We start from the raw sequence: 46,073 nt of genomic DNA, 5'->3' as shown, positions 1-46,073 counted from the left end.
GCGACGCGGACAACGTCGTCACGAAACTCACTCGGGTAGGGCTTTGGCACAGCAACATCCTTCCAGGCCGCCCTCCCGGGCAAGCCAGATCAGATGCCACCTACCCGTGCAGCAGTCCCGTCCATCACCTGCAGCAGCTCGTCGAGATTCACCCCATCAGTCTCCCAGCAACCCTCGTCCGGTGATGCAAGTGAGCGTCGATCTAGCACTGACAGGTCCGAGCAGTGGGTGGGGCGGCCGGCTGCCCCGCGGGGCTTGTTGGCGGCACCTGCTTGCGGCGTCCGGGGTCGGCGCCGACCGCTGCGTCCTTCGTGGCCGACCGGCACGGCTACTCATCCCTCCGAATACGTGTCCCGCACCCGCAGAGCGGGCCGCTACGGTACGGCCAACCGTCAGGGAACGACGAGGAGACTCGCGACTGTCGCCAGTTCATCGTGCAGCACGGCGATTCTCGGGCGATAGCTGCTGATTGAAAGAAGATAGCGCCGCCATCCGTCCACACTGAGCCGGCGAGCCCCCGTCACTCGGAGGCCCACAGGCACCGTGCTCTTCCTCAGCTCATCGTTTGCTCGCTTGAGTGCGGACTCTGACTGGTGCGCGAGCGCGTTGCGAATGAGTCGAGTGGCGAGCACAGGTTTGAATTGAAAGGAGGAGATTCCAGTGAGCGCCGTCCGGTAAGGGTCGGCGAGCCACCGGCGAGCGAACTGATCTAGATCGCCGTGTTCACGGATCACGATGTTGTTTTCGTTGGGGTCCAATAGCTGACGAACCAGGTTCAGACTGAAATGAGACTGCGTAATGAGGGTCGCTGCGAGGTGTGAGCGAGGGACACGAAGCTCCTCCTCCGCATGCTCTTGCAAGCGGGTTGCGAGTTGGCTCACGGCCCGCGATGCATCCTTGTTCACTGCGGCGACCAGCCACCGTGAGAGGAACGACTCCCACGAGACAGCTAGCGAGAGGAAGGCATCAGAAGCTGCTCGACGGCGGAGGCTGAGCGACTGCGCCGCAAGCGCTGCGTCGATCGTCTCCCAGTCCGTGAGTGCGCCGGCTGTCGCCGTGGTGAAGCCCGCAACTACATCGTTGGGCGACGCCTTTCTCATGCTGCGACTCTATCGGTTTGACCGGCGTTGCGCCGGGGGAAGGGGGCGAGCGCGCACCTCGCAGCGTGACGGATTCGATGCGAGTGATGTCGGCTGGGGACGCCATAGGTACCTGCTGCGCACGGGTCGCGGCCGCGGACGGCGACCGGTCGCTCTCGACGCCTCTGACGAGCTACTACGTGGAGGCGGGAACCCCACCGCGCCAATGGCTCTGGTCTGGCGTCGCCTCACTTCGAGGGCAGGGAGTCAGGCTGCAAAGACGACACGGCCACGCAAGCCGACGAAGTCTCAGTTGGAGGCCAAGGTCCGCGAGCTGGAGGCGGAGATCGAGCGGCTGCGGAAGGACTGAGCAAGCGGCATGCCAGCCGCGCGATCGACCCTGGTGCCCTAAGCCTGTCGGCCCTCGCCGATAGCATGCGCTTGAAGATGTGCCCCCGACCTGGTGGCGCACCGGGTCTCAAGGGGAGAACATGGCGGCTGTAGGGCACAGGGCTTCCAGTCTGAACGCGGCCAAGGCCGCGAAGAATGACGAGTTCTACACCCAGTGGGCCGACGTCGAGCGGGAGATGAACGCCTACCTCGAGTACGACCCTGACGTGTTCCGCGGCAAGGTGCTCTTGCTCCCTTGCGACGATCCGGAGTGGAGCAACTTTGCCAAGTTCTTCGCGCTGCACTTCGTGGACTACGGCCTGAAGAAACTCATCTCGACGTCCTACGCGCCGGACAGCAACCCCGCGACGTTCAGTTACGAGCCAACCCTGTTCGAGCTGAACGACCCACAGTTTGACGAGACCAAGAGCCACACCAACGGCAAGAAGTTCGTGCTCGCACTGGAGGACATCAACGGGGACGGCGTCGTCAACATCGACGACCTCCAGTGGGAGTACCTCGATGGCGATGGAGACTTCCGAAGCGCCGAGATCACGGCTCTGCGCGATGAGGCGGACATCATCATCACCAACCCGCCGTTCAGTCTGTTCCGAGAGTTTCTCGCCTGGCTCGTGGCCGGCGACAAACAGTTCTCGATGATCGGAAACGAGAACGCCATCTCCTACAAGCAGGTCTTCAGTCTCATCAAGTCGAACAAGCTCTGGAAGGGTGCCACGGCTAACAGCACCGACATGGTCTTCGGAGTCCCGAAGGGCGCTGACGTGAAGGAAGCCGACCGTCTGAAAGCGGCGAGATTGGGCTACCCGTCAACGGATGAGCATGACTTTACCCGTCTCGGGAACTCCTGCTGGTTCACGAACATCGAGCACGGTCGGCGACATGAACCCATGCAGTTGATGACCATGCAAGACAACCTGCGGTACAACAAGAAATTCATCAACACCCTCGACGGAGGCAGCGAGTACCAGCGGTTCGACAACTTCGATGCGATCGAGATCCCGTACGCGGACGCGATCCCGTCCGACTACGACGGTGTCATGGGCGTTCCGATCACCTGGTTGGCGAAGTACAACCCGGATCAGTTCGAGATTCTCGGGACCGATGAGTGGGACTACGCGCCGACGAAGTCCTACAAAGCCAAGCGCAAAGTTGTGGACGGTGCACCGGTCAAGTCGAACACCGGCTCCAAGGGTGTCTACGTCCGGGTCGAGGAGTTCGGACCCGGCACCTACTTCGATGTCGGCTACCCCGTCAAGCGCATCTACAAGCGCATCTTCATCCGTCACAGGAAGGACGCCTCGTGAAGACCGATCTCAGGCACTACACCGTCGAGGAAGTCCTCACCGGTTTCGTCTACAACGAGCTCGAGGGCAAGGGGCTGTTCGGCTTGGCCGGCAAGCTCGTCATCCAGCCCGAGTACCAGCGGCACTACATATACGGCGACGGCAAGAAGGACGTGGCCGTCATCGACTCTCTGCTCAAGGGCTACCCGCTCGGGCTGATCTACTTCAACGTCGACGGCAACAAGCTCGAGGTGCTCGACGGCCAGCAGCGCATCACCAGCGTCGGGCGCTTCGTCACCGGGAAGTTCGCGATCAAGGTCGACGGCAAGGAGCAGACGTTCTCGTCGCTCCCGCTCGAGTCCCAGGAGCTCATCAAGCAGAGTGACCTGCTGGTGTATGAGTGCCAGGGGACTGAGAAGGAGATCAAGGAGTGGTTCGAGACCATCAACATCACCGGTGTTCCGCTGAATACGCAGGAGCTACTGAACGCCATCTACTCAGGACCGTTCGTCACCAAGGCGAAGGCCGAGTACTCGAACTCGATCAACGCCAACATGCAGAAGTGGTCGGCGTATGTCAAGGGTGACCCCAAGCGGCAGGAAATCTTGGCCGTCGCTCTGAGTTGGGTTGCTGCTCCGTACGGCGACAAGGTCGCCGGCTACCTCGCGAAGCATCGCCAGGACGCGGACATCAACGAGCTCAAGACCTACTTCACCACGGTAATTGACTGGGTCAGCAGTGTCTTCACGCGCCCGCCGGACTCGGAGATGCGAGGTCTCGAGTGGGGTCGCCTGTACGAGGAGCACCACTCAAAGTCCTACGACGCAGCTGCGATCGACCAGGCCGTCGAGGAGCTCCGTGGCGATCCAGCGGTGGAGAGCAACAAGGGCATCTACGAGTACCTGCTGGGTGGCAAGACCAACACACAATTACTCAAGGTGCGCCTGTTCGACACAGCCACCAGGAACGCCGCCTACAAGCGACAGACCACCAAGGCCAAGGCCGACGGCGTGTCCAACTGCCCGCTCTGCGCCGTTGGCACCAACGCGAACAAGTCCTACATCTACAAGCTCGCGGAGATGGAAGCCGACCATGTCAGTGCCTGGTCGAAGGGCGGGGCGACAACCCTCGAGAACTGCGAGATGCTCTGCATCACGCACAACCGCTCCAAGGGCAACAGGTAGTGCTGTGGCGGATCGATTCATCCAACGACGTCTCTCGATCGTCTCAGTCGAAAGCAGGCTTAGCTGATGGCTAGGGGCGCTGAGCGCTACCGCGCACACAAGGTCTGGGAGACCCTTCGGCTCAAGAGGGAATCACTCCACGCCGCTCGCTTCGATGACAAAACCCTGGAGCAATGGCGCGTGGACGTCGTCGAGTGGCTCGACGAGGCGGTCAAGACAAAGTTGGCCCAGCAACCAGCTCTGTATCTGAGCGCACTCGATGGGCTCGGCGACGCTCTCAACCAGCTGCCCGTCGATGGCAACACCTTCAATCAGTACATCGCCCAAGCCCGTAACGGTCAGGGAGTGAAGCTCCTTGAGACTGCACTTAGGGCTCTACCTCTACCTCCGCCCAAGAATCTCGCTGCGGGCTACGTCGAGCTGCTCGACAAGGAGATCGAGGTGCGCACCAAGCGTCTCGACGAACTCCACGAACACGTTGCGGCAACCGAGCAGGGTCTGCAGCAACGGCTGGACGAGCTGACAAGGGTATCGGCAGAGGTCGAGAAATTGCGCGGCGAGATTCAAGCTCAACGCGAGGCGATCATGGCCGTCAGCGATGCCGCCCAAGCCACGATCGATGAGAACTGGTCAGAAGCGCTGAGTGAGTGGAAGAAGGATCGCAAGGAAACTGACGCGACCCACGACACCCAAGCGCTGGCCAGCATAGCCACGCTGGCTGCGACGACGAAGGCCGGCGAGGCTCTGGCTGAGCACGCTGCTGGTGACTTGAGCGCCGCAGATTGGTACGGCCGTGCTTCACGTGAGCGCAAGAACGCGCTGTGGATGCGTGCCGGGGCACTTGTAGCGTTCCTCTTCGCCGGGGCCGTCGGCTACTACATCGTCGATCAGGCGATCGTCAAGAACTTCGATATCAGCGTCGGCGGCGGCATTCTGCGCGCAGCCGTAGCCGTCGTGATCGGCACGTTCGGGGCGCTGTTGCTTCGTGAATCCAGCCGACACTTCCGTGAGGCCGACACCGCAGAAGATGTTGCACTCTCGCTCAAGGCCCTGGCTCCCTTCTACGCCAACTCCGAAGACGACATTCGGCTAGCAGCGCGCGTTCAACTCGGTGAAGCCGTCCTCGTCAAGAACGTCCTCTCAAGGTTCTCCCACCGCGACGCTGCAAAACATGCTGGAGAGGTCAACACCGAGGAGCTTCCCACCCTCGTCAAGGAGGCCACGAAGGCTCTGAGGTTGACCGAGAGTCCTGCGAACAAGCCGTAGTTACTCAGTCCCATTGTCTCGCCCCGGGTCTGATGGAGGCTGTGAATCCCAGGGAGGATGAGAGTCATGGTGGCACCGAGGAAGTACCCGCCGGAGTTGCGGGAGCGAGCGGTTCGGCTCGCTGCTGGCTGACTTCACGGCCGTGTGATCGGCGCGACGGCGCGGCTGGCGGTGCAGACCGGCGCGTTGTGCTGATCGGCGCCGCGGGCCCGGAAGTGGAGCTCGTCGTTGTTCTCGCGCCGATCATGGGCGTCCAGAACCTCGGCGTGTCGCTGCTCATGCGGCTCTGTTCGCGGGCAGATGGCCAGTCGTGCGCGCGGCGTGGCGTGGGCTGAGCGGCCGCACGCCCGGGGTCCACCTGGGCCGCCGGGGTGGGCGTGGGTGTTCGTCGGCGGAGTGCTCGCCGGCGACGTGGCTCCGTGGGAGAACCCGCTCTCGCCGCAAGAGACACGAGGCCGAACTTCACGACTGTGGACTTCGAGTCCGCCGACTCCATGTGTGCCTCCGTGCCAGATCGGGCTGGTCAAGATCGTCGACGAGTGGTCTCACCCTCGTCCGGCCCGAGAAGTCCCACTGTTACTTCAGTTCGTCGGTCCGCGTGGCGGCGCTGGCTCGTCGCGTCGGTGCCCGTCAACCACCGATCGGGACGCTGGCGGAGTGACGCGCCTCGCGGTTCGCGAGCGTGCTCATACACCCTAGGTGTGCGGCGGGCACTGAACCGCGCGGCGGGTGGTACCCGCCCTAGGATTCGGTGTGCTGCTGGCCGGGCGTCACCCATCCCAGCGGCTCGGGTCGTGCTCCCGGATCGTCGAGTGGCGCGGGATGCGCCACGCCGAGTCGTCCGGGAACGACGGGCGTGCGGCCGCGGCGGCCGTGTGGATGAGCACCTGGACCTCGGGGCGAGGCCGGATGCTGTCGAGGTGCCGATTGAGGGCAGCCTGGTCGTAGCTCTTGCGGGGGTGGTTGTCTAGCACCAGGGCGTAGGCCAAGGGCGATGGCGCACCGGGGAAGGCCGCCTCGTACTCGTCGAGCAGCATGGCTAGCTTCCAGACGTCTTGGGCGACTTCCCGGTGGTCCAGGCCCTCGCCCTGTGTGGCGGATACCTTGAGTTCGCAGATGACTTCGAGGTCGCGCAGCAGCGAGAGTCCGGTGGCGTCGGGGGATCGGACCAGTGGGCTGCCGTAGTGCGGCATGTACACGCCGGGCTCGCGTTGGACCACGGCATCGAGGCGCACGTGGTTACCGGCGAGTTGGATGCGCCACGGGCTCGGCATGAACGTGGCGATCCGGATGGTGGGTTCGCGTGCGACCCGGTCGATGCCGAACTGGGAAATGAGATAGTGGGCAAGCCAGGCCTGATAGGTGGGCTCGGGTGCGAGTTAGCGACTGCAGGTGACGGCGAACACGTCCCATGCGGCTTCGAACTTCACCCGGACCTCTTCGCTGTGGCGCGGCGGGATCCACCGGTGCGGTTGGCTCACGCTCTGCCTCCGTACGGGTCCGTGGTTGTTCAGATCAACCTAGCGACCCTCCGTCGTGTGGGTCTGCTGTGCGAAGGGGTGAGTCTGCGGGTCAGGCTGCCCGAGTCAGATTGGCGCCGGTGCCGATGGTCTGATCCTCGCCGTTGTACCGCTCGTGCTTCTTCACGTTGACCCGGTCGATCACCACCTCGGCGCAATCCTCGTGATCGGTGACGCTCGAGGCCCACCAGGTGACCACAGGGGGCCGGGCGGGCGTGGCCGCGGCGCGCGGCCTCAGCCCGACGTCGTTTTCGGTTTGGGGCCGGCGTTACGCAGTGAGCCGAGCCGGTTGAACGCGTCGAACCAGAACGGCGCACCGAGGGTGGCGGCCGCGGCGGTGAGCGCCAGACCGAGCACCTTCAGCAGCCATTCGGACCACCTGTCCGGGGTGGTCGTCTCGGTCCACCCGAGCGGGAGTCCGTGGGAGGCACCGAGTTCGGTCAGCGTCGTCGTGACGCACTCGCGGGTCTCTTCGAAGGACTCGTCCTGTTCGCAGAGGGTCTCGTTGGCGGCCGCGGCCACGACGGCCGCGCGCAGCGGCGCGTCCTCGTAGAGGGAGCGGCCGATCGCGATCGCATCGATCCCAGCGAGCCCGACCAGGACGACGGCGATGGCGGCCAGCCACCGCTTCGACCAGCGCTTGTAGGAGCCGCTGATCCGGTCCATCTGGTCGTCGTACCACTGCTCGAGCCCGGACATGAAGGACTTCACGTCGTCCTCGGTCCGCTTGAGGATGCTGACCAGGGCACCCTTGAACGGCGTGGCGTCGTCGAGACCGGACACCGCGTTCCGGATGTGGGTGAGGGTGGTCTTGCCGGTCGTGTTCGGTACGATCGTGTCGAGCAGGGCGGCCGCGAACGCCCGGGCCGGCAGGTAGCTCGGGTTCCGCGTCTTCTGCGAGGTGGATCGGGCCTCCTTGAACGGCCGGATCAGGGGATGCCCCATCAGGACCGTGGTCCAGGGTCCGGGCGGGGCGTCGGAATGCGGCGGAGTCGCGGGCGGGACGGCGGTTGTGGCGTCGGCGGCCAGGGCCCGGTTGTACAGGTTCTGCTCGGCGCTCACGGACGCCAGCGCGGCGCTCGGTGAAACGACACCCGGTGCGGTCTCGGCGGTCGCCGGGTCGTCGAGCAGTTCCCGAAGGCCGCGGAGCAGGTACTTGGCCCGCTTCTTCATCGCGTTGGCGATCGCCTCGGTGATCGCGCTGCAGAGCAGGGCCATGAAATAGAAGACGAGGGCGAGACCGATAGCGGTCTCGATGACGACGGAGAGCATGGCAACCTCCCACATGGTCCCCGGGCGCCGGTGCCCGGTGGCAGCAGAGATTACTCGTCGCGTGAGGCCCGCGTGGCGGGTTCGTCGCATCGTGATCTGCCGCTACACGAAACGCGAGAACCGGCTACCGGGCGGGCGTGGTCGTCCTCGACGACCGCCCGGCTTCGCGCGGCCTCACCGTGGCTGGCTAGGATCGGGTCCAGAAAGATACTTGACACAGGTAACTAAGTGCGAGACGGTTCCCTCGTGCCACTACAACGACGTGGCCCCATCGAGGGCACACCCGCCGAAGCCGCGGTCCTATCCACCGTGTTCGCCGAGCAGCCGATCGCTCGGACGGACATCGCGCGGCGCATCGGCCTGTCCTCGGCGGCGGTCACGCGCGCCACCCAGCCGCTCCTGGACGCCGGGTGCCTCGAGTACAACGAGGCGCATGCCACCGACGCAGCGGGCGACGAGGCGACGAGCCGGATGGGGCGGCCGCGGCGGCCGGTGCGGATCGCCGTCGACTACACCGGCACGTTCGGGGTCAAGCTCACGCACGAGGAGGTTGTGGGGGTGCTCGTCGACTTCGGCGGGCGGATCCGCGGCCAGGAGCAACGGACTCTGGTCGGCACCGACGTGGACGCCGCGATCGAGACCGTGGTCGAGATCATCACGACCCTGGACAAGCAGGCCCGCAAGCTCGGGTTCACCCACCCGGCAGATCACGTCGGGCTGAGCGTCTCCGGGGACGTCGACCACGCGACCGGCCGGGTCCGGTACTCACCGTTCCTGGATTGGCGCGACGTGGACCTCGGCGCCCGCGTCTCGCAGGCGACCGGCAAGCACGTCGTGGTCGAGAACGACGTGAAGGCCCTGGCCACCGCCGAGCAGTGGTTCGGCTACGCACGCGGCCTCGACGACTTCGCCCTGGTCACCATCGGCACCGGCATCGGGTCCGCACTGGTGGTCGATGGCGCCCTGATCCGCGGCGCCCACTCGGTGGCCGGGGAGATCGGGCACCTGCCGGTCGGCGACCCGAGCGTGCTCTGCCGGTGCGGCGGGCACGGGTGTGTCGAGGCGGAGGCGTCCACCGCTGCGCTGCTGAGTCGCTGCCGTGAGGTCGCGGGGGAGCCGGAGTTGAGCCTTCGTGACGCCGTCGAGCGCGCCCGGTCCGGGGACGCCGCGATCGCGGCGGTGTTCGTGCGGGCCGGCCACCTGATCGGGCTCGCCATCGCCTCGGTCGCCAACATCATCGGACCAGCGCAGGTGATCGTCTCGGGGGAGGGGCTCACCACCTACGACTTCATCGAGTCCGCGATCCGGGACTCCTTCGCCGAGCAGACCTTCGGCGCCGCGCGGCAGACCCAGCTGCACCTGCAGCCGCTGCCGCTGGCGGAGTGGGCGCGGGGTGCCGCCGCGGTCGCGATCGAGGAGTTCGCGTTCCCGAGCCGGCTCGCCTCGGGCCGCCGGGTCTTCGGAGGTTCCCATGTCTGAGCCGACCTGGACCGCACAGTTCGATGCCTGCGGCATCGAGGCGAGCCTGCACGACGGCGCAATCCACCTGAGCCTGTGGCGTCACCAACTGCGGCTCTCCTCCGCGACGCCGCTGCGGTTGCGGACCGTGGACGGGACCGACCTGCTCGCCGGGCTCACGGCAACCTCCGCCGCTGATCGGGATGTCTTCGAGGCCTACGACCTGGCCGTCGGTAAGCGCGTCGGCCGCCACGAGGTCCGGCACGCCGAGCAGCGGGTCACGTTCACGAACGCCCGCGGCGCGGACGTCACGTTGGTGCTCCGGGCGGCGGCCGACGGCGTGGCGTTCCGGATCATCCTGGACGGCGCCGCCGGGGAGGTGGTCGAGGGCGCCGACCTCACGCTCGATCTTCCGCACGACGCGCCGCTGTGGCCGCTGAACTACACCTCCTGGTACGAGGAACCCCGGTTCGCCTCTTCGGTCGCCGACCTGCCCGACGGTGACTACGGGCTCCCACTGCTGGCACAGGTGCTGCCGGGCGACGACGAGAGCTACGTGCTGATCGCCGAGTCCGACATCGACGGCGGCTACGGCGGCTCCCTGCTACGGCACGCGGGCGGCTCGTTCTCGTTCACACTTGCGGACCCGGTGACCCTCGACGAGGGCGGCACCGCCGTCCCGTGGCGGGTGTTCCACCTCGGCAGCCTGGCCACCATCGTCGCGTCCCACTTGGTCGACGACCTGGCGCGACCGGCGCAGGCGCCGATCCCGGCGTGGGTTCGCCCAGGGCGGGCGGCGTGGTCCTGGTGGTCCGACTTCTACTCCGGCGCCCAACTGGACGCGCAACTGCGTCTCGTCGACTACGCCGCCGCGCACGGGTGGGAGCACGTCCTGGTCGACTGCGGCTGGGACCGCACCTGGATGCCCGAACTCGCCGCCGCCGCCGGCGCGCGCGGGATCGGGATCTTCGTGTGGGTCAGCTGGGACTGGCTCGACATCCACAGCGACATCGCGGAGTGGGCGTCCTGGGGCGTGGCCGGCGTGAAGGTCGACTTCATGGAGTCCGAGGCGCAGGAGCGCTACCGCTGGTACGACGAGGTGATCGCCGAGGCGGCCCGGGTCGGCCTGATGCTGAACTTCCACGGTTCGGTGATCCCGCGCGGCTGGGCCAGGACCCACCCGCACGTGGTCACCTACGAGGCGGTCCGGGGCGCCGAGTATTACGTGTTCTACGGCGACTCGCTGCCACCGGCGCACAACACGATCGTCCCGTTCACCCGCAACGTGATCGGCTCGGCGGACTACACCCCGGTGACCTTCTCCACGCCGGCTCGGGTCACGTCCGACGCGCACGAACTCGCGCTCGCGATCGTGCTCGAGTCCGGGATCACCCACTTCGCCGACGAGATCGATCAGTACCGAGCCCGGCCAATCGCCGAGCAGGTGCTCGACGCGGTCGCAGCCGTCTGGGACGAGACGCGACTCGTTGGCGGCCGGCCAGGGGAGTGGGTGGCGATCGCCCGACGCTTCGGCGAGGACTGGTTCGTCGGCGTGCTGAACGCGGGCCCGCCGCGCACCGTCGACCTCGATCTCACCGGACTCGACGACCAGCCGTTCCGCCTCGTCACCGACGCCGGCGACGCCGGGTTGGCCGAGGCGACCCACCAGGGCGGCGACCGCCCGCTGCGGCTCGACCTGCGCGAGAACGGAGGCGCGGTGCTCTACCCGGCCAGCCCCCGCCGTCGGGCATCGACTTACGGCGCGGCACCGACCCTCGAACGCGACCTCATCATGGCCAACCCGGGCGACGCCGTCGAGATCGGCGCCGACGGCCCTGGAGACCTCGACCTGGTCACGCCGCCGGGCTGGCCGCAGCCGCACGCCGATGGCACCGGGCGCTGGACCGTCACCGTCCCGGGCGACCTCGGCCCGGCGCAGGTGGGCGTGCTGACCCTGCGGGACGGCGCCCGACCGGTCGCCCACGTGCGCGTGGTGACCCATCCGGACGTGGGCGCCACCGACCTCGTGGACTGCCGCCCGATCGCGGCCGCGAACGGGTTCGGGCCGGTGGAGCGGGACATGTCCAACGGGCCCGGCAACCCCAAGGACGGCGCTCCCATGACCGTGGCCGGCGCCATCTACGAGCGCGGCCTCGGGGTCTGCTCCCCGGCCGAGGTCACCTACGCGATCGGCGGGCTCGCAGGCGAGTTCAGCTGCCTCGTCGGGATCGACGACGAGACCCCCGGGCACGTCGCCACGGTGACGGTGCGCGGCGACGACGAGGTGCTCGCCCGGCTCGAGCTCACCTCGGGCGAGCCCGCGCAGGAGGTCCGGGTCGGCGTCGAGGGCCGCGTGCGGCTCTCCCTGACCGTGGCCGACCCGAGCGGCGCCGCCCCGGACGCGCGCCCGCATATCGACTGGATCAACCCCCAACTACACCGATGACCCACCGGAAGGACACACGATGAAGTGGAAAGCACTCACCCTGAGCGGAGCCCTGGCGGTCGGCCTGCTCGCGGGCTGCACGAGTCCCGATGCCGGCGGCGATGACGCCGGCTCGGGTGACGGTGAGCAGATCGAGCTCGACTTCGCGATCTTCTCACCCGATCAGGAACCGGCGATCCAGGCCGTGGTCGACGCGTTCGAGGACGAGAACCCGAACATCACGGTCAACCTGCAGGTGATCCCGTGGGTCGACTACTGGAACACCCTGCTGACCACCTCGGCCGGCGGCACCGGGCCGGACGTCGCCTGGATGCTGGGCGCGAAGCTCGGGCCCTACCTCGAGGGCGGCGCGCTGCTGCCGCTCGACGACACGATCGCCGACGCCGGCATCGACGTCGCCGGGTACCCCGAGCCGCTCGTGGCGCTCTACCAGCGCGATGACGTCACCTACGCCCTGCCCAAGGACTTCGACACGATCGGCCTCTGGTACAACAAGGCCCTCTTCGACGAGGCCGGCCTTGAGTACCCGAACCCGGACTGGACCTGGGACGACGTCATCTCCAACGCCCAGGCGCTCACCGACCCGGCCGCGGACGTCTACGGCATCGGCGCACCGCTGGACCCGCAGGCCACCTACTACAACACCATCTACCAGGCCGGCGGTGAGGTGATCTCGGCCGACGGCACCACCTCCGGGTACGACGACCCGGCGTCGATCGAGGGCATCGCCTACTGGACCGACATGATCAACGAATACGGCGTGTCCCCGGACCTGCAGTCCTTCGCGGACACCGAGTCGGTCGCGCAGTTCATGTCCGGGCGTCTGGCGATGCTGTACACCGGCTCGTTCTACGCGGTCCGGTTCGCCAGCGACGAGTACGCCTCGGCGAACTTCGACGTCACCGAGTTGCCGGCCGGCCCGGTCTCCGACGTCACCGTCATCAACGGGCTCGGCAACGTGGCGTTCGCGGGCTCGGAGCACCCGGAGGAGGCGGCCCAGCTGGCCGTGTTCCTGTCCTCGCCCGAGGCGTCCCAGATCCAGAGCGACAGCGGCGCCGTGATCGGCTCCTACCAGGACACCCAGCAGGCCTGGGTGGACGCCTTCCCGCAGTTCAACGTGCAGGTGTTCCTGGACATGGTGGACTCCTCCGTGGTGTTCCCGACCTCGAACAACACCGAGGCCTGGGCCAGCCGCGAGTCCGAGCTGCTCACACCGGCGTGGACCGGTGAGCAGACGGTCGAGGAGGCTGCCGGGAACCTCGCCGACGCGATGAACGAGGCCCTCGCCGCGGAGCAGGGCTGACCTTGGCGATGAGCGCGATACGCACTCCCGGAGGGTCGCCGGTCCGCCGGCGGCCCTCCGGGGACGGCCGGTGGGCCGCGATCCTGCTGGCGGTACCCCTGCTCGGGCTCGTGGTGTTCTACCTCTGGCCGCTCCTGCGCACGATCATCCTGTCCGTCTCCACCGGCAACCCGTTCCTCGGGTATGAGATCACCGGCTTCGACAACTGGGTGCAGGTGCTGACCGGGGACGAGCTGCCCCGGGCGCTGCTGAACACGCTCGTCTACGCGGCCGTGGTGCTGCTCGGGGTGCCGTTGGCGATGATCACGGCCGTGCTGCTGCACCAGCGGGGGCTGCGTTTTCGCGGGCTGTACCGCGTGCTCTACTTCCTGCCCGTGGTCACCATGCCGGCCGCCGTCGCCATGGTCTGGCGTTACATCTACAACGGTGACTTTGGGCTGCTCAACGAGGTCTTCGCGGCCGTGGGACTGCCGACCACGGCGTGGGTCGCCGACCCGAGGACCGCTCTGTTCGCGGTCGCGGTGGTCGGGATCTGGATGGGGCTGGGGACGAACCTGATCATCCTCGCCGCGGGGCTCGAGGCGATCCCGGACAGCGTCACCGAGGCCGCAATGCTCGACGGCGCAGGTCCGGTTCGTAGGTTCGCGTCCATTACCGCTCCGCTGCTGTCGCCGTCGGTCTTCCTCGTGAGCGTGCTGTCGGTGATCGGGTCGTTGCAGATGTTCGACCTGCTCTTCGTGATGCTCGGCCGAACCAACCCGGCGCTCGCCGACTCCAAGACCATCGTGTACCTGTTCTACGAGGAGGCGTTCGTGCGCAGCGACCGGCCGCTCGGCGCGGTGATCGCGATCGTCACGCTGGTGGTGACGCTGATCGTGACCGCGATCCAGTTCCGGCTGCAGCGGCGGTGGGTGCACTATGCCTGAGGGTGTGGGACGCGGGGCAACCCGGGCGCCGTTGCGAGTGGGCCGCGCTGTCAGTTACGTGGTCCTCACCGTCGGTGCCCTGCTGATGGTGGCGCCGTTCCTGTGGCAGTTCCTGACGTCGGTGAAGTCGCTGCGGGAATCGACCGTGGCGCCGCCGGTGATCTGGCCGAGCACCTGGCACTGGGAGAACTACGCGCGCATCTTCGACGTGCTGCCGGTGGAGACGATGGCGGTGAACAGCGTGCTCGCGCTGATCCTGCGGGTCACCGGGCAGGTCCTCGTCGCCTCGCTCGCCGCGTACTGCTTCGCCCGGCTCCGGTTCCCGTTCCAGCGAGCCCTGCTGACCCTGTTCCTGGCCACGCTGATGGTTCCGCCGCAGTTGTTCATCATTCCGCAGTACGAGGTGATCCGGGACCTGGGCTGGCTCAACACGATCCAGGCGCTCGCCGTCCCCGGGATCTTCTCCTCGTTCGGGATGTTCATCCTGTACCAGTTCATGCGGGCGCTGCCGGTCGAGCTGGACGAGGCGGCCCGGCTGGACGGTGCGAACCCGTGGCAGATCTACCGGCGGGTGATCCTGCCGCTGTGCCTGCCGGCCCTGGCGGCCGTGGTGATCATGACCTCCCTGTTCTCCTGGAACGACCTGCTCTGGCCGCTGGTCATCAACACCGACCCGAGCCGGATGACGCTCCCGGTGGGCCTGGCCACGCTGCAGGGCGCCCAGGGCACCGACTACCCGGTGCTGATGGCCGGGTCCCTGCTCGCGATCCTGCCCATGGTGGTGATCTTCGTGCTGCTGCAGAAGCAGTTCATCCGCGGGATCGCCATGTCCGGGTCCAAGTAACCACCACCCTCCTACTCACCTACCTGAGGAACGCCGTGACGAGACAAGCCATGCCGATCGAGCACCTGCGCCGGGGCGGGACCAGCGTGGTCCTGAACCTGGACGGCGGGCGGCTGCCCCGCATCCTGCACTGGGGCACCGACCTCGGGGACCTCACCTCGGCCGCCCTGGAAGCGTTCGCGGGCGCGGTCGAGCCGACGGTCGGGGACAGCGCGGTGACCTACCCGCAGCCGGTGCCGGTCCTGCCCGCGCTCGCGGAGGGGTGGCTCGGGCGGCCGGGGATCGTCGGGAGCCGGGGCGGACGGGCGTTCGCGCCGCTGTTCTCCGGCTCTCGGTCCACGGTGGAGGACCACGACGGGACCCTTCGGGTCCGGACGACCGCCACCGACGCGGTCTCGGAGCTCGACATCCTCGTCACGATCGAACTGGGACCCAGCGGGTTGCTCCGGGCCGCGGCGGAACTGACCAACACCGGCGCCGACGCCTACCGGCTGGACGCACTGGAGATGGCGCTGCCGCTGCCGTCCGAGGCCGCGGAGATCCTCGACCTCACCGGCCGGTGGGCCCTCGAGCGGGTGCCGCAGCGGCATCCGCTGCGGGTCGGCTCGTGGGTCCGGGAGAGCCGCGGCGGCAAGCCCGGGCTCGACCACTCCACCATGCTCACCGTCGGGGAGCCGTCCTTGGGGTTCCGCAAGGGCCGGGTCTGGGGCGTCCACCTCGGCTGGAGCGGCAACCAGGTGCTCGCCGCCGAACTCGTGCCGGCGGGGACCCGGTTCCTGCGCGCCGGCGAGTTGCTCCTGCCCGACGAGGTGGTGCTGACCCCGGGGCAGACCCACCAGTCCCCGTGGGTCTACGGCTCCTGGGGCGAGGGCCTCGACGAACTGGCCTCGCGGGTGCACCGGCACCTGCGGGCCCGCCCCACCCACCCGCGGTCCCCGCGCCCGGTGGTGCTGAACACCTGGGAGGCGGTCTACTTCGACCACGACCCCCAGCGGCTGATCGCCCTCGCGGAACAGGGCGCGGACCTGGGCATCGAGCGGTTCGTGGTGGACGACGGTTGGTTCTTGAACCGGCGCGACGACACCCGCGGTCTCGGTGACTGGCTCGTGGACCCTGCGGTCTGGCCCGAGGGCCTGGACGCGCTCGCGGCGCGGGTACACGAGCTGGGCATGGAGTTCGGGCTCTGGGTCGAGCCCGAGATGGTCAACCTCGACTCCGACCTCGCCCGCGAACATCCCGACTGGGTCTTCGACGGCGGCCACGGCACCGGGCTGCCCTCCCGGCACCAGCACGGTCTGGACCTGACCCACGAAGCCGCCTACGCCCTGGCCCTCGAGCGGATCTCGACGCTCGTGGAACGCCTCGGCATCGACTTCCTGAAATGGGACCACAACCGCTACCTCACCGACGCCGGCCACTCCTCGAACGGCCACGCGGCGGTGCGCGCCCAGACCCTGCAGGCCTACCGGATGATGGCCGAGCTGAGGGACCTGCACCCCGGTCTGGAGATCGAGTCCTGCGCCAGCGGCGGCGGCCGGATCGACCTCGGCGTGCTGGAGCACACCGACCGGGTCTGGCCGAGCGACTGCAACGACCCCCACGACCGGGTCGACATTCAGCGGTGGACCGGCCTGCTCGTGCCACCCGAGCTCCAGGGCACCCACATCGGCGCCATGGAGTCCCACACCACCCACCGGGTCGCCCCCCTGGACTTTCGCGCGGCGACCGCGTTCTGGGGGCATTTCGGTATCGAGCTCGACCTCGCCACGCTCAACCCGGACGAGACCGAGGCAGTCCGCGCCTGGGTCCAGCAGCACCGGGCCGTGCGCGACCTGCTGCACAGCGGCGACGTGGTCCACGCGGACACCCAGCCCGCGGTCCGGCTCGAAGGGGTGGTGGGCGCCGATCGACGGTCCGCGCTGTTCCAGTTCGTGGTGCTGGACCGGCCCGCGGTGTGGCCGCCGGAGCGGCTGCGCTTTCCGGGTCTCGACCCGGACCGGACCTATCGGGTCTCGGAGTTCGTACCCGGGGCGTCGGTGCCGGAGGGGCAGCGCCCACCGTGGCTCTCGGCCGGGGTCAGCCTGCCGGGGCGGGTTCTCGCCGAGGCAGGGCTGGAAGCGCCGTCACTGGACGTCGACCGCTCCGTGCTGCTGCGACTCGACGCGGCCGGGAGTTGAGGCGGCGACCAGACCCGGCCGCGTCCGTTCGGCGCCACCGTGATTGCGGGTCAGCCACAAACGGCGACGCCAGTTCCGGGTAGCACCGAGGCCGTGCCGAACCGCCGCCCACGCCGCCTACGATTGCCGGATGGCGAACCAAAAGGAGATCGCACGCCGAGCCGGCGTCTCGGTGTCCGTCGTGTCCGCCGTCGTCAACGGTACGTCGCACACCCGCATGAGCGACGAGACCCGGGCGAAGGTCGAGGCGGTGATCGCCGCGGTTGGGTACGTGCCCAACGACGCGGCGCGGGCGCTGCGGCTGCAGCGGTCGGGCACGATCGCCGTCGTCCTGGACAAGCTCGACAATCCGGTCTACCACGAGCTGATCCACGGTCTCTACGAGGCGGCCGAGGAACGCGGCTGGGCCGTGGTGCTCGGTGACACCAACTGGATGAGGTCGGGCAGCCAGTTCCTGGCCAGGCTGCTCGGACTGGGGTCGATCGACGGCATCGTGCTGCGCCAGGAGCACCTCATCGACGAGCGGGTGATGGCGATGCTCACCCAGCGCCGCACGCCGGTGGTCCTGCTCGGGGGGCGCGACGAGCCCGAGGGCCGTTGGCTCTCGATCGACGACTTCGAGGCGGGGAGGGTCGCTGCCGGCCACCTCATCGAACTCGGGCATCGCGACGTCGGCTATGTCGGCGGCCGGTGGGGCATCTCGACCGACGAGCGCTACCGCGGCTACCGCGAGGCCATGGTTGCGGCGGGCCTCCAGCCCCGGCCGCCGCTCAAGTCCGGATACGGTCTGGAGGGCGGTGCGGCGGGCATGGCCGAGTTGCTGGCCGGCCCGCACCTGCCGACCGGTCTCGTCGTCAATAACGTCATGGCGGCGGTCGGGCTGGTCGGGGTCGCGCGAGACGCCGGTATCGCCATGCCCGAACGACTCTCGGTCATCGGCCTCCACGACGCCGACGTGGCTGCGCACGCCCGCCCGAGCCTGACGACCGTGAGGCTTCCGATGGACAGGTTGGGCGCCCTTGCCATCGAGCAGATCGCATTGCTGCTCGACGGCGGGCAGCCGCGCTTCGGGGTCATCCACGACCCCGCTCCCGAGATCATCGTGCGCGGGAGCACCGCTCCACCGTCGCACTGATCCCTGGCTGCGGTTGCCCATGCCGCACCTCGCCTCGACTTGACTAGACGTAACGAAATGTCACGCTGATTGACCTGCCATATATCGGTGGTCTACGGTTTGACGTAACGAGAGGTCATCGAGGATTCGGTCAGCGTTCCGGAAGGACAGAGTTGACTCCCAGCGCCGCCAACCGCCTCAGTGGCGGGTGTGCAGTTCGTGCCCGTGGTCCTCAAGGGCGCCACGATCAGCTGGGAGCCAGCCGCCCGACCAACAGGGCGCGTGCCGCCGGTCCCACGGGAAGGACGACGTCATGAGGAGACACAGATGAGACGGGAGATCGGATGGGTGGCACCCGCCATGGCCTGTGCACTCCTAGCTTCGCTCGCCGGCCCGGCGCAGGCCGAAGGTGGCTTCACGCCGGAGATCCCGGACAGCGTGACTGCGCTCGTCCGCAGCGATCACCCGCGGCTCATCGCTGACGCCGACGGGTTGGACCAGGTGCACGAGTGGATCGCATCCGACCCGGGTGCGGCGGCGCTCGAAGACCGGTTGGTCGCCGACGCCGACGTGATCCTCGACGAGCCGACAACGGAGTACGGCTTCCCGGACGGACGGACCCTGCTGAGGCCGGCGCGGCAGGTGAAGACGCGCCTGTGGACGCTGGCGTTGGCGTACCGGCTGACCGAGAACAGCGTGTACGCCGACCGGGCCGTCGCCGAGCTCGAGGCAGCGGCCGCGTTCCCGGACTGGAACCCGGAGAGCTTTCTCTCGGTAGCCGAGATGCTGAACGGATTCGCCATCGGCTACGACTGGCTGTACGACTACTTGACGGACGAGCAACGGTCGGTCGTCGAGACCGCGATGATCGAGATGGGCCTGCAACCCGCCATGGACGGCTACGAAGCCGGCGACGCGTGGACCACCAGGACGAACAACTGGCAGATCGTCTGTGTGGGCGGCATCGGAATGGCCAGCCTCGCCCTGGCCGACGTAGCGCCGGACCTGACCGAGTCGCTCCTGCAGCTCGGCCTGGAGCACATCGGCCCGGCGATCGACGAGTACGGCCCCGACGGCGGCTACCCCGAAGGGATCATGTACTGGGAGTACGCCACCCAGTTCCTCGTCCACTACGCGGCCAGCCTGGAGTCTGCGGCCGGTACCGACTTCGGCCTCGCCGACGCACCCGGCCTCGCGGACACCGGGGCGTTCAGCATGCAGATGATGGGGACGGCCGGCAAGAGCTTCAACTTCTCCGACGCATCCTCGAGCTACGGCGGACCACCGGAGCTGTACTGGATGGCCGAGCGCTACGGCCGCGGCGAGTACGCCTGGTGGGCTGACGAGGGTCTGGACCGTGCCGATACCGCCGTGGCGATGGTGTGGCACGGCCTCTCCGAGCGCCAGACCCCCGCACAGGCGGGCCTGGAGCTCGACGCCCGCTACGACGACGTCGGCGTCGTGCTCTCCCGATCTGCCTGGGGCACCTCGACCGCCCTGTTCACCGGATTCAGACCCGGATCGAACGGCAACAGCCACGGCGACCTCGACATGGGCACCTTCGTCCTCGACGCCTGGGGCAGGAGGTGGGCCGACGAGCTCGGTACCGACTCCTACGGCCTGCCGGGCTACTTCGGGAGCCAACGCTGGAACTACTACCGCAAGCGTGCCGAGGGGCAGAACACCCTGGTCATCAATCCCGGCAGCGGACCGGACCAGTCGCTGACCGCGAACGGCGAGGTGATCTCACAGGGCTCGTCACCGGAGGCCTCGTTCACCGTCGCGGACCTGAGCGCGGCCTACACCGACCGCGGGGTCGAGTCCTGGCAGCGTGGCGTCGCCATGATCGATGGCCGCTCGCGCGTCGTCGTGCAGGACGAGATGGTGGCGTCCGAACCGGCCGATGCGTGGTGGTTCATGCACACCTCCGCTGACGTCGAGATCGCGGCGGACGGCCGGTCGGCCGTCCTGATGCGCGACGGCCGGAGCCTGCTCGCCAGGATTGCCGACGGGCCCGAGGATGCGATGTTCTCGGTGATGGCGGCGGAGCCATTGCCGACCTCCCCCAACCCGGAGGGTCAAGGAGTCAACGGCCAGTCGAAGCTGACGATCCGGGTGAGCGACTCCACACGCTTCGAGCTGACGGTCGTCTTCGACCCCATCGTCGACGGAGTGCCCGCCCCGAACCTGCCCGAGGTCACCGCGCTGGCGGACTGGACCGCACCTGCCAGCGGCCCGGCCACCCTGGCCGACCTCCGGTTCGACGGTGTCACCGTGCCGGGCTTCAACGCGGACACGCGGACCCTCACCGTCGAGACCGACACGCTGGGCACGATCGAGGCGGTCGCCTCGGAGGCCGGCGACGCCGTCGAGATCCAGATGCCGGAGTCGGTCCCAGGGGTCGCGACGATCTGCGTGGACGACGGGGTCGACGACTGTGCGACCCGGTACCGGGTGTACCTCATCGGCCTGGCCCAGGGGCCGATGACGGGCAGCATCGTGGGGACCAACCCCACCGTGAACGCCATGGACGGCGACCTCGGGACGTTCTGGTCGGCCAACGGGGACGGCCAGTGGCTGCGCGCCAACCTTCCCACGCTCACGGAGGTCTCGGGCGTGCAGGTCGGCTGGAGCCAGGGCGATGCCCGGGTCTACACGTTCGACGTTCAGACGTCGACGGACGCGCAGACGTGGACCACGGTGTGGCAGGGAGCGAGCAGCGGCGCAACGCTGGAGATGGAGGACATCTCCTTCGACGCCGTCACCGCCCGCTACGTGCGCATCGTCACCCATGGCAACTCCGCGAACACCTGGATGAGCCTGACCGAACTGCGGATCGTTACCGCGGACGGCGTGTGGCCGAACGTGACGACAGCGCCCGTGCCGACAGAGTTGACGCTCGACATCGCCACGTCGATGCCGGTGGAGTCGGCGCAGGTCGTGACGGCAGCGGTCGTGCTCAGTGACGGCACGACCACGGACCCCGACGGCCCGGTCGAACTCACCTCCACCGACCCGGCCGTGGTGCAGGTCGTGGACGGCATGCTGGTCGCCCGCTCGACGGGTATCGCCACGATCGTCGCGTGGTGGCGGGCCGCGAGCGGCCTGCTCCTGCACGTATCGGTCCCGATCACCGTCGAGGACCCTGAGCACACGACGCTGCTGGCCACGCAGGATGCCTTCATCCGGGACGGCGCGTACGCGAACTCGACCTATGGCGCGCGAGACACGCTGACGATCAAGGGCGTCCCCGGCGAGGACACCGGATTCACACGGGAAGCCCTCATCGCCTTCGGCCTGCCGGAATCAGAACTGGAGCTCGTGAGCGCCGAACTGGTCCTGACCACCTACGTCGCCGAGGATCGCACGATGGTCGTCGACGTGTTCAGCGCCGAGGCCGGCTGGAACGAGCATGAGGTCGCCTGGAACACTCGGCCCCCGGTCGGCAATCTCATCGGCAGCTTCACGGCCGGTGAGACCAGCGCGCAGGTCAGCGTCCCGGTCACGGAAGCCGTGGCCGCCGCCCTGGACGGTGGGGCTGCCGCCTTCACACTCAGACAGAACGTGAACGACACGCAGGCCTTCGGAGCCACCGTCATGGCTCACGAGGCCGGTGCGGCAGGACCCACGCTGAGGCTGACCTGGGCGCTCCCGCAGGACTGCACCGCGCCGATAGCAGGCGAGGTCTCCGGGCCGCTACGGCTCTCCGGGGACTCGGCCTGCCTGGTCGGCGCAGACGTCACCGGTCCGGTCACCGTCGCGGCCGGCACCGCGCTCTCGATCTCCGACTCGACGATCTCCGGTCCTCTCGTCGCAGCCGACGCGGGGCAGATCAATGTTCAGGACAGCACGGTCACGGGTCCGGTGGACATCTCCCGCGCAGGTGCAGTCTGGTGGGACGACGTGACCGTCGAGGGCCCCGTCTCGCTCAGCTCCGATGACACAGTCGTGCTGATCGGCTCCAGCATCGGTGGTCCGCTGACCTGTGGTACCGGTACTGCTTCGGCGCTGATCGTCACGACGGCCACCGGTCCGATCAGAGACTGCGACTGAGGCTGGCCCCAGAGGCCGAAACTCGCCTCTGAGTCTGCCGGCGTGGCAAGCATCCCTCCGAGAACTGACGTTTGAAACCGGCCGCCAGGCCACGGCCTCGGGAGGAACCGGACGAGCTTGGACCAGTTCGCGGGCGCGGGACTGCTCGGCGCCGAACGGCAGCCAGGTGAACGTGGATGTAGTCATGGCTGCGGGCGCCTTTTCCCATGTTCGGGACGGCGCGACCGCCCGGGTGACCGGTCGCGTTGTTGTGAGAAGACCCAGTTCCGGTAGGTCACGGCAGGCCAAGTCTCCGTTGCCGTCAGCTCGCCACCACCACGCTCGGGGTGGCCATCGCCGTCGCTCGGGCGTCCTGCTCAACCACTCGTGATGATCAGGGCGCTGCCGCAGCGGATGCCACCAGCGACCACGGCGGCGCCCGCGCCGGTTGTCGGATCTGGCCCTGGCGAGCATCGGTAACGGAGCAGCGGGCGCGTCGCACGCCCCTTAACCCAAGCGAAACACGACCCTGTCATGCTGCTCTCGCAGCGTGAGCCGTTGCGGGCACCCAGGGGCCACAAGATCCCCGGGTGCATGGAGAGCCGGTTGCTCCCCGTCCGCGGCGCACGCAACCTGCCTCTCCGAATACTGGCACTCGGCAGACGGAGAAGTAGATGTCCCTGAAAATCACAGTCGTCGTCGGCAACCCCAAGCCGCGCTCACGCACTCGACGCGTGGCTGAGCTGCTCGCAGAGCAACTCGTCCCCTCGGACCGGCAGATCGAGGTCATCGATCTCGCCGACCACATCAATGAGGTATTCGCCTGGCCGTCCGAGCGGATGGCGCACCTCAATGCGACGGTCGCAGTCTCGGATCTGGCGATCTTCGCCTCACCCACCTACAAGGCCACCTACACCGGGCTGCTCAAGGCGTTCCTGGACCGCTACCCGGCCAACGGGCTCGCGGGGGTGACCGCCATCCCGGTCCACACCGGCGCCGACTTCGGTCATGCCATGGGGCCGACCGTCAACCTGGCGCCGCTGCTGGCAGAGCTCGGCGCGATCGTTCCTGGACGCGGCTTCTATGTGGCCCTCAGCCAGATGGATCAACTGGCGGAGGTCGTCGCTGACGCTGCGGCAACCTACGCCGCGAATCTCGCGCGCCTGGCTCGGCTCGCCGAGCACACGTCATCACCGGCTGCCCGCTGATCCGCGACCGAGACCGAGACCCGAGGATTCCTGATGCGACCCATCGATATGACTACCGATACCTTCGGCACGCGCCGGTTCCGCGATGCGCTCGGCCACTACGCTTCCGGCATCACCGTGGTGACCGGGCACGACAGCCGGGAACCGCTGGGGTTCACCTGCCAGTCCTTCTCCAGCGTCTCGCTCGACCCGCCACTGGTCTCGTTCAGCGTGATGAAGACCTCGACCACCTATCCGCGTATCGCGCCGACCGGACGGTTCGCCGTCAACGTCCTCGCGCGCGACCAGATGGACCTCTCCGCGCAGTTCGCACGCAGCGCGACGGACAAGTGGGCCGGCGTCGAATGGAGGCCGTCCGCGGCGGGGGATCCGCTGCTGGGCGGAGCGCTGCTGTGGATCGACTGCGAGCTCTGGGCCGAGCACGACGCCGGCGATCACCTCATCGTGCTCGGACGAGTGGTTGAGCTCGTCGAGCACGAGGGCCCCGCGCAGGAGCCGCTCGTGTTCTTCCGTGGCCGGTACCGGCACCTCGGGGACGCCGCAGACCGGGCGAGCTGACCACCTGGCGAAGTCGTAACAGTGCGGTAATCCGCGGTCACAACGGCGAAACGGCGGGTCACTACTGTCCACTGTCAGTGGACGATCGTCCACTGACAGTGGACAACAGATTCGATTCAGTGTTGCGACACGAGAGGTCTACCGTGAGTTCCTACTCCTTCCACCTCGGCTGGTTCCAGGCCGGCTTCCGCGCACCGGCGTGGAATCGCGAGTGGTCCGGCCACTCGACGCGCGACTGGGCCAAGGGCGACTTCTTCGTCGACCTCGCTCGCGACCTCGAGCGCGGATGCTTCGACTTCATGCTCATCGAGGACTCGAACTACATCCCCGACGACTACGGCAACTCCTACGCCAGTCCGCTCAAGCACGGCCACCGGGCACCGAAGCACGACCCGCTCGCGCTCGCGGCGGTGCTGAGCCAGCACACCTCCAGGCTCGGCATCATCCCCACCGTCGCGACCACGGAGATCAGTCCGTTCCGGCTGGCGCGTGCGATGAGCACGCTCGACCACCTGTCGGCGGGCCGGATCGGCTGGAACATCGTGACCGGCAGCAACGATCGCGCGGCCCAGAACTTCGGCTTCGAGGCGCAGCCGGCCCATGACCAACGCTACGAACTAGCCGATGAGTTCGTCGCCGTCGTGCGCTCGTTGTGGCAGTCCTGGGAGCCCGACGCCGTGCTGCTGGATCAGGACACCGGCGTCTACGTCGATGCCGCGAAGGTGCACACGGTCAATCACCAGGGCACCTACTTCAAGAGCCGCGGACCGCTCAACACCTTGCCGAGCCCGCAGTACGAGCCCGTGCTGGCGCAGGCCGGCAACTCGCCACGGGGACAGCTCTTCGCCGCCCAGCACGCCGAGGTCGTGCTCGCCGGCGGTTCCGACCACACCAAGATGAGGGCCCTCCGTGACAACGTCCGATCCCAGGCCGAACGGCTCGGACGCGACCCGGATAGCGTGAAGGTGTTCTTCCTGATCGATCCCGTCCTCGGCGAGACGGACAATGAGGCCAAGGAGAAGGCCAAGCGCATCCGCGATGCGAATGCGAACGATCTCGAGTACGTGCTGTCCAACTGGTCCTCAACCACGACCACGGACCTGTCGCAGTTCGACCCCGACCAGCGACTGCCCGAGGATCTGAAGACAAACGGCCACCAGAGCCAGCTCGACGGGATGGTCAGTTCCGGCAAGACCCTTCGGCAGCTCGTTCGCGACTCCTACGCGCACGAGGAGAACGGTTTCGTCGGGCGCCCGGACACGGTGGCCGCCCGCATGCAGGACGCGGCGGCCGAGATCGGCGCCGACGGCTTCCTGCTCTCCACGCGGATGCCGACGCGGCGTTACCTGAGCGAGGTCGTCGACGGCCTGGTGCCGGCACTGCAACGGCGTGGTGCCGTCCGTGGCAGCTATCGGCACGAGACCTTCCGCGCGAACCTGCTCGACGGGGCCAGCTGACCATGCCGGGCGACGTCGGACTGAGGGCCGCCAACGCCGTCGAGGTCGCGGACCTCAGGGTGCGCTACCGTACCCCGGACGGGTGGTTCACCGCGGTCTCGGACTTCTCGCTGACGGTGTCCTCCGGTCAGCGGGTCGCAATCGTCGGCGAGTCCGGATCGGGCAAGAGCAGCGTGTGCATGGCACTGGCCGGCTTGCTCCCGCTCGGAGCCGCCGTCGAAGCGACCACGGCCCGCATCATCGAGACCGACCTGACGGCGCGGCCGACGCGCGCGATCCCCTACCAGGTGCCCGGGGTGAGCGTCGTCTTCCAGAACGCGATGAACGCGCTCGACCCTGTTTGGACGGTCGGGAGCCAGCTCGGCACCGCCATCCGCGGGCGGGGCGCCACGTCCAGGGCGCGCGCCCGGGTGCTCGCCGGGGAGTGGTTGGAGCGGGTCGGGATCCGTGACCCCGCACGGGTGCTGCGTGCCCGGCCGTACGAGCTCTCCGGCGGGATGCGGCAGCGGGTGATGATCGCCATCGCGCTGTGCTCCCAGCCCGAGCTGTTGATCGCTGACGAACCGACCAGCGCCCTGGACGTCACGCTGTCCGTCGACCTCCTGGAACTGATCACCTCGCTGACGGCCGACCTCGGCACCACCCTGCTGATGATCACCCATGACATCGGGCTGTGCCGGGCTTACTCCGACCGGGTGGTCGTCATGCATCGCGGCCGGGTCGTCGAGCAGGGGGACACCGAGCAGGTCCTCGCGGCCCCGAGCGCGGACTACACCGCGGCGCTGCTCGCGTGCGCACCGTCGCTGGGCCAGCTCAACGACCACCGGCTCACGACGATGGTCGGAGTCTCGTGATCACCGCGAAGGCAGCCGCCAAGCAGTACCGCGGCCGCGACAACACCGTCGTGCACGCCCTCAACCCACTCGACCTGGTGATCGAGCCCGGCGACCGGGTCGGCATCATCGGCGAGTCCGGGTCGGGAAAGTCGACCCTCGTGCGCCTCCTGCTCGGGCTCGAGACGCCGTCGGCCGGCTCCATCCTCTACCAGGACGGCGAAGTCTCGCAGCTGAGCGGCGACCGGCTGCGCCAGTTCCGGCGGGACGTGCAACTCGTCGGGCAGGACACGACCTCCTCGTTCGATCCGTTGCGCAGCCTGCGTGACGCCGTCCGGCGGCCGGCCCTGGAGATCCTCGGCCTCACCGTCGCCGAGGCGGATGCGGCGGTCGACGAGGTGCTCGCTTCGCTCGCCGTCGACCCGGAACTCTCATCGCGTCGGCCGTCCCAGGTGTCCGGTGGACAACGCCAGCGGTTCGCGATCGCACGAGCGTTGATCGTCTCGCCGCGCATCCTCATCTGCGACGAGTCGGTCTCCGCCCTGGATGTCTCGGTGCAGGGAGCCGTGCTCAACGAGTTCAAGGACTTCGCCGAACGATCCGGAGCCGGCATCGTGTTCGTCTCCCACGGAGTACCGGCGACGGCGTTCCTCAGCGATCGACTCGTTGTCATGCACGGCGGCGACGTCGTCGAGCAGGGCGACGTCAGCCAGGTCGTCAACCGGCCGAAGCATCCGTACACGGCGCGGCTGATGGGCGCCTACCGCAAGCTCTCCGCCGATGAATCGAGCGCCGCATGATCGCGCGGCTGTGGCGTTCCCAGCGCTGGTGGATCCAGCGCGTGGCGCTCCTGCCCGTCCACCTGTTCCTGTTCGCGATCGCGGTGTTCTTCCTGGTCCGCTTGATCCCGGGGGACCCAGTCCTGATCATCGCGGGTAGCGACGATCTGACCGCGGACCAGTACGAACGCATCGAGGTGCTGCTCGGCCTCAGCGGCTCGCTGTGGCACCAGCTGATGGTGTTCCTGGGCCGCGTGGTCACGCTCGACCTCGGTCGTTCCCTCATCGACGGTCAGGATGTGCAAGAGCAGATCGCGTGGCGGCTGCCCGCCACCATCGAGATCGCCCTCATCGCCATGGTCATCGCCATCGCGGTGACGCTCCTGCTGTGCATCTTCGCGATGCTCCACCCCCATAACCCCGTGGCCAGATTCGCTGCCTTCTACGCGCGCTCGGCCGGAGCGATCCCGGACTTCGTCCTCGGGGTGGCCGGCATCCTGGTCTTCTACACCGTCCTCGGGTGGGCCGCGGCACCGACCGGACGCTACGACGCGGGGCTGCGGCCGGCACCACGGACCACCGGGTTCCCGTTCCTGGATGCGCTGCTGTCCTCCGACACGGTGCTGCTCAGTTCGATGCTGGCGCACCTGTGGTTGCCCGTGCTGGTCCTGGTGGTCGGCAGCGCGCCCACGATCATGAAGGTCCTGCAGCGCTCGATCGAACACGCTGTCGATGACGAGGCCACGCTGTTCCGTATCGCGTCCGGAGTGCCGCGGCACGTCGTCATCGTCAGCGTCCTGCGGCGGGCCAGCCCCACCATGGTGACGATGTGCGGGCAGCTCTTCGGCTTCCTCCTCGGCGGCGCCGTCATCATCGAACAGCTCTTCGCGATCCCAGGCATGGGGCAGTACGCCGTCCAGGCGGTGGGCCGAGCCGACTTCCTGGCGCTGCAGGCATTCCTGCTCACGGTGGCAGCGTGCGTGCTGGTGGTGTTCCTGATTGTCGACCTCGTCAACATGACCTTGGATCCGCGCCGTCGACCCGGCGTGATGGTGGAGGGAAACGCATGACCACTGCCACAACGCCCCCCACCGCGGCGCCGGCAACCCGCCGGAGGTTGCCCGGGTCTGCCTCGATGGTGCCCGTCGTCGCGCCACTGGTCCTCCTCCTGCTGGTCGCCGCGCTCGGGCCCTTGCTGGCGCCCTACAGCCCGATCGACGTCGTGGCTGCCCCCGATCAGCCGCCGTCGACGCAGCACTGGTTCGGGACCGACATCTACGGTCTGGACGTCTTCTCGCGGGTCATCGCAGCGACGCGCAACGACCTGGTGGTCGGCCTCGTCGCGGCCCTGCTCGCGACGGTCATCGGCGTCGGTGTGGGATTGTTCACCGGGACGAACGAGTCACGCGGTGGCGTCCCAGGCAGCGTGGCCCGCGGTGTCACCCGCGGCCTCGACCTGTTCGACGCGCTCCCGCAGATCGTGGTCGGGCTGGTGCTGCTCGCCTTCTTCGGCCGGAACCTGCTCACCCTCTCGGTGGTGTGCGGCCTGCTCATGGTGCCCACCCAGGCACGCGTGGTCAGGACGGAGGTGCTCCGGGTGCGTCGCGAGGCGTACCTGGAGTCGGCGCGTCTGTCGGGCGAGTCCGAGCGCGGACTGCTGCTGCGGCACATGCTGCCGAACTCGACGTGGCCGGCTCTGGAGAACGCCTCCTACATCTTCGGCGTCGCCGTCACGGTCGCAGCGGGCCTGGGGTTCCTCGGCGTCGGTCTGCCGCCGCCGACCCCCGAGTGGGGAGCCATGATCGCCGACGGCGCAACGGCAGCGTCAGCCGGGCGCTGGTGGTCCTCCCTGTTTCCCTGTCTCGCGTTGGCCGTGACCGTGATCGCGTTCAGCAATCTCGCCCACCAGTACCTGCGACGGCGCTGACCCGCGCCCGAGCCAGTCCTGATCTGCCCACCCCCGGTCTGCCCACCGCTCCGGGATTCCCCCACCCCTCGAAAGGAAGACTCGTGTCTCGAGATCGCTCCATGGTTCGCCGTCTGGCGAAGCCAATGGCTGTCGCAGTTGCGGCAGCGCTGCTCGTCTCCGCGTGTGCAGAGTCGGCGAACACCGCCGACGCGTCCACCGACGAGGAGACCAGCGTCACCATCCTGCAGGCCGACATCGGAATGGGCCTGATCAAGGAGGCCGGTGCCAACAACACCGAGTTCCTCGGCGCGACCCAGGCCACCCTCGTCCGCAAGCCCTACGTCGAGTCCGGCCAGGACGGCGTCTTCGAGCAGGACCCGTTCACCTATGAGGGCTACCTGGCCGAGAGCTATGAGGTCTCCGATGACGGCCTCGTCTACACCTTCCACCTCTCCGATGCCGTGAGCGCAGCCGGGAATGAGCTCACTGCGGACGACGTGCTGTGGTCCTTCGAACTCAAGTTCGGAGCCGACACCTCGACGGCGCCGGGGGCGATGTCCCCGGTGATCACCGACCCGGCCACCCAGTTCACGAAGATCGACGACAAGACGGTCAGCATCACGATCGCGAGCCCGGGCCTGGGCACCACGCTGCTGTCCATGCTGGCGGACGCGCTCGCGTTCGTCTACGACAGCACCGAGATGCAAGCCAACGTGAGCGCCGACGATCCCTACGCGATCGCCTGGGCGCAGGAGAACCCGAACTACGGCTTCGGACCCTATGAGATCACCGACTGGGAGGTGGGCTCCTACGCCCGTTTCGAGGCACGGGATAACTGGATCCTCGGCACCCCCGAGGTCGACGTCGTCAATGTCCAGGTCGTTCCCGACGCCGGGAGCCGCGCGAGCACCATCCGAGCCGGCGACGCGGACATCGTCGAGGGGCTCTCGCCCACCGATGCGGCCGACCTGGCCTCCGTCGACACGCTGATCGTGCCCACCGTCAGCTCACCGAACACCTCGCAGGTGCTCTCGCTGGTGACGAACAAGGCCCCCTTCGACAACCTGCTGGTGCGTCAGGCAATGTCTCGAGCGATCCCGTTCGAGGACATCATCTCCAACGTCTACCAGGACCGTGCGGTGCGTACCGGCTCGGGCATCGTCTTCACCAACACCCCCGGCTACGACGCGGCCGGCCTGCCGGAGTACGAGTACGACCCGGAGACCGCCAGGGCACTGCTCGCCGAGGCCGGCTACCCCGACGGGCTGAGCTTCACCCTCACGGTCAGCGCTGCCGACGCCGAGTCGCAGGCCACGGCCGTGCAGATCCAGACGGCGGCGCGCCCGGCAGGCTTCGACGTCCAGATCGAGACGGTTCCCGGGGCGGACTTCCACACCGGCCGCTACGCCAAGATCTGGCAGGCGCTCCTGTCGGTGCAGGCCCCGTGGGCACTCACGCCGATCTACACCCTCAACCTGCTGACCGGGGTCGACTCGCAGAACAACATGTCGGACTGGGAGGACCCGGAGTTCTACGAGGCGTTGGCCGCCAGCGCCGAGGTGATCGACCAGAGCTCGGCCGAGGCCGGCGCCGCATGGAACGTCGCCGAGACCCGGCTGCTGGAGGAGGTTCCGTTCATCCAGATCGCGCAGGTGCAGCCCGGGATCGCGATCTCGGAGCGGATCGCCGGGTACGCGTGGCGCACCGACAACACGGTCGACTACGCGCACCTGTCCATCAACGAATGACACCGCGGCCGGCGCGGAGCTCCTGTCGCGCTCCGCGCCGGTCCCACCCCACCCAAGGAGAGACACCATGACGTTCAGCATCGTCGCCACCGATCCCACCACGAAGGCGGTCGGAGTCTGCCAGGGCACCGGATCGATCGCACTCGCCTCCCGTTGCCCGCAGGTGGCGGGCGGTGTCGCCGTCACCAGCCAGTGGCACAGCGACTGGCGACTGGGACTGCGCGCCCTCGATCTGGCCACTAGCGGACTGGATCCACAGGTGGTGCTCGCGGCCCTGGAACTGACCGACCCACTGTTCGCCTACCGTCAGGTCGGCATCGTGACCGATGACGGCCGGGTCGGCGCCCACACCGGTTCCTTCGCCGGCGGACGGTCCTTCTCGGGGCACCACACCGGTGCCGGCTACGCGGTCCTCGGAAACGGAGTCGTGGGACCCGAGGTGCTCACGGCGGTCGCGCAGACGTTCGAAGCCGGCGCCGAGCTCGCCTTCGAAGAGCGCCTGCTCCGCGGCCTCGAGGCCGGGCTGGAGGCCGGCGGCGAGGGCCGCCGGCACCTGTCTTCCTCACTGATCACCACGCTGCGCGGCGAGCGACGCCCACGCCTGGACCTCCGGGTCGACATAGCCCCCGACGGTGCGGATTCCATCCGCGAGCTGCGCCGGATCTTCGACGAGTACGGCCCGCTGATCGACTACTACGGTGACTACTGGCTCGATCACCCCGAGGTGCTCGGTGAGGAGTGGCTGGACCTGGGACAGCCCCGCACCGAGAACCGCCAGCGCGTCAGTTGACGGTCCGTGCGATCGTGGCCTGCCACCTAGGATCGCAACAAGGGCCATCACCGAGGAGCCCGTGGGGAGGCGGCAGGTGAGCAACGGTGAACAACGCACGCCGACCGAGCGGGAGAACCTCGGTCGCCGGGTCCGCACCTTCCGCAAGAGCCGCGGCATGTCGATCAGGGACTTGGCCGCGGCCACCGGCCGGAGCCCCAGTTACATCCATCAGATAGAGAGCGGTTCGGCGAACGCCGCCTTCGCGGTACTGCGCAGCCTCGCCGATGCCCTGTCCATCAAACTGATCGACCTCTTCGAGGAACCGGGAGCCTCGGGCAAGGTCCTGCGCAGGCGTGAGCGGCCCTCGATCCTGCACGGCGACGGGGTCCGCACGTTCGCGATAACCCCGCCGCCGCTGTTGGACGTCGAAGTGACCTCGACCGAATACCCACCGGGTGGGATCGTGGGCGGTCCGGACTACACCCACGGTGACGTCCGGGAGATCTTCATCGTGGTGCGCGGCACGTTCCTGTTCACCCTGGGGGAGAGCAGCTTCGAGTTGGCGGTGGGGGACAGCTTGGACTTCCGATCCTCGGTGCCGCACCAGATCACCAACGTCGGGAGCGAGGTCGCCGAGGCGATCTGGGTGTCGTCACCGCCAGCGAGCCTTCCCGCGGCGCCGAACGCTGCCGAACACCCCTGACCGTTGTCAATCCGCTCAGTGCCGCACGGTCGCATCCTGGGACCACCGGCGCGCACCGATCCCGGACGGCCGGTAGTCGTAGCGCGCTGCGGCGCCGACGGCGCCCAGCACCTCCGCCTTGTGGCGAACGACCTGCTGCACGACGGCGAGAGCCGGCGGGTAGATGTCGAGCGGTTCGCGCTGGGCCGGGTCGGCGAGGACCTCGCGCAGCTTCGTGAAGTACGCCGTTTTCATGTCGGCTGAGATGTTCATCTTGGCGACGCCGAGCTTGACGGCGGCGGAGACCTGCTCGTCCACGGCGCCGGAGCCACCGTGCAGCACGAGGGGGATGCCCACGGTCTCGGTGATCGCGGCGATCAGATCGAGCTTGAGCTCGGGCGTGAATCCCGCGGGGTAGACGCCGTGGGCGGTACCGACGGCGACAGCGAGTAGGTCCACCCCGGTCGACTCGACGAACTGCTTCGCCTGGCCGGGCTCGGTGTGGACGAAGTCCCGCATCTCGGCGAGGGACTGCGGGTCGCGTGGGCCGATCGTGCCGATCTCGCCCTCGACCGAGACGCCGACCCGGTGCGCCATCTCCACCGTCGCGCGCGTGATCGCGATGTTCTCCTCGAACGTGAGCAGCGAGCCGTCGATCATGACTGAGGTGAAGCCGTGGCGCAGCGATGCGGCGGCCTGCTCGAGCGAGGCCCCGTGATCCAGTTGGATCGCGACCGGGACGGACGCCGAGGCGGCCAACGCAAACACCGACGGCAGGAACTGGTCTCCGACGAACTTCCAGTCATCGGGGTGGATCAAGAGGATGACCGGCGCGTCGGCAGCCTCACTGGCGGCGAGCACCGCCGTCAGCATCCCGTAGTCGCTGATGTTGTACGCGGCCACGGCGAACCCGTGCTCGTACGCGGGCGCGACGATGTCTTTGCCGGTGAACAGCATGGAGTATCTCTCTCTCGTAGGAGGAACGGTCAGCTCTTGACAGCGCCGGCGGTCATACCGCTGACGAACTGCCGCTGGAAGATCAAGAAGAGGACGAGGACCGGCAGGCACCCGAGCACGCTCATGGCCATCATCTCGCTCCACTTGAACGAGTGCTCCCCCATGAGGAGCTGGATGCCCACGGGCACGGTCCGGTTCTCCCTGCTCTGCGTCAGGGTGAGGGCGAACAGGAACTCGTTCCACGCCACCATGAAGGTGTAAGCGCCCACGGACACGATGCCTGGCCGTGCGATCGGCACCAGCACCTGCCACAGCGTGCGCATGGTGTTACCGCCGTCGACCTTCACTGCCTCGTCGAGCTCACGCGGAATCGTGTTGAAGTAGCCGGTCATCATGAGGATCGCGTACGGGATCGTGGCGACCATGTAGGTCAGCATCAGCGCCCAGAGCGAGTCGTACAGCTTCAGCCAGACCACGAGCCCGAAGTACGGGATCAGCAACGTGATCGGCGGCACCGCCTGGACGGAGATGACCACCGTGTTGAGCAGGCTCTTGAGGGGGAACTGGAACCGGCTCAACGCGTAGCCTGCCATGATCCCGGCGAGCAGCGTCAGCAGCACGACCGCGCCGGCCACGAGGTAGCTGTTGATGAAGAACCGGAGCTTCTCGGGGTTCGTGAGGATGTCGGTGTACGCGCCAATGGTGAAGGTGTCCGGCAGGAAGGTCGGCGGGAACTGGAAGATCTCGGTGTTGGGCTTGAATGAGCTCAGCAGCATCCACAGTGCCGGGAAGCCCGCGAAGATCGCGCCGAGCGTCAGGCCGATCCACAGGGCGACCCGCTGTGCCCCGACCGAGCGGCCGCGTGACCGTGTCGTCGTCATGCTCACGTCAGTCCCTCGCCTTCTGGTGCCGTACGTAGAACAGCGCCACGATCGCCGACACGACGAACAGCACCACGCCGCTGGCCGAGGCCATGGCGAACTCGTGCTTGGAGAACGCCAGGTTGTAGGTGAAGGTCGCGATGGTCTCGGTGGCGTTGAGCGGCCCGCCGCCGGTGGCGAGCCAGATGATGGGGAACTGCTGCAGGTTCCAGATGAAGTCGAGCATCGCCACCGCGAGCAGGATCGGGAACAACTGCGGGATCGTGATGTTGAAGAACCGCGCACGCCAGCCTGCGCCGTCGATCTCCGCGGCTTCGTACAGGTCACCGGGGATACCCTGCAGCCCGGCGAGCAGGCTGATCATGATGAACGGGTACCCCGCCCAGACGTTGATGAAGATGACCGTGCCGAGCGCCAGGCTGGGGTTGGAGAACCACTCGACCTTCGAGTCGATCAGCGAAGCTGCCTCGAGCAGGTAGTTGATGACGCCGTTCGGGTTCAGCAGCAACTGCCACAGGATCACCACGATCGAGGCGGTGAAGACCCAAGGCAGGATGTAGATCACCCGGAACAGTGCCGCCGCCAGCCGCGGCAGCAGCCCGCTGTTGAGCATCATCGCGAAGCCGAGCCCGATCAGCAGGTGCAGGGTCACCGACGTGACAGTGAAGATGGCGGTCTGCCCGAGCGCCTTGCGGAAGATCTCGTCCCCGAACAGCGTCAGGTAGTTCTCGATGCCCACGAACTCGGGGTCGCGTTCCATCACCACGTTGGAGAGCGTGGAGTACACGAACACCATGGCGACGGGGACGGCCATCATGATCAGCATCACCAGCAGGGTGGGTGACATGTAGCCGTAGGCCGTGAGGGTGGTTCGCCACCATCGGCCGGACCTGGGTCCGGTAGCGCCGGACCTGGGTCCGGTGGGGGCGGACCTGCGACGTGCAGGTGCTGTTGTTGCAGACATCGAGGCCTTCCAGACGCTTCGGTGGTGGGCGGCAGCAGACGGTGGTGCCGGCCGGCAAGCCGGCACCACCGCGTGGGTCAGCCGTCGCTGAGGACGCCGGTCCAGTACTCCTGGAGCGAAGCCTGGGTCTGCTCGACGCTCGCTTCGCCCTGCAGCAGGCGCACGAGGTTCTCGTTGAGGTTGCGGTTGAGGTCGAGCGCCTGCGGCAGGCCCTCGAGCTCGGTCACGAACTCGCTGCTGGAGTACACCTCGAACGCCAGCTCGTACAGCGGGTCGCCGTCCACGAAGCCCGGCACCGAGGACGCGTTGCCCGGGAACCCCGTGGCCTCGGTGGCGAGCTCGGAGTTCACGTCCTCGGACATCAGCCACTCGATCAGCTGCCACGCCTCTTCCTTGTGCTCGCTGTTCTCGGCGATGCCCAGGCCCCAGCTCGCGCCGGCGATGCCGGAGGGCTCGCCGTCCTGAGCCGGCACCGATCCGATCGAGAAGTTGAGGTCGGGGTTCGCTTCCCGGATGCCCTGGACATGGGCGAGCGAGCCGATGAGGAAGGCGTTGCGCCCGGCCGTGAACTCCTCGACCTTCTGCTGCTCCTGCTGCGTGAACGCACCGGGGGTGACGTAACCGCCGTCGTACTGGCCCTGCAGGAAGGTCAGCCAGTCAGCGACCTCAGGGGTCTCGAAGTTGGGCTGCCGGTCATCGAGCATCCGGTTGCCGGACGACCACAGCCAGGACTGTGAGTCGAAGCCCGCCGGTGACTGCACGTTGATCGGCAGCGACCATGCATACACGTTGCTGCTGGGGTCGGTCACGGCGGCAGCAGCCTCGTCGAACTCCGCCCAGGTGGTCGGCAGCTCGGTGACCCCGGCGGCGTCGAGCAGGTCGGTGTTGTAGTACAGCGGGTACGCGAAGTTGAGTGCGCGGACCATGTAGGTCACGCCGTCGATCTGGTCGTTGCTGACGAGCTCGGCCGGGTCGAACCCGGCGTCGTCCATCAGCGCGGACAGGTCGGTGATCGCGCCCTGGTCCTGCAGGTCATAGACGCTCGCGCCGTTGATGGCGACGATGTCGGCGAGGGTGCCGGTGGCGGCCGCGGCAGTCTGCAGATCCACGGTGGCGGAGTACGGGTTCGAGATCAGATTGACCTCGATGCCCGGGTGTTCCTCCTCGAAGCGGTCCATGAGGCCGCGCATGACGCCCTCGCTCAGCTCGACCTCCCACCACTGGCTGAAGTCGAGCGTGACGGTGTCGCCGGAGCCGTCGTCAGACGAGCAGCCGGCAAGAACGAGTGCTGCCGCGGCGCCGACGGCGGCGGTCGCAACGAGTCTGCGGTGCATCGGGGTTTCTCCTCCTCGAGATGGGGCGGGCCACGTCAACCGTGCTGTTCGAAGGTGCGTAACCACGGAGGCGGCCGTGCCAGACTGTACCCGATGGAATTCGAAAGTAGCAAACTTTGGTATGGGTTCGCTTTCGCGATGCCCGACGGCGCAGCCTAACCTCGCGAGCATGGCTCGCGTCGGGCGTCGGCCGGCTCAGGCGAGGATGAGCTCGGCACCGCTGTCGCGGATCGCCGCCTGGGTGCTCGCAGGCATCTGTGCATCGGTGACCACCGTGTCGAACTGCGACACGTTGACCACCTTGTGCCGGTCCAACGTGAACCACTTCGTGGAGTCCGCCAGCAGTATCCGGCGGCGGGATGCATTGACCAGCGAGCGCTTGGACTCCGCGATGTCCAGGGAGCCCTCGACCACGTCGTGATCGGCGTCCATGCCGCCGGCGCCGAGGTATGCGACATGGGCAATCTCGCCCTCGAGGCCCTGCTGCCGGGGGGTGCCCACGGTGGCGGCGATGTGCGGCACCAGCCGGCCGCCGAGCAGCCGCACGTGCACCCCGCTCACTTCCATGAGCGCAAGGGCGATGTTGACGCCAGTCGTCAGCACCACAAGGTCGTTGACGCTGGGCAGGTGCCGGGCGAGCGCGAAGATCGTGGTGCCGGAGTCGAGGATGATCGTGGTCCCGTCGGCGACGAGGGCGGCGGCCGCGGCGCCGATGCGCTGCTTGGCGTCGACGTTCTGGTCGGCGCGGGCGTCGTAACCCATCAGCGGCGTCTCCGACATCGTGACACCGCCGTGCACGCGCGCCACCCGGCCCTGCCGTTCGAGCACCTCGAAGTCGGTGCGGATCGTCACCTCGGAGACCCCGAGGGAGTCCGCGAGGTCGCGGGTGCGCGCGGTGCCCTTCTCGAACACCGCCGTCATGATCGCCTCACGGCGCTGGGAAGCGTGCATCACCGGAAGGTTACACGGATGCGCAAGCGAACGAAGGTCCGAGGGCGTCGTTCTGCACTCGGCGCCTCTCACCCATCGAGCGTGCTCGCCACCTGTTCCATCTCGACGGCGGAGCTCACCGGAGTGCGCGTGCCGCCAGGCATCTCCTCGGCGCGGGGCCACCAGCCGAGGGCGATGCCTGCGATGGCGGCGCTACCACGTGTGGCTGCCTCGGCCACGGTGGACACCTCGAGCCGGTCCGGCCCGAGCGCCACCTTGGCCTGCCGCCAGCGCCGTGAGCGCAGACCGCCGCCGGTCAGCACGGTGGCGCCGGCTGCGCCCGAGACCGCACGCGCCAGTTCATCGCCCTCGTTCGCCAGCAGCACGTAGGCATCGATGAGCTCGCCCCAGCCGAGTGCGTCGTAGGGGCCCTCCACCCGCCGTCCGGACTGCAGTGTCGAGAGATCAGCCCCGGAGAAGGCGACGGACCGACTCGGAGGTGCTGCACCGCCGTCGAGCACCGCGCGAGAGTGGCTGCTGTTCTCGAGGAAGGTGCGCATGGCCAGGCCGGGGCGCATGCGTTCCCAGACGGCGAGGAGCGATCCGTCGGCGGGCCAGAACTCGAAGCTGAGGTCTGGGTCGCGGTCGAGGTGGGTGGCCAGCTCGGCCGCGGTGAGCGTGTGTCCTGGGGGTAGCGCCGCGATGATCGCCTCGCCGGTGCCCATGGAGTCGGAGACTTCGCCCGCTCGCACGCCCGCGCCGACCGAGGCGACCGGGTGGTCGTGGCCGGCGATGACCACGGCGGCGCCCTCGACCAGGCCGAGCGAGCGCGCCAGGGCGGTGATGGCGGGGTGGCTGTGCGCGGGCGGGCGGACGGGGGCGAGTCCGATGTGGCCGAGGCCGGCGGCGTCCCAGATCTGCGGCACGTACTCGCGGCGGAGCAGGTCGAGTACGCCGCTGGTCGTGGCAAGGCTGGCTTCCTGCCAGGCATGGTCGGCGAGCTGGTGGGCGAGCGCGCCGCACAGGCCGACGAAGAGGCCGGCGGGGACCGGGGCGTGAGCGTGCGCGTGGGCCAGTTTCGCCACGGTCGAGGCGAGACGGGTGTGACGTCCGGTGAGGTTGCGCAGGTGGGTGGGGCTCCAGCGCCGCTCGAGGGCGGCGACGATCTCTTCGCCGCGGCTGTCGTACCACGAGGGGAAGTCGAGCGGGGCGAGGCCGGAGTCGGTGACCACGGTGCCGACCTCGCCCATCGAGGTCATGCCGATGCCGGCGACCGGCCCGGCGTGGAGGGCGCCGATCGCATGGTGGGCGGCGGCGAGGAGGTCGAGTACGGGAAAATCGTCGCCGTCTGAGCGGTGCTGCACGGGGGTGTCCACCGCCTCGAGCGCGAGGAGGGCGCCGGAGCGGTCGTACGCCGCGGCCTTGATTCGTGAGCTGCCGAAGTCGACGCCGACGATCACCTGCGAATTCATCTACTGGACTCCTTCGAACGTAACTAAACCAATGTCATTTGGCTTCGTTCTGTTATGGTAGCGCCCGAGCGGGCCCGATCGAGCGCTCGCACCTTGCGCCGTCTTCAACCTGAAAGGCCAACACCATGACACTCTGCTCCCTGCGGGAGGTACTCGACCACGCACGCGCCGGCGGCTACGGGGTCGGGGCGTTCAACGTGACCGACATCGAGCAGGTGGAGGCGGTGCTCGATGCCGCGGCGGCCACGAACTCGCCGGTGATCGTGCAGACGATCGCAGGGGCCTCGGCATTCGCGTCGGACGAGCTGTACTGGGACCTGCTGCTGCGTACCGTGGACCACTACCCGCAGATCCCGGTCGTGGTGCACCTCGACCACGGGCCGGACTTCGAGACCTGCAAGCGGGCGGTCGACGCCGGGTTCTCGAGCGTGATGATCGACGGCAGCCTCGACCCCGTCACCCACAAGCCCACGAGCTTTGAGGCGAATGTCGAGGTGACCAAGCGGGTGGTGGCGTACGCGCGTGAGCGTGGCGTCTCGATCGAGGCCGAGCTCGGCACGATCGGTGGGTCCAAGGACGGGGCGACGCACGCCGAGATCGTCCTGGCCGACCCCGAGGAGGCGAAGCGGTTCGTCGAGGAGACGGGCGTGGACGCGCTCGCGGTGGCGATCGGCACCTCGCACGGCGCCTACAAGTTCACCAGCCCGCCGGACGGCACGGTGCTGCGCATGGACCTCATCGAGACGATCGCGGCGCTCATCCCGGACACCCACCTGGTGATGCACGGGTCGTCCTCGCTGCCCGCGCACCTGCGTGCGGTCATCAACGCCCACGGCGGTGGCCTGCCCGAGTCGTGGGGCGTGCCCGACGAGGAGAAGGCCCGCTCGACGAAGCTCGGCGTCACGAAGATCAACCAGGGCATGGACTCCCACATGGCCTACGCCGCCGCGATGCGGGTGGCGCTCGCCGAGGACCCGCTGGCCGCTGACCCGGCGCCCGCCGCGAAGGCCGGCCGCGCAGCGATGTCGGCGATCATCGCCGAGCGCATGGGCATTTTCGGGCAGGCCGGGCACGCCGGCGACTATGTGGGCACGCCGGTGCGGGAAGCCGCGGCACTGAGCCTCGCCTGAGTCGGGTCTCCCGGCGGCGGGGTGCCTCAGGAAGGCCCCCGCCGTCGGGTTGTCACCTGCGTCCGCTCAGCCAAGGCGCACCCAACGGTGTTCACGGGGCCCGCGACGTCGATCACGGTGCCGTCGGGCAGTTCGACGGTGGCACGAGTTCCTCGAGGTGTCTTGAGGGTCAGTGTGAACTGGGCGCCGTCGAGGCTCCAGTCGGCTGAGACTTCGCCGGCCGGCGTGCGGTGCGATGCCCGGGCCGAGGTCACCCCGGGCACCAGCTGCGGCCGGATCACGAGCTCGCGGTAGGCGACCGACCGTGCCGACTGCTGGATGCCCACCAGATGGGAGAAGAACCAGTGGTCGACGACGCCGTTCATGAAGTGGTTCTGGCTGAATCCGAAGGTGGGCCCGTCCCAGGTCTCGGTGAGGGAGGTGGCGCCGTGGCGGAGCTGGTAGCCGTAGCCGGGGTGGCGATCCTGGACGGTGACGGCGTGGATCAGGTCATGCTGGCCGGCGTCGGCGAGCACGCCGAGCAGCGCCGCCATCGCCACCTCGCCGACGTCGAGGCGCAGGTCGTCGGCGAGGATGCGTTGTGCGAGTTCCTCGCGTGCCGCGGGCACGAGGTGCTTCGGAACCACCCCGTTCTGCAGTGCGATTGCCAGCTCGGCGACGGTGCCGCCCCCAACTCGCCCGTCCGGCGCCACGAAGCGGTCGGACACCATGGTCCGAAGATCGTCGGCCTGGGTGTCCCACCGGGCCCGGTCCGCGTCGTCGCCGAGGGCCGCCGCCGTCAGCGCCAGCACCGTGCAGGCACGGGCGAGGGTGGCCGTGGCGACCAGCGGCACGTGTCGTGGCTCCCGGCCGTCCCAGTCACCAAGTCCGTACTCGATCACGCCGTCGGTGCGGGAGGCGAGGACGTGCTCCACCCAAAGGACCGAGGCCGAATAGGTGGTTCGGAGGATCCCGTCGTCACCGTAGGCCCGGTAGAGCTGCCACGGCACGAACACGAGCGCGGCACCGAAGTTGACGTCGCCGCGCCACGGGTCCGGGAACGGATCCCATTCCGGTACGTAGAGCCCGAGGTGACCCGACTCCGCCTGGGCCTCCCGAGCGATCCGCAGCGTGTTCTCGAGGAGCGCGCCGACGTCGTAGTTCCAGTGGAGCGTGTCGAAGGCCAGGTGCAGCTGCTCCAGGTAGCCGAGCTTCTCGCGCTGCGGACAGTCCGTGAACATCGAGTACATGTTGGACGTCACGGCACGCTTGATGATCCGGTGGGTCGAGTTGAGCCGCTCGTCGGAACAATGGAAGTCACCAGCCGACTCGGCCCCCGCGGCGATCACGATGCCGCGCACGGAATCGGTTGCCGGTGCCTGGCTGAGCCCCTCGATCTCCAGGTAGCGCAGCCCGTTGTACATGTACTGCGGATGCCAGGTCAGCCGGGACTCGGCCGTGCTGACCCGGTGATAGACGGGCCCCCAGCCCTGGGTGCGCGGATCGATGGAGCCGTCCGGGTTCAGGAGCTCAGCAGGGCGCAGCGTGACGCTCGTGCGGGCCGGCAGATCGAGTTCGACCCACCCGGCGAAGTTGACCCCGAAGTCGGCCACGTAGACACCGGGCGCAGGTTCGGTCAGCGCGACCGTAGGCAGGTCCTCGACACGCTCGAGCGGTGGGATCTGCTTGCGGGTCAGCACCAGCTCGCTCGGCATCCTGGCCCCGACGGCGTCCGGCCAGTCCTGCACCGTGGTCAGGTCGGCGAGGTGGTGGGCGTCGTAGTCCTCGCCGCCCACCCAGTTCGCGCGGCGCACCGGTCCGAGGGTCGCGTGCCAGGTCAGGTCGGTGGCCAGGCGGTGCGTGCCGCTCGCATCGCGCCACTCCAGGACCGCGCAGGCCCCGAGGTCACCGAAGTCGGTGTGGATCTTGGTCCAGCGGTCATCGGCCGGGGCCGAGCGGTAGCAGCCGGGGCCGAGGTCGATGCTCAGCACGTTCCGCCCGGTGGTCAGCAGGTCGGTCACGTCGTGGGCGGCCCATTCGGTGCGGATGCGGTAGTCGGTGTAGCCCGGTTCGAGGAGTGCCGACGTGACCCTCCTGCCCGCAATGCGTGCGCAGTACACGCCGAGGCCGGCGATGCTCAGCGTGGCGTCGGCGGGTTCGCCCGCCACCTGGAAGGCGCGGGCCAGCACGGGCAGCGGACCGTCCGGGTCCCGTTGCCACGCTGCCGAGGTGATCCAGGCACCGTGATGATCGGGAGGCATGCAGTCAGGAATGATCGTCTCCTTCGGTGATGCGGCGAGGGGGAGCGGTCCGCGTCTTCAGGACGGCAACCCTGGAACAGCGTGCGACGGCTACTGGCGGGCGGTCGAGGCTCGGATCATGAGTTCCGGGGCGAACAGCACGGCCTGGTGCTCGTGCTCGGGGCTCCTCATCTCCTCGACCAGGAGGTCGAGGGCGGTGCGCGCCATGTCGCGCACGGGCTGGCGCACGGTGGTGAGGGGAACGCTGAGGTAGCGCACCATGTCGATGTCGTCGTAGCCGCAGATCGTCACATCCTGGGGGACGACCGTGCCGCGTTCCTGCAGGGCGAAGGACAGGCCCATGGCGATCAGGTCGTTGCCGCAGAGCACGGCGACGGGGGAGTCCCGGTGCTGGAGCCGCTCCGCCGCCTGCCGACCGCTGACGATGTCCTCGTGAGGAACCTCGATCACCTGGACGTCGAGGCGGCGACCCAACGGGCTCTCCTCGAGCGCCGCCCGGAACCCGGCCAGGCGCGCGGCGTGCTGCGTCGTGCGCGCCGGCGTGCCTATGAACGCGAAGCTCCGGTAGCCGTAGTCGAGGAAGTGTTGACCCGCCAGCCGGCCACCGGCCGTGTCATCCATGGCCACCGAACAGGTGCCGGACTCTCCGGGTGCGTCGAGCACCACGACCTTCGTGCCGATGCGGCGCAGGCGGCCGAGGGCATCGGCGGGCAGGGCCGAGGGGGTGATCAGGACCCCCGAGGCGCGTTGCTGGATGAGCAGCTCCACGGCCGTCGACTCGCGCACCGGGTCCGCGCCGGTGTTCGTGGTGGAGACGATGTAGCGAAGGTTGAGAGCGGCGTCCTCGACCGTGCGGATGATCTCCCCGAAGAACGGGTTCGAGGCGTCGTGGACGACCACGCCGACGAAACGACCGGGTCCGCCCGCGAGCACGCGGGCGGACTCGTTCGGCACGAATCCCAGGTTCTCCATGGCATCGAGGACGCGCTTGCGCGTCGCTGGGGCGACGATGTGCGGCCGGTTCATGACGTTGCTGACCGTCGAGCGGCCGACGGCGGCCAGCCGGGCCACGTCCTCGATGTTCACCACGAAGTGCTACGCCCTGACCGCGAAGATCCGGTCGACGTACAGGTGGGAGATGGCGGTCGAGCCGGGGGGTTGGACCCAGACGACCTCCGCACTGTCGCTCCGGTAGGTCCCGGGCACCTCGATCGTGTGGAAGGCGCCGTCCGAGAATTGTCCGACGCTGAGATCGATGTAGTTGCCGAACGGCGGGTAGACGCCGATCGACATAGCGCGAGCTGTCGGATCCTCGGACTGGGTGTCGGCACGGACCACAACATAGACCGTCCAGTCGATGTCCGGCGGAAGCAGGCTCAGCTCGAGCTGGATCCCCCAGTCGATCGAACCGCCGGTCATCCGGGCCGCGTATCCGCTCGAGGCGGCCGCGTCCTCGACGACGTCGGCGTTCAAGGGATAGAGCGTGAAGTCCAGCTCCTGATAGTCGACCCAGTCGCTCGCGGGCAGGCCCGCGACCTCGGCGGGCGGCGCTGCCGGGCTGGGCGTGATGCTGACCAACCGGCGAAGCCAGTCGACGTCGCCCAACGCGGCGCCGGCAAGGATCTCCCGGAAAGCGGTCATTCCCGAGGCGTCGAGTGCGCCGTTGAACCGGGCGATCCGACGATCGATCTCTAGGTCCCAACGGATGTCGTGTTCTGCCGCGGCGCTGGCGAGCTCGTTGCGGCGCAGGAGGATGACCATGTCGAGGCCCATCCGCAGGATCCGCACGTGCGTGAGCAGGATTTCGTCACGGCGGACGTTCCGCTCCGCGCGGTCGAGGAGCAGGTCCGCCTGCCACACCGTCTCGAAGGGCAGGTACGCAGGCGCGACCGACGAGATGTAGCAGGGCAGTGCCGCTCCGGTCGAGGTGACCGAGTCGGCCAGCAGTTCCAGGTACTCATAGACCTGAGTGCCGCCGGCGCCGTAGTAGTTGTCGACGAACTCCCTGATGAGTTCGTCGGGTTCGAGCTCGGGGTCCCAGAGCAGCCGTGCGAGGACCCAGGCGCGCAGCTCGGCGGTCTCGGCGCCGCCGCCGTTGTCCCAGGCGGCCTGACCGAAGTACCCCTGGACCGATCTCTCGGCCAGTTGCTTCAGCGACTCGCACATCGTCCACCAGTTCGGGAACGGCAGCAGGTAGTTCTCGAAGTTCGTGTTGTAGGTCCAGACGACGATCTGGTCGGTGAGCTGGGTCCACCCGTCCAGGTCGGCCGCCGTCTCGGGGTTGCCCTCGCCGAACAGGGGGTGAGCGAAGTCGGCCCAGATCGGTGCCGCGGTGATGAGGACCCGGTCGCTGACTTCCAGGCCGGTCGGTGGGCGGAAGGTGAACTGGTACGCAAGGGTGGCCAGTCGGGCGTCCGGGATCACTTGACCGACCTCGTCCGCGACCTCGTTCAGCATGTCGATGATCGGTGCCGACAGTGCCCCGCCGTGCGCGTCGGCGAAGGCGGCACTGTCCGCGTCCGGCTGCCATGACCAGTCCATCTGGCTGAACCCGAACGACGGGTCGCGGCCCTCCTCGATCTTCGCGTCGATCCGCTGGATCAGTTCGGCGGTGGCCTGATCACGGGTCGCCGGTTCCATCGCCAAGAGCTGACCGCCGTGCCACAAACTCTGGTCCGACACGATCTGGTGGAAGTTGTGTGCCTCGTAGGGCCAGAAGTCGGACCAGCTATCGAGCTCCGGCGGGCATGGCTGCTCGCGCAGGTGGTGACTGTTGCCGTTCAGCAGGTTGCGGTGCCGGAACGCCTGGTCCGCACCATCCGCCGCGAACACCTCCCGGAAGCGGAACCGCGGCACCTTGACGGCGTTCACCTCCGACTGCCGCAGCGTCAGCACCCGCTGGCGCGGAACGACCGTGTACTCGGGGCCGAACCACCGAACGCCGCACAGGCGATCCAGGAACCAGTAGACGCCGTAGAGCGTGCCCCGGTCGCCGGCGCCCGCGATGAGGATGCTGGCGCGGTCGCTCGCCTCGGGGTCGGTGTCGACCGTGCGCAGGCAGAAGCCGTCATCGGAGAGGTCCGCGAAGGGCAGGTCCGCGGCAACGGCCACGGGGTTATGACGGCCGACGACGATCAGTTGCCCGGACCGCGGCGGTTCGGGCGCCACGACGAGCGGGAACGATGCACCGGTGATCTCGCCGAGGTAGTCGACCAATTCCTGCGCCGCGTGTCGCGCGACGGGACTCTCCTCGGCTCCGAGGTAGACGCTATAGGAGGTTCGCCCGCCCCGGGCGAGCGGCAGGCGGCGGTGCCCGCTCGCCTGACCGTTGGCATGTGCCGCCTGGGCCGTACCAAGGACCCCTACCGTCGCACCGAGCGCGGCGCCCGCGCGTAGGGCAGTGCGTCGGGTCACGATGCCACGTGGACTGTCAGGTGTCGGCGGGACGAGGGTCTCCGGTGTGCTGGTGTGTCGCATTGTCCACTCTCCGTTGTGGGGACGTTCGAATCCAAGCATTGGAGCGATTCAACCTTTGAACGGTGGCAGGTTCTGCAGGTGCTGTCAAGGCACTTCGCAGCCTGAACTGAAGCATCACGGCGAAGATTAGCTCGCGATCGAACGGGCTCTTGACGGCGACCTCTGCCCGCGCCTAGGTTCGCTGGCCAGGGGTATTGGAGCGGTCCAAGGAGCGACGATGCACGCAATGGCGATCGACCTGGGCGCAACGAGCGGTCGCGTCGCTCGTGTCCACGTCGATGAGTCCGAGTTGAGGGTGCTCGACCTGATCAGGTTCGCCACGCCGACCTCGGACAGCCGCGGTGCGCGGTGGGACTTCGAGGAACTCATGACGCTCACGCTCGACGCCGCTCGGCAGGTTGCTGACCACGGGCCGATCGACAGCGTC

The 46,073-nt window shown here is 68.2% G+C and carries 36 protein-coding genes (1 of these 36 running past the window's edge); 24 read left to right on the top strand and 12 right to left on the bottom strand.

What is annotated here, in order from left to right; all coding sequences use genetic code 11:
* Nucleotides 1–392 precede the first annotated feature (392 nt).
* Entirely contained in the window at nucleotides 393–1,100 is a 708-nt protein-coding gene (locus EXU48_RS20735) for a hypothetical protein (RefSeq protein WP_133109590.1), read from the bottom strand.
* Between the two features lie 470 nt (nucleotides 1,101–1,570).
* On the opposite strand from EXU48_RS20735, the gene EXU48_RS20730 reads away from it, so the two are divergent.
* From EXU48_RS20730 to EXU48_RS24635, 4 genes are all read left to right on the top strand, one after another.
* Complete coding sequence (locus EXU48_RS20730) at nucleotides 1,571–2,794, top strand: adenine-specific methyltransferase EcoRI family protein (RefSeq protein ID WP_133109589.1); 1,224 nt, start codon at nucleotides 1,571–1,573, stop codon at nucleotides 2,792–2,794.
* Nucleotides 2,791–3,957, top strand: coding sequence for a GmrSD restriction endonuclease domain-containing protein (locus EXU48_RS20725; RefSeq protein ID WP_133109588.1), 1,167 nt, complete (start codon nucleotides 2,791–2,793; stop codon nucleotides 3,955–3,957). Before EXU48_RS20730 ends, EXU48_RS20725 begins: the two co-directional genes overlap by 4 nt.
* Nucleotides 3,958–4,023: 66 nt before the next feature.
* Nucleotides 4,024–5,223, top strand: coding sequence for a hypothetical protein (locus tag EXU48_RS20720; RefSeq protein ID WP_133109587.1), 1,200 nt, complete (start codon nucleotides 4,024–4,026; stop codon nucleotides 5,221–5,223).
* Between the two features lie 188 nt (nucleotides 5,224–5,411).
* Nucleotides 5,412–5,558 carry a hypothetical protein gene (locus tag EXU48_RS24635; protein ID WP_165962931.1) on the top strand — a complete coding sequence of 49 codons (147 nt, stop codon included), beginning with the start codon at nucleotides 5,412–5,414 and terminating at the stop codon, nucleotides 5,556–5,558.
* A 435-nt stretch (nucleotides 5,559–5,993) separates the two neighbouring features.
* Here the strand turns inward: EXU48_RS24635 and EXU48_RS20715 are convergent, their stop codons facing one another.
* The gene (locus EXU48_RS20715; protein WP_133109586.1) at nucleotides 5,994–6,497 is read right to left on the bottom strand and encodes a hypothetical protein; all 504 of its coding nucleotides are present in this window, start codon (nucleotides 6,495–6,497) and stop codon (nucleotides 5,994–5,996) included.
* Between the two features lie 480 nt (nucleotides 6,498–6,977).
* Nucleotides 6,978–8,015 (bottom strand): hypothetical protein, encoded by a 1,038-nt coding sequence (locus EXU48_RS20710; protein WP_133109585.1) that lies wholly within the window; start codon nucleotides 8,013–8,015, stop codon nucleotides 6,978–6,980.
* A gap of 246 nt (nucleotides 8,016–8,261) precedes the next feature.
* On the opposite strand from EXU48_RS20710, the gene EXU48_RS20705 reads away from it, so the two are divergent.
* The 18 genes from EXU48_RS20705 to EXU48_RS20620 all read left to right on the top strand — a co-directional run bounded on the left by EXU48_RS20705 (nucleotide 8,262) and on the right by EXU48_RS20620 (nucleotide 32,282).
* Nucleotides 8,262–9,494: an ROK family transcriptional regulator gene (locus tag EXU48_RS20705; RefSeq protein WP_207947851.1), complete on the top strand. Its 1,233-nt coding sequence runs from the start codon at nucleotides 8,262–8,264 to the stop codon at nucleotides 9,492–9,494.
* On the top strand, nucleotides 9,487–11,919 hold the full coding sequence (locus tag EXU48_RS20700; RefSeq protein WP_133109584.1) for a glycoside hydrolase family 97 catalytic domain-containing protein: 2,433 nt from the start codon (nucleotides 9,487–9,489) through the stop codon (nucleotides 11,917–11,919). Before EXU48_RS20705 ends, EXU48_RS20700 begins: the two co-directional genes overlap by 8 nt.
* A gap of 19 nt (nucleotides 11,920–11,938) precedes the next feature.
* On the top strand, nucleotides 11,939–13,222 hold the full coding sequence (locus EXU48_RS20695; RefSeq protein WP_133109583.1) for an ABC transporter substrate-binding protein: 1,284 nt from the start codon (nucleotides 11,939–11,941) through the stop codon (nucleotides 13,220–13,222).
* Between the two features lie 8 nt (nucleotides 13,223–13,230).
* The gene (locus tag EXU48_RS20690; RefSeq protein ID WP_133109582.1) at nucleotides 13,231–14,148 is read left to right on the top strand and encodes a carbohydrate ABC transporter permease; all 918 of its coding nucleotides are present in this window, start codon (nucleotides 13,231–13,233) and stop codon (nucleotides 14,146–14,148) included.
* 4 nt (nucleotides 14,149–14,152) lie between these two features.
* Entirely contained in the window at nucleotides 14,153–14,992 is an 840-nt protein-coding gene (locus tag EXU48_RS20685) for a carbohydrate ABC transporter permease (RefSeq protein ID WP_235857171.1), read from the top strand.
* 35 nt (nucleotides 14,993–15,027) lie between these two features.
* Nucleotides 15,028–17,169 (top strand): alpha-galactosidase, encoded by a 2,142-nt coding sequence (locus EXU48_RS20680; protein ID WP_328591663.1) that lies wholly within the window; start codon nucleotides 15,028–15,030, stop codon nucleotides 17,167–17,169.
* 130 nt (nucleotides 17,170–17,299) lie between these two features.
* On the top strand, nucleotides 17,300–18,304 hold the full coding sequence (locus tag EXU48_RS20675; protein ID WP_133109580.1) for a LacI family DNA-binding transcriptional regulator: 1,005 nt from the start codon (nucleotides 17,300–17,302) through the stop codon (nucleotides 18,302–18,304).
* Nucleotides 18,305–18,610: 306 nt separating this feature from the next.
* Complete coding sequence (locus EXU48_RS20670; RefSeq protein WP_133109579.1) at nucleotides 18,611–22,336, top strand: CBM96 family carbohydrate-binding protein; 3,726 nt, start codon at nucleotides 18,611–18,613, stop codon at nucleotides 22,334–22,336.
* Between the two features lie 653 nt (nucleotides 22,337–22,989).
* Entirely contained in the window at nucleotides 22,990–23,523 is a 534-nt protein-coding gene (locus tag EXU48_RS20665) for an NADPH-dependent FMN reductase (RefSeq protein WP_207947850.1), read from the top strand.
* A 33-nt stretch (nucleotides 23,524–23,556) separates the two neighbouring features.
* On the top strand, nucleotides 23,557–24,081 hold the full coding sequence (locus EXU48_RS20660; protein WP_235857170.1) for a flavin reductase family protein: 525 nt from the start codon (nucleotides 23,557–23,559) through the stop codon (nucleotides 24,079–24,081).
* 143 nt (nucleotides 24,082–24,224) lie between these two features.
* Complete coding sequence (locus EXU48_RS20655; RefSeq protein WP_165962929.1) at nucleotides 24,225–25,538, top strand: NtaA/DmoA family FMN-dependent monooxygenase; 1,314 nt, start codon at nucleotides 24,225–24,227, stop codon at nucleotides 25,536–25,538.
* Nucleotides 25,539–25,540: 2 nt separating this feature from the next.
* Nucleotides 25,541–26,392, top strand: coding sequence for an ABC transporter ATP-binding protein (locus tag EXU48_RS20650; RefSeq protein WP_133109577.1), 852 nt, complete (start codon nucleotides 25,541–25,543; stop codon nucleotides 26,390–26,392).
* Complete coding sequence (locus EXU48_RS20645; RefSeq protein ID WP_207947849.1) at nucleotides 26,389–27,171, top strand: ABC transporter ATP-binding protein; 783 nt, start codon at nucleotides 26,389–26,391, stop codon at nucleotides 27,169–27,171. Before EXU48_RS20650 ends, EXU48_RS20645 begins: the two co-directional genes overlap by 4 nt.
* Entirely contained in the window at nucleotides 27,168–28,220 is a 1,053-nt protein-coding gene (locus EXU48_RS20640) for an ABC transporter permease (protein WP_133109576.1), read from the top strand. Before EXU48_RS20645 ends, EXU48_RS20640 begins: the two co-directional genes overlap by 4 nt.
* Nucleotides 28,217–29,077 carry an ABC transporter permease gene (locus EXU48_RS20635; protein ID WP_133109575.1) on the top strand — a complete coding sequence of 287 codons (861 nt, stop codon included), beginning with the start codon at nucleotides 28,217–28,219 and terminating at the stop codon, nucleotides 29,075–29,077. Before EXU48_RS20640 ends, EXU48_RS20635 begins: the two co-directional genes overlap by 4 nt.
* A 125-nt stretch (nucleotides 29,078–29,202) precedes the next feature.
* A complete protein-coding gene (locus tag EXU48_RS20630) occupies nucleotides 29,203–30,807 on the top strand; it encodes an ABC transporter substrate-binding protein (protein WP_165962928.1) in 1,605 nt (534 codons plus the stop codon).
* Between the two features lie 67 nt (nucleotides 30,808–30,874).
* On the top strand, nucleotides 30,875–31,597 hold the full coding sequence (locus tag EXU48_RS20625; RefSeq protein WP_133109573.1) for a DUF1028 domain-containing protein: 723 nt from the start codon (nucleotides 30,875–30,877) through the stop codon (nucleotides 31,595–31,597).
* A 76-nt stretch (nucleotides 31,598–31,673) separates the two neighbouring features.
* Nucleotides 31,674–32,282: a helix-turn-helix domain-containing protein gene (locus tag EXU48_RS20620; RefSeq protein WP_133109572.1), complete on the top strand. Its 609-nt coding sequence runs from the start codon at nucleotides 31,674–31,676 to the stop codon at nucleotides 32,280–32,282.
* Nucleotides 32,283–32,297: 15 nt separating this feature from the next.
* On the opposite strand, the gene EXU48_RS20615 is transcribed toward EXU48_RS20620, so the two are convergent.
* From EXU48_RS20615 to EXU48_RS20590, 6 genes are all read right to left on the bottom strand, one after another.
* Nucleotides 32,298–33,218: a ketose-bisphosphate aldolase gene (locus tag EXU48_RS20615; RefSeq protein WP_133109571.1), complete on the bottom strand. Its 921-nt coding sequence runs from the start codon at nucleotides 33,216–33,218 to the stop codon at nucleotides 32,298–32,300.
* A 29-nt stretch (nucleotides 33,219–33,247) separates the two neighbouring features.
* On the bottom strand, nucleotides 33,248–34,099 hold the full coding sequence (locus EXU48_RS20610) for a carbohydrate ABC transporter permease (RefSeq protein WP_133109570.1): 852 nt from the start codon (nucleotides 34,097–34,099) through the stop codon (nucleotides 33,248–33,250).
* A 7-nt stretch (nucleotides 34,100–34,106) separates the two neighbouring features.
* The gene (locus EXU48_RS20605) at nucleotides 34,107–34,946 is read right to left on the bottom strand and encodes a carbohydrate ABC transporter permease (RefSeq protein WP_197522705.1); all 840 of its coding nucleotides are present in this window, start codon (nucleotides 34,944–34,946) and stop codon (nucleotides 34,107–34,109) included.
* Between the two features lie 194 nt (nucleotides 34,947–35,140).
* Nucleotides 35,141–36,397 carry an ABC transporter substrate-binding protein gene (locus tag EXU48_RS20600; protein ID WP_133109568.1) on the bottom strand — a complete coding sequence of 419 codons (1,257 nt, stop codon included), beginning with the start codon at nucleotides 36,395–36,397 and terminating at the stop codon, nucleotides 35,141–35,143.
* 195 nt (nucleotides 36,398–36,592) lie between these two features.
* A complete protein-coding gene (locus tag EXU48_RS20595) occupies nucleotides 36,593–37,348 on the bottom strand; it encodes a DeoR/GlpR family DNA-binding transcription regulator (protein WP_133109567.1) in 756 nt (251 codons plus the stop codon).
* 68 nt (nucleotides 37,349–37,416) lie between these two features.
* Nucleotides 37,417–38,799: an FGGY family carbohydrate kinase gene (locus EXU48_RS20590; RefSeq protein ID WP_133109566.1), complete on the bottom strand. Its 1,383-nt coding sequence runs from the start codon at nucleotides 38,797–38,799 to the stop codon at nucleotides 37,417–37,419.
* Nucleotides 38,800–38,924: 125 nt separating this feature from the next.
* Between EXU48_RS20590 and EXU48_RS20585 the strand changes: the two genes are divergently transcribed.
* Nucleotides 38,925–39,929 carry a ketose-bisphosphate aldolase gene (locus tag EXU48_RS20585; protein WP_133109565.1) on the top strand — a complete coding sequence of 335 codons (1,005 nt, stop codon included), beginning with the start codon at nucleotides 38,925–38,927 and terminating at the stop codon, nucleotides 39,927–39,929.
* Between the two features lie 26 nt (nucleotides 39,930–39,955).
* Here EXU48_RS20585 and EXU48_RS20580 read toward each other — a convergent pair whose 3' ends face one another.
* The 3 genes from EXU48_RS20580 to EXU48_RS20570 all read right to left on the bottom strand — a co-directional run bounded on the left by EXU48_RS20580 (nucleotide 39,956) and on the right by EXU48_RS20570 (nucleotide 45,583).
* The gene (locus EXU48_RS20580; RefSeq protein WP_133109564.1) at nucleotides 39,956–42,169 is read right to left on the bottom strand and encodes an alpha-L-rhamnosidase; all 2,214 of its coding nucleotides are present in this window, start codon (nucleotides 42,167–42,169) and stop codon (nucleotides 39,956–39,958) included.
* A 90-nt stretch (nucleotides 42,170–42,259) separates the two neighbouring features.
* The gene (locus EXU48_RS20575) at nucleotides 42,260–43,255 is read right to left on the bottom strand and encodes a LacI family DNA-binding transcriptional regulator (RefSeq protein ID WP_165962927.1); all 996 of its coding nucleotides are present in this window, start codon (nucleotides 43,253–43,255) and stop codon (nucleotides 42,260–42,262) included.
* 9 nt (nucleotides 43,256–43,264) lie between these two features.
* Complete coding sequence (locus EXU48_RS20570) at nucleotides 43,265–45,583, bottom strand: DUF4838 domain-containing protein (RefSeq protein WP_165962926.1); 2,319 nt, start codon at nucleotides 45,581–45,583, stop codon at nucleotides 43,265–43,267.
* Between the two features lie 280 nt (nucleotides 45,584–45,863).
* Here EXU48_RS20570 and EXU48_RS20565 point away from each other — a divergent pair, with 280 nt between their 5' ends.
* Nucleotides 45,864–46,073, top strand: the beginning of a protein-coding gene (locus tag EXU48_RS20565) for a rhamnulokinase (RefSeq protein ID WP_133109561.1). 1,197 nt of this gene lie beyond the right edge of the window; the window shows 210 of its 1,407 coding nt (coding positions 1–210); its start codon is at nucleotides 45,864–45,866; the stop codon falls past the right edge of the window.

The organism is Occultella glacieicola, assembly GCF_004353825.1.
Classification (GTDB): Bacteria; Actinomycetota; Actinomycetes; order Actinomycetales; family Beutenbergiaceae; genus Occultella; species Occultella glacieicola.
The sequence above is the reverse complement of the archived record's forward strand: the minus strand, read 5'-3'. Positions and strand labels throughout refer to the sequence as shown.

What these genes read in the sequence shown, in the direction of transcription:
- EXU48_RS20610 (WP_133109570.1), bottom strand. Translation starts at nt 34,099, where the DNA reads ATGACGACGACACGGTCACGCGGCCGCTCGGTCGGGGCACAGCGGGTC.
- EXU48_RS20640 (WP_133109576.1), top strand. Translation starts at nt 27,168, where the DNA reads ATGATCGCGCGGCTGTGGCGTTCCCAGCGCTGGTGGATCCAGCGCGTG.
- EXU48_RS20580 (WP_133109564.1), bottom strand. Translation starts at nt 42,169, where the DNA reads ATGCCTCCCGATCATCACGGTGCCTGGATCACCTCGGCAGCGTGGCAA.
- EXU48_RS20625 (WP_133109573.1), top strand. Translation starts at nt 30,875, where the DNA reads ATGACGTTCAGCATCGTCGCCACCGATCCCACCACGAAGGCGGTCGGA.
- EXU48_RS20690 (WP_133109582.1), top strand. Translation starts at nt 13,231, where the DNA reads ATGAGCGCGATACGCACTCCCGGAGGGTCGCCGGTCCGCCGGCGGCCC.
- EXU48_RS20605 (WP_197522705.1), bottom strand. Translation starts at nt 34,946, where the DNA reads ATGTCACCCACCCTGCTGGTGATGCTGATCATGATGGCCGTCCCCGTC.
- EXU48_RS20710 (WP_133109585.1), bottom strand. Translation starts at nt 8,015, where the DNA reads ATGCTCTCCGTCGTCATCGAGACCGCTATCGGTCTCGCCCTCGTCTTC.
- EXU48_RS20650 (WP_133109577.1), top strand. Translation starts at nt 25,541, where the DNA reads ATGCCGGGCGACGTCGGACTGAGGGCCGCCAACGCCGTCGAGGTCGCG.
- EXU48_RS20665 (WP_207947850.1), top strand. Translation starts at nt 22,990, where the DNA reads ATGTCCCTGAAAATCACAGTCGTCGTCGGCAACCCCAAGCCGCGCTCA.
- EXU48_RS20720 (WP_133109587.1), top strand. Translation starts at nt 4,024, where the DNA reads ATGGCTAGGGGCGCTGAGCGCTACCGCGCACACAAGGTCTGGGAGACC.
- EXU48_RS20715 (WP_133109586.1), bottom strand. Translation starts at nt 6,497, where the DNA reads ATGCCGAGCCCGTGGCGCATCCAACTCGCCGGTAACCACGTGCGCCTC.
- EXU48_RS20730 (WP_133109589.1), top strand. Translation starts at nt 1,571, where the DNA reads ATGGCGGCTGTAGGGCACAGGGCTTCCAGTCTGAACGCGGCCAAGGCC.
- EXU48_RS20675 (WP_133109580.1), top strand. Translation starts at nt 17,300, where the DNA reads ATGGCGAACCAAAAGGAGATCGCACGCCGAGCCGGCGTCTCGGTGTCC.
- EXU48_RS20700 (WP_133109584.1), top strand. Translation starts at nt 9,487, where the DNA reads ATGTCTGAGCCGACCTGGACCGCACAGTTCGATGCCTGCGGCATCGAG.
- EXU48_RS20735 (WP_133109590.1), bottom strand. Translation starts at nt 1,100, where the DNA reads ATGAGAAAGGCGTCGCCCAACGATGTAGTTGCGGGCTTCACCACGGCG.
- EXU48_RS20660 (WP_235857170.1), top strand. Translation starts at nt 23,557, where the DNA reads ATGCGACCCATCGATATGACTACCGATACCTTCGGCACGCGCCGGTTC.
- EXU48_RS20630 (WP_165962928.1), top strand. Translation starts at nt 29,203, where the DNA reads ATGGCTGTCGCAGTTGCGGCAGCGCTGCTCGTCTCCGCGTGTGCAGAG.
- EXU48_RS20585 (WP_133109565.1), top strand. Translation starts at nt 38,925, where the DNA reads ATGACACTCTGCTCCCTGCGGGAGGTACTCGACCACGCACGCGCCGGC.
- EXU48_RS20670 (WP_133109579.1), top strand. Translation starts at nt 18,611, where the DNA reads ATGAGACGGGAGATCGGATGGGTGGCACCCGCCATGGCCTGTGCACTC.
- EXU48_RS20615 (WP_133109571.1), bottom strand. Translation starts at nt 33,218, where the DNA reads ATGCTGTTCACCGGCAAAGACATCGTCGCGCCCGCGTACGAGCACGGG.
- EXU48_RS20590 (WP_133109566.1), bottom strand. Translation starts at nt 38,799, where the DNA reads ATGAATTCGCAGGTGATCGTCGGCGTCGACTTCGGCAGCTCACGAATC.
- EXU48_RS20600 (WP_133109568.1), bottom strand. Translation starts at nt 36,397, where the DNA reads ATGCACCGCAGACTCGTTGCGACCGCCGCCGTCGGCGCCGCGGCAGCA.
- EXU48_RS20595 (WP_133109567.1), bottom strand. Translation starts at nt 37,348, where the DNA reads ATGCACGCTTCCCAGCGCCGTGAGGCGATCATGACGGCGGTGTTCGAG.
- EXU48_RS20635 (WP_133109575.1), top strand. Translation starts at nt 28,217, where the DNA reads ATGACCACTGCCACAACGCCCCCCACCGCGGCGCCGGCAACCCGCCGG.
- EXU48_RS20695 (WP_133109583.1), top strand. Translation starts at nt 11,939, where the DNA reads ATGAAGTGGAAAGCACTCACCCTGAGCGGAGCCCTGGCGGTCGGCCTG.